The sequence below is a fragment of the Micromonospora sp. NPDC050495 genome, from assembly GCF_040655175.1.
Lineage (GTDB): Bacteria > Actinomycetota > Actinomycetes > Mycobacteriales > Micromonosporaceae > Micromonospora.
Genome location: NZ_JBFAJK010000014.1, coordinates 56628 through 110383 on the forward strand (window position 1 = coordinate 56628; position 53756 = coordinate 110383).

Here is a 53756-nt window from a genome sequence, read left to right on the forward strand (position 1 = left end):
ACGTCGGCGCGGAGAACCCCGATCCGGCCGGCACCGCCCACGACCTGGCCGCCTCCGGGCTGGACGTGCTGGCCCTGGTGGAGCTGACCGAGCAGGCCCGCGGCACGTACGAGGAGGCGCTGGCGGCCGCGTACCCATACCACACGGTGCAGGGCACGGTCGGGCTGTGGAGCAGGCTGCCGCTGGCGGACACCCGGCCGGTCGACATCAAGATGGACTACGGGCCGCTGGCGGAGACCAAGCCGCCCGAGGTCACGATGTCCTACACCCGGGCGTTGCGCGCCACGGTGAGCACCGACCGGGGTCCGTTGACGGTGTACGTGGCCCACCTGGGCTCGGCCCGGGTCAATCCGCGGGCGGGGTTCTGGACGACCCACCGGGACCGCAACGCGCAGGCGCTCGGCGACGCCCTCGGCGCCGAGCGGAGCGAGCGGGTGGTGCTGCTCGGCGACCTGAACGGCACCACGGACGACCGCGCGTTCGCCGGCATCACCGGGCACCTGCGCCCGGTCCAGGACGCGGCCGGGGACGGCTTCGGCTTCAGCTGGCCGGCCTGGTTCCCGGTGGTGCGGATCGACCAGATCCTGGTCCGCGGCGTGACGCCGACCAGTTCGTGGGTGCTGCCGGCCACCGGCAGCGACCATCTGCCGGTGGCCGCCAAAGTCAGCTGGTGAGCGTCGCGTACGCCGGCGCACCAGCGGCGGGCGGCAGCTGCGCCGGCCAGCGGCCGAGCGGGCCGGTCAGCGCCGGGCGAGCTTCGGCGGCTGCCTCGGCCGGGTGCCCTCCGGATCCACGCCGACCCGCACCGCGAACCGGGGATCGACGGCCAGCAGCGGGCGCGGCCCGAACAGCGCCATCGCGGTCAGCAACTCGTCGGTGCCGCGCTCGCTCCACGCCGGCCGCAGTTCCGGGTCCAGGTCGGCGTGCGCCCGGCGCATCCGGCGCAGCAGCCGCCGGGCCGCCGCCCCGGTCTCCGGCACCTCACACAGCCACCAGCCGCCGAGCGCGGTGGCCAGGCAGCACAGCAGCAGGCCGGCCACCGAGGCGGGCCCGCCGGCGTCACGGCCCTCGACGGCGCTGTCCACCAGCCGGGTCAGCCCGACCGCGGCGACCGCGAACAGCGGCAGCGTGCCCAGCGCGACGCGCCGCCGCTGCGCCGGGGTGAGCAGCCAGCCGTCGCGGACCAGCCGACCGACCAGGCGGCGCAGCGCCCGGCCGACGTGCGGGTCGGCCAGCGTCGCGGCCCAGGTCTGCGGCCGGCGCAGCGCGGCGTGCAGGGCCCGGACCAGCGCCGCCGAGCGGGGCGGGAGCGGGCCGTCCACCGACAGGGTGCCCAGCTCGCCGAGCTGCGCCACCCCCGCCCGGCGCAGCACCGCGACGCCCACCTGGCAGGCCAGGCCGGCCCGGTCGGTCAGGTACGCCAGCTCGATGGTGTCGGGCCGTTCGCCCCGGGCGCGGCGGCCGGTCAGCTCGCGTACCGCCAGGGCGATCGCGAGCGCCGCGGCGACCGCCGTGACGTAGTCGAGCAGGAAGAGCGGTCCGCTGACACCCCAGAGCATGGCGCCAAGTATCGCGCGGCGGCGCGGAGCGCCGCCGCCGGCCGACCACCATGATCAGGAAGCGTGCCGTACCTCGGTGTCCCAGATCTGCGACCACGGTCGCGGCATGCCCCGGCAGACGAAGATCGGCAGGCCGTTCTCGTCGTTGTCGACCGCCACCCGCTGGTCGACCCGGCCGGCCTCGGTGACCTCCGTGAACCAGGTCCGCAGCTGGTCGGGGCGCTCCCAGCCGACGGCGATCACCACGTCGGCGCCGTCCGGGGGCCGGCCGAAGCGGGTCATGCTGTTGTGCCCCGAGTACGCCCGCGGCAGGCCCCGGGCCGGGCCGTACCGGGCCAGCGCCCCGGCCTCGCCGTAGTTGCCGGTGAGCAGCACGGCCCGGGCCTGCTCGGCCGGCGGCAGGGCGCGGTGCACGGCGGCCATCGAGTCGGCGAACGCCGGCCAGCCGATGGTCTCGCCCGCGTCGTAGTTGACGTCGACCACGAAGCCGGGCAGCCGCTGCGCCGGCAGGGTGGGCAGCAGCAGCACCGCGCTGCCGGCGAGGGTGACCGCGGCGCCCACGGCCAGCAGGGCTCGCCGCAGGGGCGCGCCGCGCCGGGCGGCCCAGTCGACGGTCACCACGGCCCCGGCGGCGGTGAGCACCAGCAGCAGCGGGGCGTCGTAGTAGCCCTTGCCGCCGACGAGCAGCACCAGCGCGAAGACCACCAGCCAGGCCCAGCCCAGCGCCCGGTACGCCGCCCAGGCCGGCCGGCGCAGCAGCGCCACCAGCCCGGCGACCCAAATCGGCGTCGCGTACGGGCTGATGATCATCAGTTGCAGCACGGCCGCGTCGAGCCGGCCGCTGTAGGAGCTGTCGCCGCCGGCGATCGAGGCGGCCACCGACAGCTGCGGGAACCCGTGGGCGGCCTGCCAGGCCAGGTAGGGCACGGCGAACAGGGCGGCCACGGCGGCGCCGGCCAGCACCCAGCGGTCCCGCAGCAGCCGGCGCGGGCCGGCGATCGCCACCCCGGCCAGCAGGCCGATCCCGAGCAGCCCGGGCAGCAGCTTGTTGAGCAGGCCGACGCCGAGCGCGAGGCCGATGCCGAAGGCCCACCGGGTGTCCCCGGTGCGCAGCATCCGGACCGCGCACCAGGTCGCGACGAGCCAGACTAGCAGGTCGACCGTGGTGGTGCTGAGCAGGTGCCCGCCGGCCAGCACGATGCCGGCGGTGGCGGCGAGGAACGCGGCGAACAGTTGGGCCGCCCGGCCGGCGCCGACTTCGCGGGCGATGGCGGCGACCAGCACCACCGCGGCCCCGCCCAGCAGCGCCGACGGGGTACGCAGCACCACCAGGTTGCCGGGCGCGACGGTGTCGGCGAGCCGGGCCAGCGCCGGCACCAGGGGCCCCTGGTCGACGTAGCCCCAGTCGAGGTGCCGGCCGCAGAGCAGGAAGTACAGCTCGTCGCGGTGGTAGCCGTACCGGCCGGCGAGCAGCAGCAGCACGGCGCTGGCGGCGAGGCCGAGCAGCCACGGCCCGGCGGTGCGCGGCCCGGCCGGCGGCGTCGGGGACGACGGCGCCGGGGCGGGGCGGTCGAGGTCGGTGACGGGTTCGGCCACGCCGTCCATCATGGCCCTCCGCGGTCGCCCGTGGGGGGCGCCGGGCGGGGCGGCACGCGGGCGCCGGAAACCCGGTGACCGGCGGTCGGGCAGCGCACTAGCCTGCACCGGATGCGGATGCGTGCGTTCACCGAGGCCGACTGGGCGCAGGTCGGGCCGATCGTCGAGGCGGTCGTCGCGGCCGGCGACACCTTCCCGTACGACCCGGCGTGGCCGGCCGAGGTCCTGCACGACGTGTGGGTGGAGCGACCCCCGGGACACACCATGGTCGCCGAGGAGGACGGGACGATTCTCGGCACCGCCAAGATGGGCCCCAACCGGCCGGGCCCGGGCTCGCACGTGGCCACCGCCAGCTTCATGGTGGCCGGCGCGGCCCGGGGTCGCGGCGTGGGCCGCGCCCTGGTCGGCTACGCCCTGGACTGGGCGCGCCGCGAGGGGTACGCGGCCATGCAGTTCAACGCCGTGGCGGAGACGAACCTGGCCGCCGTGGCGCTGTACCGCTCGGTCGGGTTCGCCGTGGTCGGCACCGTGCCGGAGGCGTTCACGCACCCCGTCGAGGGCCGGGTGGGGCTGCACGTGCTGCACCGTCGGCTGTGACTGGCCACGATGGGCGATCATGGGCGGATGAGCAGTGAACCGATCGAGCTGGCCGCCGCCCTGGCGCGCTTCGAGCAGTTGTGGAGTCCGCGGATCGTCACCACCGTCAACGACTACGACGTCCGCGTCGCCAAGGTGGCCGGGGAGCACGTCTGGCACACCCACGACCACACCGACGAGTTCTTCCTGGTGCTCGACGGGGAGTTGCGCATCGCGTTGCGCGACGGCGCCGACGGCGGGCAGCGGGAGGTGGTGCTGCCCCGCGGCGCGGTGTACGTGGTGCCGCGCGGGGTCGAGCACCGGCCGTCCGCGCCGGACGGGGCCTCGATCCTGATGTTCGAGCCGTCCGGCACCTCCTCGGTGGGGGACCGGCACGAGGAGGTGCCCGGGCACGTCGACGCCACCACCGGGCACCGGCTCTGACCGGCGGGCTCAGCGCGCCGCCGGCGCCCGCGTCGGGGACGTGACCGGCGCGGGCGCCGGCCAGCCGATCCGCCGTACGCCGGGCACCAGGGCGGTGCCGGCGCAGGCGACCAGCACCAGCACCCCGGCGACGGCCAGCGGAACCGGCGGTCCCCAGGCGCGGGCGGCGAGCGGGGCCAGGGCGTACCCGAGCGGCATGGCGCCCAGCGACATCAGCCAGTCGTACGAGGTGACCCGGGCGAGCACCGCCGGCGGGAACTGTCCCTGCACCACCGTCTCCCAGACCGGGTTGAGGAACCCGAGGGCGGTCAACGCGAGGCAGTAGGCGGCGACGACCAGTGGGGCGGGTGCCGCCCCGGCGAGCAGCAGCAGCGGGGCCGCGTACGCGGCCAGCGCGAGGTTGCCCAGCAGCACCGGCCGCCGTGGGCGGAGCCGGGCGGCCAGCAGCGAGCCGGCGAGCATGCCGACGGCGCCCACCTGCTGCAGCAGCACCCACACCCCCTCGCCGCCGAGCCGCTGCACGGCGACCACGGGACCGATGGTGAGCAGCACCGCGGCGGCGCCGTTCCACACCCCGTGGGCCAGCAGGCTGCTCCAGTACCAGTCCCGGGACCGCACCTCCCGCCAGCCGAGGGTCAGGTCGGCGCGCAGCGACCGGCGCGGCACGGGCACGTGCCGGACCCGGATGAGCGACAGCGTCGCGGCGCTGACCGCGAACGTGGCCGCGTCGATCACGAACGCCCACCCCGGGCCGACGGTCCAGATCAGCAGGCCGGCCAGGCCCGGACCGGCGAGCCGGCTGGCGTTGGCGGTGACGCCCATCAGGGCGTTGGCCCGCTGCCGGCCGGCGGCGTCGACGGTGCCGGCGACCAGCGGGGACGCGGTCGGCATGGCGAACGCCGAGGCCGCGCCGCCGAGGGCGGAGGCCGCCGCGAGGTGGGCCAGGGCGGGCGCGCCGCCGAGCAGCTCCGCGCCGACGACCAGCTGGGCGGCGCAGCGCACCAGGTCGGTGACGAGGGCGACCCGGCGGGCGTCGAACCGGTCGGCGACCACCCCGCCGAGCGGGAGCAGCAGCAGTCGGGGCAGCATGGCGCAGCCGAGCACCACGGCGAGTGCGGCGGTGGAGCCGGTGGCCCGCAGCACCGCCAGGGCCAGCGCGGTGGGCACCACCGCGTCGCCGACCGCGGAGACCGTGCGGCCGAGGAAGAGCAGACGGAAGGCGGGTAGCCGGAGGGGAGACGTCATGATCGGAGGCTAGTTCGACGTCGAATATTTCGTCAACGAAATATTGCACGTGCGCGTACGGTGGTCGGGTGACCGCCCGTGATCGCACCGACCGACACGTCGAACGCTGGCTGCCCGTCCTGCCCGACCTGGACCCGGACGTCGAGGGCGCGGTCACCCGCATGTCGGTGCTCACCCGCCACCTGCGCGAGGTCAAGGACCGCGCGCTGGCCGAGCTGGACCTCCAGGAGAAGGAGTACGGCACCCTGCACGCCCTGGCCGGTCGGGGCGGCCGGGCCGCGCCCTCCGAGATCGCCGACGACCTGCGGATGGCGCCCGCCTCGATCACCGCCCGGGTCGACGCGCTGGTGCGCCGCGGGTACGTGCGGCGGATCCCCTCGACCGTGGACCGGCGGCGCATCGACGTGGAACTGACCGCCGCCGGCCGGGACGCCTGGCGGCGTGGCATGGAGGTGGTCGGCGACGAGGAGTGGCGCGTGCTCGGCGTGCTCAGCCCGGACGAGCGGCGCCTCCTGGCCGACCTGCTGCGCCGGGTCTGCCGGGCCGCCGAGGGCGCGCCAGGACCGGGAAGTGTCGGCGGCCGGGTCTAGATTGGCCCTGGCAAGCCCAGCCGTCCCGTCCGAGGAGTCGCCATGACCACACTCGCCGACCGGCCGCACACCGCCTTACTCGTCATCGACGTCCAGAACGGCGTGGTGGCCCACGCCCACGACCGGGACCGGGTCGTGGCCAACATCGCCACCCTCGTCGACCGGGCCCGCGCCGCCGGCGTCGCGGTCGTCTGGGTGCAGCACCGCAGCGACGACCTGCCCACCGGCAGCCAACCCTGGGAGTACGTGCCCGAGCTGGTGCGGGGCGACGCCGAGCCGCTCGTGCACAAGGCGTACGGCGACTCCTTCGAGGAGACCGACCTGGAGCGGGTGCTCGCCGAGCGGGGGATCGGCCGGCTCGTCGTCGCGGGCGCGCAGACCGACGCGTGCATCCGATCGACCCTGCACGGCGCGATCGCCCGGGGCTACGACGCCACCCTGGTCGCCGACGCGCACACCACGGAGGACCTCAGCGACTACGGCGCGCCGCCGCCGGACCAGGTCATCGCCCACACCAACCTGTACTGGGGAGAGCACAGCGCGCCCGGGCGCACCGCCGGCACCGTCGACACCGCCGAGGTCGACTTCGCGGTCCCGGCCCGGACCTGACCGGCGGGGGAAAATGCCTGGCCGGTGGCGGGCGCGCCTGCCAGGCTGCGGCGTATGAGTTCACAGGCCCTGGCGGGTGCGCTCGCCGACGACCGCCGCCGTGCCGTCTTCGCCGCCATCGTGCTCGGCGCGGCCGACCTGTCCGCCGTCGCGTCCCGTGCCGAGCTGTCCACCCGCGACGCCGCCACCGCCGTTCGCCGGCTGGTCGACCTGGGCGTGGTGACCGACGACGGCACCGGGCTGCGCGTCGACGGGCGGTGGCTGCGCGAGCAGGCCAGGGCGAGCGCGCCGGCGACCGCCGCACCCGCCGCGAATCCCCGGGAGTCGATCCTGCGCACCTTCCTGCGCGACGGGGCGCTGACCCGGCTGCCCGCCCAGCGCGGCCGCCGCCGCGTGCTGCTGGAGCACGTCACCGAGCGGTCCTTCGAAACCGGCGTCCAGTATCCGGAACGCGCCGTCGACGACGCGCTGCGCGCCTGGTGCGAAGGCGGTGCGGCCGACCACGTCACGCTGCGCCGCTACCTGGTCGACGAGCGGCTGCTCAGCCGCGACCACGGCGTCTACTGGCGGCCCTGACCCCCGCGGGCCCGTCGACCGTCCGGCGAGGACCGGCCGCCCCGCCCGGCAGCCTCCCGACCCGGACGCCGGATCCGATCCGCTTCCGGTACGCCCGGCGGCCGCTCCCTGCCGGCCCGGGTTGACGACGCCGTCCGGGCGCGCTAAACAAGAAATCGGGAACTTGAGTCAACCAGACTCAACTTGACACCCTGGGTTGAGGAGAACCGAGGAGGCACCGCCATGTTGATGCGTACCGACCCGTTCCGTGAGATCGACCGGCTCGCCGAGCAGTTCTTCGGCACCACCGCGCGGCCGGCGGTCATGCACCTGGACGCCTACCGCGACGGGGACTTCTTCTACGCCGCCTTCGACCTGCCCGGCGTCGACCCGGACAGCATCGACTGCACGGTCGAGCGCAACGTGCTGACGGTGCGCGCCGAGCGGCGCCGGCCCACCGGCGAGGGTGTCGAGCTGGTCGCGGCCGAGCGGCCGATGGGCACCTTCACCAGGCAGCTGTTCCTGGGCGACACCCTCGACACCGACAAGCTGGAGGCCGGCTACGACAACGGCGTACTGACCCTGCGCATCCCGATCGCCGAACGCGCCAAGCCGCGCCGGATCACCGTCTCCACGACCGGCAACGGCCACCGGGAGATCAGCGCCTGACCGGGCGCCGGCCGGGAGGTTCAGCACCCGACCGGGGGCCGGTCCGGATCGCGGCGCCGCCAGGGCGCGGGCAGGAGCAGCAGCGCCGATGGGGCGCCGCCGGGGGATCAGCGCCCGACGGCGGGACCGGTGGGGGCGTCCGTGACGGACGTCCCCACCGCCGGGTCCGGGGCGGCCGGATAGAGCCGGGCCAGTGCGTGCGCGGTGCTGGCCAGCCGGTCCCGCAGCTCGGCCGGCTCCAGCACCTCCACCTCCGCGCCGAGCTTGAGCAGTTCGGTGTGGGCGTGGCGGACCGACTCGATCGGCACGCTGGTCTCCAGCCAGCCGTGCTCGTCGGGTGGGCCGGCCGCCGCGCGGGCCGCGCGGCTCATCTCCGGCGGGAAGACGTACGGCATGAACTCCAGGGCGGCCACGGTCAGTCGGATCCGCGCCCGGGCCCGGTAGACGTCCTGTTCGTAGCGGCGGGTCCAGTCCCGCCAGTAGCCGGCCAGGTCGAAGTCGGCCGGCCGCTCGTACCGCTCGTCGCGCGGCAGCACGTCCAGCACGGCGCCGACCCGGTAGGTGCGGATCTGCTCGTCGCAGCGGGCCACCAGGTACCAGCGGCCCGCCTTGAGCACCACGCCCAGCGGGGCCACCACCCGGGTCACCTCGCGCGGCGCCCGCCACCGCCGGTAGCGCATCTGCACCAGCCGGTCCTCCCACACGGCGCGGGCCAGCGCGGCCAGGTGGGGGGTGGGTTCGGGGTGCCGGAACCAGCCCGGCGCGTCGAGGTGGAACCGCTGCCGCATCCGGCCGCCCCGGTCGGCCAGCTCGTCGGGGAGCGCGGCGAGCACCTTCAGCTCGGCCGCCGCCACCACCGGGCCCAGCCCCAGCTCGGCCGCGGGGCCCGGCATGCCGGCCAGGAACAGCGCCTCGGCCTCCGGCGCGGTCAACCCGGTCAGCCGGGTCCGGTACCCGTCGAGCAGCCGGTAGCCGCCGGCCGGGCCCCGGTCGGCGTACACCGGCACCCCGGCCGCGCCGAGCGACTCCACGTCCCGGTAGACGGTCCGGACGGAGACCTCCAGCTCGTCGGCGAGCTCCTGGGCGGTCATCCGGCCCCGGGTCTGCAGGAGCAGGAGCAGGGAGACCAGGCGGCTGGCACGCACCCGCCGACGGTAACGCGCCAGGAACACCGGTCGGGGTCCGGCCCGCGGATGGGCGGCGGTGTTTCGGCTACCCCTCAAGCTCGGCGTGGCCGCCGGGGCAGGACACCGGCGAGCACCGTGGTCACGAGCTTGTTGACGGTGGCCGTGGTCGGCGGGTCCGGGTCGCGGTCCGCGAACAGCAGATGCCCGCCGCCGACCAGGGAGAGGGTGAGGGAGTCGAGGTCGGCGTCGGCCGCGATCCGGCCCAGGTCGCGCTCATCGGCCAGGTAGGCGGAGACCGCGGTCGTGACCTCGGCGAGGATCGCGATGCCGCCTCCGGGCCTGGCTTGTCGCAGCCGGGCGCGCAGCTCGTCCCGGAAGGTGATGAGCGGGATGATCGCCACCGGAACCGGTCCGAACAGGGTGGTCAGCGCGCCGGTCAGATTGTCGGCCACCGTGCCGGTGCCGGCGGCCGCGCGCAGCGCATCCGCTTGTCTCTCCAGCTGCCCGGCCCGGTCGAGCACGAGCTCGGCGAGGAAGGCGTCGAAGTCGGTGAAGTGCCGGTGCAGGACGCCTTTGGCGCAGCCCGCCTCGTCGGTGACGGCCCGGCTGGTCAGCCCGTTCGGGCCGGCACGCAGCAGCACGCGCTCGGCGGCGTCGAACAGCTGTTGCCGCGCGTCGCGAAGGTGCATCCCGGTCGGCACTGTCAGATCCTCTCGTCCGTGCGGCGCCTGGCATCGGTTGCCGTAGTGGGCGCTTGCCCACTAAAGTGAACGCATGCCCACTCTACCGGGGAAGCAGTCGGAGCCGGCGCAGCCGCATCAGGCCCGGCAGACGGCCGAATCGTTCGGCACCGACGCGCACCGCTACGACCAGGCCCGACCCGGCTACCCCGACGGCCTGGTGGCCCGGATCGTCGCCGGGAGTCCCGGGCCGGACGTGCTCGACGTCGGCTGCGGCACTGGCATCGCGGCCCGCCAGTTCCAGGCCGCCGGCTGCGCCGTGCTCGGCATCGAGCCGGATGCGCGGATGGCCGACCTCGCGCACACCCGCGGCCTGCCGGTGGAGGTGGCGACCTTCGAAGCCTGGGAGCCGGCCGGCCGGACGTTCGACGCGGTGATCGCCGCCCAGTCGTGGCACTGGGTGGATCCCGTCGTCGGCGCGGTGAAGGCGGCCCAGGTGCTGCGTCCGAACGGGCGCCTGGCGATCTTCGGGCACGTATTCGAACCGCCTGTGGAGGTGGCCGAGCCCTTCGCCGCCGCCTACCGGCGGGTGGCCCCCGACTCCCCGTTCACCAGGCAGCCGGCGCGACGTCCACTGGAGATCTACCAAGCGGGGTACGCACAGATCGCCGACCAGATCCGCGAGACGGGGCGGTTCGAAGACCCGGAGCAGTGGCAGGTCGACTGGGAGCGGTCCTACACCCGCGACCAGTGGCTGGAGCTGCTCCCCACCACCGGCGGCCTCACCCGACTGCGGTCCGATCAGCTGAGCGAGATACTGGGCGCGGTCGGGGACGCCGTCGACGCGCTGGGCGGCCGCTTCACGATGCACTACACCACTCTGGCGACCACCGCCGTCCGCGTCGGCGCCCCTTGATCCGCTGCCGTACCGGACGAGTCGGTGTGCCGGCTGTCGCATTCCGTCGGGCGCGCCTCGTCGCGAATCGCCCCGCCGGCTGAGAGCCTTTTTCACATGCTGCGTCCCGAGGTGCTACCCCGCGGGTCGGCGCGGCCCGCCCTGCCCGGCGGCCCGGTCGACTTCACCGAGGCGTGGCTGCGCAACCGCCGGCTGTCGGAGCACACCCGCGACGCGTACCGGCGGGACGTCGCCGGGTGGCTAACCTGGTGCGCGGGGCACGAGGTCGACCCGCTGCGGGCCACCTTCCTGGACGTCAACGCCTACGGCCGGGCGCTGGAGGCCACCGTGGCCGCGCGCAGCGGCCGGCCGCTCACCCCGGCCACCGTGGCCCGTCGGCTGTCCGCCCTGTCCAGCTGGTACGACTTCCTGGTCAAGCTGCGCGCGGTGGACGCCAACCCGGTCACCGCCGCCGACCGGCCCCGGGTCGACCGGGACCACTCGGCCACCGTCGGGTTGACCCCCGACGAGGTGGACGCGCTGCTGGCGGCCGTCGAGGCGGAGACCGGCCCGACGGCCGCGCGCAACCGTGCCGCCATCGCGCTCCTGGCCGACCTGGGACTGCGGGTCGGTGAGCTGATCTCGCTGGACGTGGCCGACCTCGGGACGGAACGCGGGCACCGCAGCGTGCGGTTCGTCGGCAAGGGCGGCAAGGTACGCCGCCGCGCACTGACCCCCGGCACCGCGTACGCGGTCGACGCCTACCTGACCGCGCGGGCCGCCGCCCAGCGGGTGACGGTGCCGGAGCTGACCGGCCCGCTGCTGGTCACCGCCACCGGCGCCCGGCTGGACCGGCACTCGGTGTTCCGGCTGGTACGCCGGCTGGCCCGCACCGCCGGCATCGCGGCCTGGGCGAAGCTGTCGCCGCACTCGCTGCGGCACGCGTTCGCCACCACCGCGCGCGCCGAGGGGGTGCCGTTGGAGGACGTGCAGGACGCGATGGGGCACGCCGACCCGCGCACCACCCGCCGCTACGACCGGGACCGGCACAACCTGGACCGCGACCCGGCGTACGCCATCTGGGCGGCCCGGGCCCGCCGGCGCGGCTGATCGTGTCGCACGCCCGTCCTAGCGTGCGGTGATGCGACACGGACTGGAGATCTGCTGCGGCGGCCCGGCGATGACCGCCGCCCTCCTGGTCGAGCTGGGCGAGCTGGCGGAGCGGGCCGGCTGGGACGGGCTGTTCTTCGAGGACTACCTGATCTACTACGAGGGCGAGGACCCGCCGACGTACGACCCGTGGTTGCTGCTCGCCGCGATCGCCGGCCGCACCCGGCGGCTCCGGCTGGGCACCACGGTGACCGCGTTGCCCCGCCGCCGGCCGGCGAAGCTGGCCCGGGAGGTGCTCACCCTCGATCACCTCTCCGGCGGCCGGGCCACCGTCGCGGTCGGCGTCGGCGACCCGAAGGACCGGGGCCTCGCCGCGTTCGGCGAGCCGACCGACCTGAAGACCCGGGCGGCGATGCTGGACGAGGGCCTCGACCTGCTGGTCGGGCTGCTCGGCGGCGAACGTGTCCGGCACCACGGCGTCCACTACCGGGTCGACGGCGCGACGCTGCGGCCGGCGCCGGTGCGCTCGCCGCGGGTGCCGGTCTGGGTCGGTGGCAGCACCCAGGCGAAGGCGGTGCTGCGGCGGGCCGCCCGCGCCGACGGGATCGTGCCCTACAAGCTCACCGACACCGGCGACTGGGCGGACTTCGCCCCCGAGGAGGTGCGCGACCTGGTGGCCGCGTTGCCGGCCACCCGTGCCGACGGTCAGCCGTTCGACGTGGCGATCGGCGGCCGGCGACGCCGGGCCGACGAGCGCGCCGAACGCCGGTACCTGGGGGAGCTGGCGGCGGCCGGGGCGACCTGGTGGCTGGAGTTCGTCCCCGCCGGCGACCCCGCGGCGATGCGCGCGGCGGTCGCCCGCGGGCCGCTGCGCTGAGCGGGCGCGGGGGTGTCGGTGGGCGTCGCGGATCCGGTATGGCGGCGGGCCGGGCCGGGGCGCTCAGCGGGACGGGCCCGATGCCGGGCACGCCGGGGGCCAGGGCCGCCGGCGTGCCCGGTCGACGGTCAGCCCTGCGGGCGGGGGCAGAGGCAGAACGGCTGGCCGATCGGGTCGAGCAGCACGGTCCACCGCTCGCCGCCCGGCTGGAACTCCGGCTTCGTCGCGCCGGCGGCCAGGAACTCCTTCTCCGCGACGGTCACGTCGTCGACGTGCAAGTCGAGGTGGTAGCGCTTGCCGGCGGCCTCGTCCGGCCAGCCCGGCGGCGCGTACCCGGGCACCAGGCCAAAGCCGATCGAGGTCCCGTCCTTGCTGATCATCGCGTACTCGGCCTGGCTGTGGGTGACCTCCCAGCCGAGGACGCGGGAGTAGAACCCGGCGTGGGCGGCCGGGTCGGAGCTGTCGAGGTTGACCATCGCGAGGTCGGCGTGCACTGTCATGCCGCCATCCTCCCGGCGGTACCTGACACCCTGTGGCAGGTACCTGGGCGGCAAGTTCCTGCGCCCACCCGGTTCCGGTCTCTACCGTCTACAGGTGATGGGCAGGGAGCGGGCGTACCACCGGCCGGCCCGGCGTCGCCGGCCGGTACGCGGCGGTGTGCTGGTCGCCGGCCTGGGGTTGGGCACCTGCCTGGTCGGGGTGGCCGGCCTCGGGCTGTGGAACGTGCAGCTGGTGTTGCAGGCCCACGGCCCGGTCCGGGAGACCGCCGACACGTTCTTCCAGGAGATCGTCACCGGCGACCCCGACCAGGCGTACGGGAAGCTGTGCCGCGACGCGCGCGGCAAGTGGAGCCAGGTCGGCTTCGCCAGCTGGGTACGCACCCCGCCGCAGGTCAGCGGCTACGAGATCGTCGACGTGTCGGTCGCCACCCGGGGCGGGCGCCCGCGCGGCACGGTCACCGTGCGGCTGACCCGCGAGGGCGGCGCCAGCGAGCAGCGGGACCTGCCGGTGGTGCAGGAGGACGGCCGGTGGCGGGTCTGCGGGGATCCGTTCTGAGCCCGGTGCGGGGCCGGACGGGACGGCTCAGCCGCGCGGGCCCAGGTCGCCGGAGCGGTAGTGCCGGCGGCAGAGCACCTGGTAGCGCACGTCGGCGCTGTCGACCGTGTCGCCGATGACCACCTGCTCGCCCTCGCGGGCCACCCGCCCGTCGACGACCCGGGCGTTGAGCAGCCCTTCCCGGCCGCACCAGCAGAGCACCTCGACCTGGATGCGGGCCACCTCGTCGGCGAGTTCGAACAGCCGCTGCGCGGCCGGGAACAGGCAGGAGCGGAAGTCGGTGGCCAGGCCGAACGCGTACACGTCGACGTCGTACTCGTCGACCAGCTCGGCCATCTGCTCGATGTGCTCCAGGTTGTAGAAGGACGCCTCGTCGCAGATCAGGTAGTCCACGCGTACCCCGTCGGCGAGGCCGTCGCGGACCAGGTCGCGCAGGTCCAGCTCGTCGATGACCTCGATGGCCGAGTGGGCCAGCCCGATGCGGGTGGTGACCTGCGGGCCCAGCGAGCGGTCGATGCGGGTGGTGACCAGCCCTCGGCGGCCCTGCCGGCCGTGGTTGTAGTTCATCTGCAGGGCCATGGTGGACTTGCCGCAGTCCATCGGCCCCCAGAAGAACTTCAACGCGGCGGCGTGCAGCGGGCGCCCGTGCACGCCGCGCGCGGCGGCGCAGCCGCCGGCACCGTCGCCACCGGTACGGGGCAGGGGCCGGGCCAGGCAGATCGGAGCGGCGTCGTCGGTCACGTCGGGGCAGCCTAGCCCATCGACGCGAGAGGATCTTGCGGGCGCGGCGTCCGGCTACAGCACCCGGGGCGGGGTGTTGCCGGCCGCGATGATGGCCCGGCGGATCGGCACGGCCGCCAGCAGCGCGAACCCGACCACGAAGAAGATCAGCAGGGAGACCAGGCCCACCCGGTAGGAGGAGGTGAGCTGGAACACCAGGCCGAAGGCGAGCGGCCCGAGCCAGCTGGTGCCCTTGTCGCTGATCTCGTAGAAGCCGTAGTACTCGCCCTCCTTGCCGGCGGGGATGAGCTGGCTGAACAGCGACCGGCTCAGCGCCTGGCTGCCGCCGAGCACCAGGCCGATGCAGCCGCCGAGGATCATGAACGGCACGGGCGCCTCGGCGGGCAGCCGGAACGCCGCGATGATCACCCCGGTCCAGAGCACCAGCGACAGCAGCACGGTCTTCCAGGCGCCGATGCGTCGGGCCAGGGCACCCAGGGCGAGCGCGCCGCCGAAGGCCAGGAACTGCACCAGCAGGATCGTCACGATCAGGGTGCTCTGCTCCAGCCGCAGTTCCTCGGTGCCGTACTGGCTGGCCAGGGTGATGACGGTCTGGATGCCGTCGTTGAAGACCAGGAAGGCGAGCAGGAAGAACAGCGTCAGCGGGTACGCCTTGATCTCCCGCAGGGTGCGGCCGAGCTGGCGGAATCCGTCGGTGAGCACGTTGCCGCCGCCGCGCAGCGCCGCGGCGGTGGGGTGCTCGCGCAGCCAGCGCAGCGGCAGCAGGGTGAACGCCGCCCACCACACCCCGGCCGAGACGATCGACCAGCGGGCCAGGTCCAGGGTGCGCTGGTCGTTGCCCTCCTCGCTGAGCAGCGTGACCGCCACCAGGTTCAGCGCGAGGAGCAGGCCACCGCCGAGGTAGCCGATGGCCCAGCCGCGGCTGGAGATGGCGTCGCGTTCGTCCGGGCCGCCCAGCTGCGGCAGGAACGAGTTGTAGACCACGACGGCCGCGCCGAAGGAGATGTTGGCGATCAGGAACAGCACGCCGCCGAGCAGGTAGCGCTCGCCGGTGACGAAGGCGAAGCCGATGGTGGCCGCCGCGCCGGTGAACGCGGCCAGGGCCAGCAGCCGCTTCTTGTGCCGGGTGCGGTCGGCGACCGCACCGATCACCGGCAGCACGAACACGGTCAGGAACACCGACAGCGAGATCAGGTACGGGTAGTAGGAGCCGGCGGCGACCCGGATGCCCAGCGGGTGCACGGACCCGTCGCAGCTGTCCGCGCCCAGCTCGCAACCGGCCGCCAGCTCGGCCACGGTGGTGAGGAACGGCCCGAGGAACACCGTGATGACGGTGGTCTGGAAGGCGGAGTTCGCCCAGTCGTAGAGGTACCAGCCGGTGCGTTCGCGGCGGGTGCTGCCCGGGCGGGCGGGCTCGGCGACGGCGGGGGCGACCGTTTCGGCCATCAGGGTCCTCGGGGCTCAGGCGGCCCAGTGGCCGCGGCTGCGGTAGACGTCGCGCAGCACGCCGACGTGATCGGTCATGATGCCATCCACACCAAGATCAAGTAAGTGGTGCATCTGGGCGGGTTCGTCGATCGTCCAGACGTGCACCTGCAACCCCAACCGGTGGCAGTACGCGACGAACCGCCGGTCCACCACCGGGATGCGCCCGTACCGGGGCGGCACCTGGGCGGCCACCACGGACGGGGGCAGCCGCAGCGAGCGCCCGTGCAGGCTGGCCATCCGGATCCGGGCCACTCCGCGCATGCCGAGGCTGGTGGCGACCTTCGGGCCGGCCAGGGCGCGCAGCCGGGCCAGCCGGGCGTCGCTGAACGAGGCGAGCAGCACTCGGTCGGCGGCGCCGGTGCGGGTGATCGTGTCGACGGTCGGCTCGACGCCGCCGTCGGCCTTGACGTCGACGTTGAACCGGACCTCCGGCCAGGCGGCGAGGACCTCGTCCAGGCGGGGGACGACGGCGGCGCCGCCGACGCGTACCGAGGCGAGGTCGGACCAGCGCAGGTCGGCGATGCGGCCGGGTTCGCCGGTGACCCGGCGCAGGGTCGGATCGTGGAAGATCACCGCCACCCCGTCGGCGGTGGCGTGCACGTCGGTCTCCACGTACCGGTAGCCCAGGCCGACGGCCCGGGCGAACGCGGCGGCGGTGTTCTCGTCCCCGTCGGCCGCGCCGCCCCGGTGGGCGAAGGCCAGCGGCGGCGGGGCGTCGAGGTAGCCGTGACGGGGCTGCACGCCGGAAGTATGCCGGGTGCGGGTGACCCACCGGTGACCGGCTGGCGTCACCTGAACCAATTTCCCTATCGTTCCCTATCCTGCCTACGATAGGGAACGATGAGTGATGACCTGTACTCGGTCGAGCAGGTGGCGGAGCTTCTCGGCCTGCACGTACGCACCGTGCGCGGCTACATCCGCACCGGCCGGCTGCGCGCGGTGCGGATCGGCAAGCAGTACCGGATCGCCCGGGCCGACCTCGACGCGTTGACCGGCCGGCCGGGGCCGCCGGCCGGGACCGCCGCGCTGGAGGTGTCGAGCGTCGTGCGGGTCGACGGCGTGGACCGGCGCACGGTCGACCGGATCACCACCCTGGTGCACGCCGCCGCCAACACGGGCCACGACCCCGCCCACCCACTACGGGTGCAGACCGTCCACGACGAGGAGCGCCACCGCATGACGATCGTGATCCTGGGCGACGCCGTCGCCACCGCCGACCTGCTGCGGCTGGTCGACGCCGTGCTGCGCGACGGCGGCCTGCTCACCGGGACGGTGCGCGATGCCTGACCTGATCGAGGAGCGCGCCGGGGTGCCGGTGCTGGTCTGCGACCCGTCCGGCCCGCCGCTGAGCACCGAGCGCGACGCCCTGGACCTGATCGGCGCGGCCTTCGCCGGCGCCGAGGTGGTCGCGGTGCCCGCCGAGCGGCTGGATCCGGCCTTCTTTTCCCTCGGCAACCGGTTCGCCGGGGAGATCATGCAGAAGTTCGTCAACTACCGGCTGCGGCTGGTCGTCGTCGGCGACATCAGCGCCCACCTGGCGGCCAGCGGCGCGCTGCGCGCCCTGGTCGCCGAGTCCAACCGCCACGACCAGGTCTGGTTCGTGCCGGACCTGGCCGCCCTCGACGGGCGGCTCCGGGCCCTGGCCTGACCCCACGATGTCACCCCCGGGCGGTACGGTCCGAACCCACCGGACGGGGGAGGCGACACGATGGTGGACGGACAGGGCTGGACCGGGCTCGGCTACCGGTCCTGGGCGGACGCGGCGCAGGTCCGGGACCGGCTGGCGGCCGGCGCGGACCCCGACGCGGAGCTCGACTGGCGCGACACGCCGCTGCACCGGGCCGCCGTCACGGGCACGCCGGAGGTGATCGCGCTGCTGGCCGCCCGCGTCCGCGACGTCGATGCCCTGCGCGCCGGCCGGACCGCGCTGTGGCAGGCGGTCGACGAGGGCCGCCACGACAACGCCCGCGCCCTGGCCGCGGCCGGCGCGGATCCGTGGCTGCCGATGATGTCCGGCTGGTCGCCGGGGCGGCTGGCGCTGGCCGGCCCGGAGCCGGAGCTGTTCGGCCCGCCGCCGCCCGGCGCCGGGCTGACCGACGCCGAGCGCGACGCCGTGGCCGAGGCCCGCCGGCTGATCTCCGCCGTGGGCGAGATCTGGTACGACGGCATTGGCCTGGCCTGCGTGGCGCGGCTCGACGCGGCGGAGGCGGTGCGCCGGCTCGGCGCGACCCCGGTGCCCGAGGCCGAGGCGACCGACGCGGCCACGCTGGACATCGTGGGGGTCACCGACGTGCCGGGCGGCTGTGTGGTCACTCAGCCGTGGGGTTACGCCCCGCAGCAGCCGGGCGTGCTGGGTGCCCTCTCGGTGGGCACCCGCTGCTACGGGTTGTACGCCAATCCGAAGAGCGGCAACCAGGGCAGCATCGCCGTGGACGGCGTCCTCGAGGGCTGGGACCTGCACCCCGGTGGTTGGGCCGGCGAGGACGACCCGCCGGAGCTGGTGCTGGCCTCCTACCTCTACCGGCTCCGGGCGGAGGCCTACAGCTGCGCGTACGCCGGGCTGCGGCTGACCGACGCGCGGGCGGTCACCGGCCCGCCCGACGTCTGGGTGCGGCTGCCGGAGCGGGACTGGTGGGCCTGGCGCTGACCCTCGGCGCATCCTGCCGCCGGTCGTGCGCCGTACCGGCGGATTTCAGGCCGGTCGGCGGCGGTGACTGCGGCTGGTGTCGACCGGGCGGCCGGGGTCGACGTGGCGGGGTCGGTCCGGCTCGTCGAGGCGCAGCGGGGCGAGGCTGTCGGTGATCGCGTCGATGATCCGGTCGGTGGCCCGCCGGGCGGCCCCGGGGGTGTCGGGGTGCAGGTCCCGCAGCGGCACCGGGGCGCCGAAGTGTACCCGGATCACCGGGCGCCGGGCCACGGCGCGGGCGAGCCCGCGCAGCATCCCCTTGGGCGTCCGGTACGGCAGCACCTCGTGCGAGCCCCACTGGGCGACCGGTACGACGGCGGCGCCGCAGGTCAGGGCGAGGCGGGCGGTGCCGGTCTTGCCGCGCTCGGGCCACATGCCCGGATCCAGCCCGATGCGCCCCTCGGGGTAGACCAGCACCACCGAGCCGGCGGCGACCGCGTCGGCGGCGGCCGGCAGGGAGCGGTGCACGGCGTGGGTGCCCCGGTCGACCCGGATGTGCCCGGCGCGACGCATCAGCGGCCCGACGAGGGGGGCGCGGAACAGCCCGCCGGTGGCCATGATCCGCGGGGCGACGCGGCGGGCCCGGCACGCGGCGGCGAGCACCACCGGGTCGAACGGGCTGATGTGGTTGGCGGCCAGGATCAGCGGTCCGCGCCGCAGCGCGTCCGGCACGTCCCCGGTGACCTCGAGCCGGCCGAGCAGGCCGACGACGGCGCGGGCGAGTGCCTGGGCGGCGCGCCAGACCAGGGGTGGCTGCCATGGGGTGCTGTTCATCAGTGCTGGATGGTCGCACGGGCCGGGGTGAGCGGGGCACTCGATCCCCGGTCACCCGCCGGGTTCGCAGCGGGCGAGGCGGTCGGCGCGCCGCCCCGAGGGCGAGCCGACCGCCTCGTCGCCGGGGTCACTCCGCGTAGGGCTGGTTCTCGCCCTGGGCGCTGTAGCCGAGGCTCCAGATGTAGCCGTCTAGGTCGGCGAAGGAGCCGCCGTAGCCGCCCCAGGGCAGCGGGCCGGCGGGCTTGAGGATCGTGGCGCCGGCCTTCTCGGCCTCCGCCATGACCTCGTCGACCCGCGCCTCGCTGCGGACCACGTAGGTGAGGACCAGCCCGCTGAAGCCGCTGCCCTGTGGGCTCGTGCCGACCTGCTCGGCCAGGCCGTCGCGGCCGTAGAAGCCGACCGGCGAGCCGCCGTCGGAGGCGAAGAACACCGAGACGCCGTAGTCCTGCGCGACCTGCCAGCCGAGGCCTTCGGTGTAGAACCGCTTGGTCCGCTCCATGTCCCGGACGCCGAGGAGGATCGCGCTCACGTGCGCTTTCATACCTTGTCTCCTTTTCCGTGCTTTCTGCTCATCCAGACGTCAGTCACGCTACGGAGCGGCCCGGGGACGGCGCTTCTCGAATCCTGATCGGTTGGTCCACCGGCCCCGGGTGATCAGGGTCATTGGTCCCGGGTCGGGTCGGGCCCCACGGCCCTGCCGGTTCTTCTACGACGGCGAGTAGTATTTACTACGTCTCGTAGTATGCACAGCTGGGGGTTTCAGGTGGACGCGTTGGACGTCGCCCGCTGGCAGTTCGGTGTCACCACCGTCTACCACTTTCTCTTCGTACCGTTGACCATCGGCCTGTCCGTGCTGGTGGCCATCCTGCAGACCCTCTGGCACCGCACCGGCAACGAGCGCTACCTCAAGCTCACCAAGTTCTACGGCAAGCTCTTCCTGATCAACTTCGCGATGGGCGTGGTCACCGGCATCGTGCAGGAGTTCCAGTTCGGCATGAACTGGTCGGACTACTCGCGCTTCGTCGGCGACATCTTCGGCGCGCCCCTGGCGATCGAGGCGCTGGTCGCGTTCTTCCTCGAGTCCACCTTCATCGGCCTGTGGATCTTCGGCTGGGACCGGCTGCCCAAGCGGCTGCACCTGGCGGCCATCTGGGCCGCCGCGATCGGCACCAACCTGTCCGCCTACTTCATCCTGGCCGCCAACTCGTTCATGCAGAACCCGGTCGGCTACCGGATCAACCCGGACACCGGCCGCGCCGAGCTGACCGACTTCGTCGCGGTGCTCACCAACAAGGTCGCCCTGATCACCTTCCCGCACACCCTGGCCGGGTCGTTCCTGGTCGCCGGGTCACTGATCGTCGCCGTCGGCCTCTGGCACGTCATCCGCAACCGGGGCAGCGCCGACACCGGCGGCTACCGCTTCGCCACCCGGTTCGGCTCCTGGGTGGTGCTGATCTCCTCGGCGCTGGTCATCCTGACCGGTGACATCCAAGGCAAGATCATGACCGATGTGCAGCCGATGAAGATGGCCGCCGCCGAGGGCCTCTACACCACCGAGAGCCCAGCCTCGTTCTCCGTGCTCACCGTCGGCAGCCTCGACGGCAGCCGCGAGCTGTTCGCCATCAAGATCCCGTACCTGCTGTCGTTCCTCGGCACCGGCGACCCGAACGGCACCGTGCAGGGCATCAACGACCTGCAGGCCCAGTACGCCAGCCAGTACGGCGCCGGCAGCTACACCCCGATCATCCCGGTCACCTACTGGAGCTTCCGCTTCATGATCGCCTTCGGGCTGGCCGCCGCCGCGATCGCGCTGCTGGTGCTCTGGAGCCAACGCAAGGGCCGCACCCCGCGCAGCCGGTGGCTGCTGCGCGCCGGCCTGATCATGCCCGTGCTGCCGCTGCTGGCCAACTCCTTCGGCTGGATCTTCACCGAGATGGGCCGCCAGCCGTGGATCGTCTTCGGCGAGATGCTCACCCGCAACGGCGTGTCCCGCAGCGTCTCGCTGACCGAGGTGCTCACCTCCTTCACCGCGTTCACCCTGATCTACGCCACCCTCGCGGTGATCGAGTTCAAACTGCTGGTCCGCTACGCCAAGGCCGGCGTACCCGACGACGCCCCGCAACCGGCCGACGACGACGACACCGACGACGCCGAGCGCCCGCTCGCCTTCGCCTACTGACCCCCGGAGCCCATCGTGGAACTGACCACCATCTGGTTTCTCCTCGTCGCCGTGCTCTTCACCGGCTACTTCATCCTCGAAGGCTTCGACTTCGGCGTCGGCATGCTGCTGCCCGTGCTCGGCCGCGACGACCGGGAACGCCGCGTCCTGATCAACACCATCGGCCCGGTCTGGGACGGCAACGAGGTCTGGCTGATCACCGCCGGCGGCGCCATGTTCGCCGCCTTCCCCGAGTGGTACGCCACCCTGTTCTCCGGGTTCTACCTGCCGCTGCTGCTCATCCTGCTCGCGCTCATCGCCCGCGGGGTGGCCTTCGAATACCGGCACAAGCGCCCCGAGGCGTCCTGGAAACGCCGCTGGGACCAGGCCATCTTCTTCGGCTCGCTGATCCCGGCGATCCTGTGGGGCGTGGCCTTCGCCAACATCCTGCGCGGCGTACCGCTCGACACCCAGCACGAGTACGTCGGCGGCCTCACCGACCTGCTCAACCCGTACGCCCTGCTCGGCGGCCTGACCACCCTCGGCCTGTTCCTCACCCACGGCGCGGTGTTCATCGCCCTCAAGACCACCGACGACATTCGCCGGCGCGCGGGCGCCCTCGCCGTCAAGCTCGGCGTCGGCACCGCGGTGGTCGCGGTGGCGTTCCTGACCTGGACGTTGACCATCCGGTCCAGCGCGGCCGCCGTCGTGCTCGCCGTCGCCGCCGCGCTCGCCCTGCTCGGCGGTCTGGCCGCCGCCGCGGTACGCCGGGAGGGCTGGGCGTTCACCGGCACCGCCCTGGCCATCGCGCTGGCCGTGGCAACCCTGTTCGCGGCGCTGTTCCCGAACGTGCTGCCGTCCACCCTCGACGCCGCCGGCACGCTGACCGCCACCAACGCCGCCTCCACCCCCTACACCCTGAAGATCATGACCTGGGTGGCGGTGATCTTCACCCCGATCGTGCTGGCCTACCAGGGCTGGACCTACTGGGTGTTCCGCAAGCGGATCGGGGTGCGGCACATCCCGCAACACTGATCCGACCCGCGGCCACGACGAAGCGGGGCCGGCGCGATCCCTCGCGCCGGCCCCGCTTCGTCGGCCCTCAGTGGGCCTCGCGCAGCTCCGCCAGGCGGGCCTCGATCTCGGCCAGCTCGGCGCGCAGCTTCTCCGCCTGCTGCTCGGCCTCGGCGCGCTCGGCGGCCAGGATCTGCTCCACCGCCTCCTGCACCCCCGGCACGTCCACCAGCGCCACCATCCGCAGCGCCTCCGCCGGCTTCACCACGTACGGCTTGGCGAGCGCCTTGGCGCCCTGCTGCGCGGCCACCGTCCACTCGCCGTCGGCGTACGCCAGCGTCACGGTCAGCCCGGCCGGGCCCTTCGGCTTCGCCGCCTTCACCGCCCGCCGCGCCGGCTTCGGCTCCGCCTGCTGCTGCTCCACCCTCGGCTCCTCCCGGCGCGGCGCCGGCACCGGCGGCGCGTCCAACACGAACTCCGGCTCCGCCGGCGCCGGCGGCTCCTCGACCGGCGGCTTCGCCTCGGCCGGCTTACGCCCGGCGCCCTTGGGCGCGATCGCCACGTCGGCGGGGGAGAAGGGCAACTCGTCGCGGCCGAAGCGCACCACCACGAACTCCTCCGACAGCTCCGGGTCGGTCAGCTCCACCACCTGCCCGAGCTGCCCGGCCATCTGACCCGCCACCGCCGTGAACACCACCCGCGGCTTGCGGCCCGCCGCCAACGCTTCCCGGATGCCCTGCACCTCGTCAGTGGACAAACCCTGACCCGCCATCACGCCCTCTTCCGTACACCTGTCTGATTGCAGCCTTGATACCAGCCGGCTGCGACAACCGGAAGATCAACCCCCCAGCGCGCGCAGCGCCGCGTCGGCGTGCTCGTTCATGCTCAGCTCGCTGTGCACCACGGCGAGCACCCGCCGGTCCGGGCCGATCACGAACGTCATCCGCCGCGTGCTCAACGCCCCCAGCGGCAGCCGCCGGCGCACCCCGAACGCGTCCGCCACCGTCCCGTCGACGTCGGACAGCAGCGGATAGTCGAAGCCGTGCCGCCGGGAGAACTCCGCCTGCCGGTCCACCGGATCCCGGCTGATCCCCACCCGCTGCGCGCCGACCGCGGCGAACTCCGCCGCCAGATCCCGGAAGTGGCAGCTCTCCGCGGTGCACCCGCGGGTCATCGCCGCCGGGTAGAAGAACAGCACCACCGGGCCGGCCGCCAGGAACTCCGACAACCGCCGGCGCGTGCCCGTCTCGTCCGGCAGCGCGAAATCCGCCACCTGATCCCCGACACCCACACCCACCTGGCACCTCCGCCTGTCGCGCCGACCCGGTGAGCCTAGGCGATCAACCCCACATCGCGGCCACCTCGGCGGCCACCGCCGCCGCCTGCGCGTGCCCGGCCCGCGCCGCCCCGGCCCGCCGCGCCGGATCCAGCACGTTACGCCCGATCGCCCGCCGCGACCCGCCGTCCGGCGTCACCACCACCACCCGCGACCCGGCCGACCGCAACTGCGCGACCTGCGCCGCCAGCCGCGGCCCCGGACCGAACCCGGCCGTCACCGGCGCCAGCACCAGCACCGCCGCCGCGCCGGCCGCCAGGTCCGCGTTCACCGACGAGCGCACGCCGCCGTCGACGTAGCGGCGCGCCCCGATGGTCACCGGCGGCCACACCCCGGGCACCGCGCAGCTGGCCCCGACCGCGTCCACCAGCGACACCCCGGCGTCGGCGTCGAAGACCACGAACTCACCCGAGGCCGCGTCGACCGCCGTCACCAGCAGCCGCCGCGCCGGCCAGTCCCGCACCGGCAACCGGGACTCCAGCACCGCCCGCCGCGACGCCTCCGACGGGGTACGCGCTGCCAGCGCCATCGCCCCGATCCGGGCCCGCGCCCGCGCCGGGTCCCCGCCCCGGGCGCCCGCCCACGCCCAGCGCAGCAGCACCGCCACCCCCAGCCGGGCCGCCAGCTCACCGCGCGGCGGGCGCAACTGCGCCGCGTACAGCTCGGCCAGCGGGGTGCCGGAGCACAGCTGCGCCCCGACCACGGAGCCCGCCGACGTGCCCACCACCAGGTCCGCGCCGGCCAGGTCCAGCCCCCGCTCAGCCAGCCCGGCCAGCAGCCCCAACTCCCACGCCACACCGGTCACCCCGCCGCCACCCAGCACCAACGCCCGCGTCATGGTGTGACCGTCCTCTCCACCCGGATCCCGTCCCGGCCACGGTAACGTCACCCCCACCATCGGGGCAGGGGAGAGGGCATTGACGTCCGTCACCATCGTCACCGGCGGCGGCCGTGGCATCGGCGCCGCCACCGCCCGGCGGCTGGCCACCGCGGGCCACCGCGTCGCCATCGGCTACCGCAGCGACCACGCCGCCGCCCGGGCGGTGCTGGCCGACATCGAGGCCACCGGCGGCCGCGGGGTGGCCGTCGCGGCCGACACCACCGACCCCGACCAGGTGCGGCGTCTCTTCGACGCCGCCGCCGACCTCGGCCCCCTCACCGGCCTGGTCAACAACGCCGGCATCACCAGCCCGATCGGCCCGTTCACCGACCTGCGCGCCGACGACCTGCGCCGCGTCGTCGACGTCAACCTCGTCGGGTACGTGCTCTGCGCCCAGCAGGCCGCCCGCCGGATGGCCGACGGCGGCGCCATCGTCAACGTCTCCTCCGCCGCGGCCACCCTCGGCAGCCCCGGCGAATACATCCACTACGCCGCCGTCAAGGCCGCCACCGACACCCTCACCGTCGGCCTCGCCAAGGAACTCGCCCCCCGCGGCATCCGGGTCAACGCCGTGGCCCCCGGCATCATCCGCACCGAGATCCACGCCCTCTCCGGCGTGCCCGACCGGCCCGACACCGCCGCCGGCCGCATCCCGCTGGGCCGGGCCGGGGAGCCCGACGAGATCGCCGGCGCCATCGCCTTCCTCCTCGGCCCCGACTCCTCCTACACCACCGGCGCGGTCCTGCGCATCGCCGGCGGCCTCTGACCGGCACCGGCCCGCGGGCGTACGCGATGATCGACCCATGCCCCTGCTGACCACCCCGGCACTGGCCCCGGGCGCCCTCGCCCGCCACCCGCAACCCACCATCGACGCCGGCGACCTGCGGCTGCGGCCCTGGCAGCCCACCGACCACCCCGCCGTCGTCGCCGCCTACGCCGACCCGGCCGTGCAGCGCTGGCACTGCCGCACCCTGACCGACGACGAGGCGCACGCCTGGATCGCCGCCTGGCCCGGCCGCTGGCAGCAGGAGACCGGCGCCGGCTGGGCCGTCACCGACGACTCCGGCGTGCTCGGCCAGATCAGCCTGCGCGCCATCGACCTCGCCGACGCGCAGGGGGAGGTGTCGTACTGGGTGCTGCCCGCCGCCCGCGGCCGGGGCGTCGCCGCCCGCGCCCTGACCGCCCTGACCACCTTCAGCTTCGACCGGCTCGGGCTGCACCGGGTCTGGCTGCGCCACTCCACCGGCAATCCGGCGTCCTGCCGGGTCGCCGAACGGGCCGGCCTGCCCGCCGAGGGCACCAACCGCGGCGGCGCCCGGCACGCCGACGGCTGGCACGACATGCACCTGCACGCCCGCCTGCGCACCGACACGTGATGCCGGCAACCCTGCCGCTCGCGCGACCCGGAAACCGCGGGATGCGACGATGAGCGGGTGAAGATCCTGTCCGTGCAGTCCTCGGTCGCCTACGGCTACGTCGGCAACTCCGCCGCCGTGTTCCCCCTGCAACGACTCGGGCACGAGGTCTGGCCGGTGCTCACCGTGCACTTCTCCAATCACACCGGCTACGGCGCCTGGCGCGGCCCGCTGCTGGCCCCGGCCGACGTCGCCGACGTCATCGCCGGCATCGAGGACCGGGGCGTCCTCGGCACCGCCGACGCGGTGCTCTCCGGCTACCAGGGCGACCCGGCGGTGGGCGCGGTCATCCTCGACGCCGTCGACCGGGTCAAGGCCGCCAACCCCGACGCGGTCTACTGCTGCGACCCGGTGATGGGCGACGTCGGCCGCGGCATGTTCGTCCGCCCCGGCATCCCCGAGTACCTGCGTGACACCGTCGTGCCGCGCGCCGACATCGTCACCCCCAACCAGTTCGAGCTGGAGTTCCTCGCCGGCCGCCGCACCGACACCCTCGACGACCTGCTCGCCGCCGTCGACACCGTGCGTGCCGCCGGCCCTCGGCACGTGCTGGTCACCAGCGTCCTGCACGGCGACCTGCCCGCCGGCCACCTGGAGGTCGTCGCCGTGTCCGACGAGGGCGCCTGGGCGGTCACCACCCCGCTGCTGCCGATCACCCCCAACGGCGGCGGCGACGTCACCGCCGCGCTGTACCTGGCCCACCTGTGCAGCACCGGGTCACCGGCCGCGGCGCTGGAGAAGACCACCAACTCGATCTTCGCGGTGCTCGACGCGACGCTCGCGGCGGGCACCCGCGAGCTGCAACTCGTCGCCGCCCAGGACGCCATCGCCGACCCGCCCACCCGGTTCACCGCCCGCCGGCTGCGCTAGGACCCCGGCGAACCGGACAGGCCGCCGCACGCCGGACACGACGGCGGACGCGGCCCGCCCGGTGGTGGGCAACCCGGGCGCGCCGTGGCACGATCACGAAGGTGACCAGCAAACCCGACGCCGAGCAGCGCCTGCACGACCTCGCGCGGCTGCGCCGGGTCCGCGACCGGATCGACCGGGAGTACGCGCAGCCGCTGGACGTCGAGGCGCTCGCCCGCGGGGTGCACATGTCCGCCGGGCACCTCAGCCGCCAGTTCCGCGCCGCCTACGGGGAGTCCCCGTACTCGTACCTGATGACCCGGCGCATCGAGCGCGCCATGGCGTTGCTGCGCCGCGGTGACCTGAGCGTCACGGAGGTCTGCTTCGCGGTCGGCTGCTCCTCGCTGGGCACGTTCAGCACCCGGTTCAGCGAGCTGGTCGGCGTGCCGCCCTCCGTCTACCGCGACGAGGCCGCCCGCGCCACCGCCGGCCTGCCGGCGTGCCTGGCCAAGCAGGTCACCCGGCCGGTCAGGAATCGAGAAGCGCAGGCTGCGGGGCCGCGACTAGCCTGACCCCGGACCGTCCGGGCCCCGCCCGGGACGCCGCAGGCCCGCCGCACCCAGGGAGACCGCAATGAGCAGCGCCACGAGGACCGAGCCGTCGCCCGCCCGGCACGCCGCCGACAGCCACGACCTGATCCGCGTGCAGGGCGCACGGGTGAACAACCTCAAGGACATCAGCGTCGAGATCCCCAAGCGCCGGCTCACGGTCTTCACCGGGGTCTCCGGCTCGGGCAAGAGCTCGCTGGTGTTCGGCACCATCGCCGCCGAGTCCCAGCGGATGATCAACGAGACCTACAGCGCGTTCGTCCAGGGCTTCATGCCGACGCTGGCCCGGCCCGAGGTCGACGTCCTCGACGGCCTCACCACCGCGATCATCGTGGACCAGGAACGGATGGGCGCCAACGCCCGCTCCACGGTCGGCACCGCCACCGACGCCAACGCCATGCTGCGGATCGTGTTCAGCCGCCTCGGCCAGCCGCACATCGGCTCGGCCCAGGCGTTCTCCTTCAACGTCGCCTCGATGAGCGGGGCCGGCGCGGTCACCGTCGAGCGCGGCGGCAAGACCGTCAAGGAGCGGCGCAGCTTCACCCTCACCGGCGGCATGTGCCCCCGCTGCGAGGGCATGGGCTCGGTCACCGACTTCGACCTCTCCGCGCTCTACGACGACAGCCTCTCGCTCAACGAGGGCGCGCTGACCATCCCCGGCTACAGCATGGACGGCTGGTACGGGCGCATCTTCCGTGGCTGCGGCTTCTTCGACCCGGACAAGCCGATCCGCGCCTACACCAAGAAGGAACTGCACGACCTGCTCCACAAGGAACCGACCAAGATCAAGGTCGAGGGCATCAACCTGACGTACGAGGGACTGATCCCCAAGATCCAGAAGTCGTTCCTGGCCAAGGACGTCGACACCCTGCAACCACACATCCGCGCCTTCGTGGAGCGGGCCGTGACCTTCACGACCTGCCCGGACTGCGCCGGCACCCGGCTCAACGAGACCGCCCGCTCCTCGAAGATCAAGGGCATCAACATCGCCGACGCCTGCGCCATGCAGATCAGCGACCTCGCCGACTGGGTCCGCGGCCTCGACGAACCCTCCGTGGCCCCGCTGCTCACCGGCCTGCGACACCTGCTCGACTCGTTCGTCGAGATCGGACTCGGCTACCTCTCCCTCGACCGGCCCTCCGGCACCCTCTCCGGCGGCGAGGCCCAGCGCACCAAGATGATCCGCCATCTCGGCTCCGCGCTCACCGACGTCACCTACGTCTTCGACGAACCCACCATCGGCCTGCACCCGCACGACATCCAGCGGATGAACGACCTGCTGCTGCGCCTGCGCGACAAGGGCAACACCGTCCTCGTGGTCGAACACAAACCGGAAGTCATGGCTATCGCCGACCACCTCGTCGACCTCGGCCCCGCCGCCGGCACCGAAGGCGGCGACGTCGTCTTCGAGGGCACCATCGAGGGCCTACGCGCCAGCGGCACCCGCACCGGCCGGCACCTCGACGACCGGGCCGCCCTCAAACCCTCGGTACGCACCCCCTCCGGCGTGCTCGAGGTACGCGGCGCCAACACCCACAACCTGCGCGACGTCGACGTCGACATCCCCCTCGGCGTGCTCGTCGTCGTCACCGGCGTCGCCGGATCCGGCAAGAGTTCCCTGATCCACGGCTCGGTCGCCGGCCGCGACGGCGTCGTGTCGGTCGACCAGACCGCGATCCGCGGCTCCCGCCGCAGCAACCCGGCCACCTACACCGGCCTGCTCGAGCCCGTCCGCAAGGCCTTCGCCAAGGCCAACGGCGTCAAGCCCGCCCTGTTCAGCCCCAACTCCGAGGGCGCCTGCCCGACCTGCAACGGCGCCGGCGTCATCTACACCGACCTGGCCATGATGGCCGGCGTCGCCACCACCTGCGAGGAGTGCGAGGGCAGGCGGTTCCAGGCCTCCGTGCTGGACTACCGCCTCGGCGGCCGCGACATCAGCGAGGTCCTCGCCATGTCGGTGACCGAGGCCGAGGAGTTCTTCGCCGACGGCGAGGCCCGCACCCCCACCGCACACACCATCCTCAACCGGCTCGCCGACGTCGGGCTCGGGTACCTGCGGCTCGGCCAGCCCCTCACCACCCTCTCCGGCGGCGAACGGCAACGGCTCAAGCTGGCCACCCGGATGGCCGACAAGGGCGGCGTCTACGTCCTCGACGAACCCACCACCGGCCTGCACCTCGCCGACGTCGAGCAACTGCTCGGCCTGCTCGACCGCCTCGTCGACGCCGGCAAGTCGGTCATCGTCATCGAGCACCACCAGGCCGTCATGGCGCACGCCGACTGGATCATCGACCTCGGCCCCGGCGCGGGCCACGACGGCGGTCGGGTCGTCTTCGAAGGCACCCCGGCCGACCTCGTCGCCACCCGCGCCACCCTCACCGGCGAACACCTCGCGGCCTACGTCGGCAACCGCGCCTGAGACGAGCGGGTGTGCGGCGCCCTTCCGGGGCGCCGCACACCCGGCTACCGGCGGGCGATCCCGCACACCCGGCGCGATCGGGAGCCACCCGCACCGGCACGGCCGGGGGAGCGGCTCACCTGCCCCGCGAAGCCCGCCCCCGGCACACCGCGCTACGGACGCAGGTCCACCGACACGGCCGGCGACAGCGCCCGCAGGAAGTCGGCCGCGTCGAAGATCTCCCCGGCGGAGGCGACCCCGACCGTCCTGGTCCGCCCGGTGAGGATGCGCTCGACCGCCTCCACCACCAGCGGCGCCGTGACGGCGTAGATGTCCTGCCCCGACGCCACCGCCCGCCGTTCCCGGCCGCTGGCGCGCACCACCACGTCGACCAGGAACGTCTGCGCGGACCGCCCACTCTCGTCGGCCGGCGCCGGCCCCGGCGTGTCCGGGGCCGCGAGGTCCCGGGCCGCCTCCACCGTCATGTAGGTCCGCACCTCGGGGATGGCCAGGTGACTGGGAATGGTGACCACGTCGGCCATCGAGAACTCCCCGATGACGGCCCGGGAACCCAGCGGGTCGGGGAAGGACCATTGCAGCGTCGGCGCCGCGTCGTCGCGGTACTCCAGCCGGCCGCCGGCGTACCGGACGCGCCGCCCGTCGCGGCGCTGCCGGGAAACCGCGCCCGCAGCCCGCGTCCCCGCCGTCGGGTGCCAACTGCTCAGCCCGTACGCCACGTGCGCCTCGTCGGCCGCCGTCCAGTCGCCCAGCGCGGCGGTGGCGAGCAGATCGCCCAGACCGCCGTAGAAGGCCATCGCCGGCACGATCACCGCCGCGGCGGCCCGCGCCCGCTCGCCGAAGTGCGCGAACGTGTCGAGGTTCGCCTCGATCTCGGCCGCCACATCCACGTACGGGATGCCGGCCCGCAGCGCCGCCTCGATCAGCGGCGCGGCCGTCGTCGCGAACGGCCCGGCGCAGTTGACCACGGCCGACGTGCCGGCCAGCGCCCGGTCCAGCGCCGCCGGGTCGTCCACCGACGCCGGGCGGGCCTCCAGCCCGCACTCGTACGCCAGCGCCTTCAGCTTGTCGGCGTCTCGTCCGCTCAGCACCGGCACGAACCCGCGTTCCCGTAACCGCGTCACCACGAACCGCCCGGTGTGTCCGTACGCGCCGAACACCGCCACCGCAAGCCCCGAAGTCATCGTCTTCTCCTGTGCTCAGGCCAACCCGTCCCCACCATCCTCGCGGCCCGCAACGATCCCCACGAGTGTCCGGAACGCCATCGCCCATACAATTCCGGACGTGGACACCGTCGCGCTGGCCGTCACCGACGGCATGCTGCACTTCGAACTCTCCCTGGCCTACGAGGTCTTCGGCGCCGACCTCACCGCCGCCGGCATCGTCGACCACTGGTACCGCCTCGTCGTCTGCGGCCCGGGCCAGGTGCGCGCCGGCCGATTCCGGGTGGAACCGGACCACGGCCTCGACCATCTCCCGCGCGCCGACACCGTGATCGTCCCCGGCTGGGTCGACGTCGACGTCGCCCCACCCGCCGACCTGGTCGACGCCGTCCGCGCCGCCCATGACGCCGGCGCCCGGGTCGCCTCCCTCTGCACCGGCGCGTTCGTGCTCGCCGCCGCCGGGCTGCTCGACGGAAAGCGCGCCACCACCCACTGGGCCCACGCCCGTGACCTCGCCACCCGCTATCCCCGCGTACAGGTGGACCCGGACGTCCTGTACGTCGACAACGGCCGCGTGCTCACCTCCGCCGGCAAGGCCGCCGCCATGGACCTGTGCCTGCACCTGGTCCGCCTCGATCACGGCTCCTCGGTCGCCAACGCGGTCGCCCGTCGCCTGGTCGTGCCGCCGCACCGCGACGGCGGCCAGGCCCAGTTCGTCACCACACCGGTGCCCGCCCCGGACCACCACCCGCTCGCCGACCTGTTCCCCTGGGTGATGCAGCGGCTGGACCACCCGCTGACCGTCGAGGACCTGGCCCGCCAGGCCCGGATGAGTTCCCGCAACCTGGGCCGCCACTTCAGGTCGGTGACCGGCACCACCCCGCTGCAATGGCTGCTCACCCAGCGGATCCGCCACGCCCAGGAACTGCTGGAGACCAGCGACGACAGCATCGACACCATCGCGGCGGCAACCGGCATGGGCACCGCCACCACCCTGCGCCGGCACTTCAACCGCACGGTCGGCGTACCCCCGGACACCTACCGCCGTACCTTCCGCTCGCGGACCCGCCCCGGCCCGGACGGCAGCGGACCACCCCACCCCCGCCCCGCGGGGTGATGTTCCTGGTGCGGTTGCTCGCGGGTGTCTTGTCAGTGGCCCCTGCCAGGATGCGCCCATGGAGCCGACAAAGATCGTTCAACAGTTGTGGGACCGCATGCAGGCCCGGGACTGGCCCGGCCTCGGTGAGTTGCTGGCGGACGACCTGGTGGTGGAGTGGCCGGTCAGCGCGGAGCGGATCGTGGGCCGCGAGAACTACGTAATGATCAATGCGGAGTATCCGGAGGGGTGGACGATCAGAGTGCTCCGGATCGTCGCAGACGGCGAGGTGGTGGTCTCCGAGGTGGAGGTCCCGCACGACACCATGGGAGTCCACCGGGTCGCCTCGTTCTGGACCGTACGGGACGGGAAGATCGTCGACGGTCGCGAGTACTGGACGTGTCTGGGCTCGGACCCGTCGCCGCAGTGGCGGGCCGCCTACGTGCAGCGGGTCTGAGCGGGCGTAACCGACCAGGTGCGGGCGCCAACGCGGGCGGGCGCCCGCACGGCCGCCCCTGCCGGCCCGTGCGGTGATCCGGTCCCTCGTCCCGGATCACCACCGTGATCCGGCCGTGTTCAGCGCCGGGCGCCGGAGCCGGGATGAACCTTGTCGATGAGGTCGGTGTACTCCGGGTGGCGGGCGATGAACTCACCCACGACCGGGCAAATGATCGTGATCTTCTTCCCGCTCTCGCGGATCTCGTCCAGCACGCGAGAGACGAGTTCCGTGGCTACCCGATGGTTGCGGTAGGCGGGATCGACCCAGGTCGTCAGCAGAACGACCCGGCCGCCCACGAACCGGTACGACAGCTCGGCGATCGCTTCGGCACCGAGGACGGCGACCCATCGCCCGTGCTCCGCGTCGTTGATGACATCGAGCTCCCAGCTGGATTCCTTCTCGCCGAGACCTGACCCGCCCAGAGCCGCGATGATCGCCGCGTTGTTCTCCGCACGGGCGGCCGCCCCGACCTCACGATCGATCGTCATCGTCGCGCCCCCTTCGGCGAGCTGACACCGGGGTTCAGGACCGGCGTGAACCCTTTGGTCACTCCCGGGTGCTCCGGATCGACGAGGTCGGCGTACTCGGGGTAATGCTCGATGAAGGTGCGCACGATCGGGCACAGGATGGTGACGGTCTTGCCTTGCGCGCGCACGTCGTCCAGCACCCGTCGGATCAGTTCGGTGGCGATGCCCTTCTTGCGGAACTCCGGGTACACCAGGGCGGCCAGCAGCACGAGTCGGTCGTCGCCGGCGACGTTGTAGGTCAGCCCGCCGATCTCGCGGTCGCCGGCGACGGCGTCGTAGATGCCCTTCTCCTCGTCCTTGACGACGGTGAAGTCGAATGCGGGGGCGTGGGGATCATCGAGGACCTCGTCGATGACGACGGCCTGGTCCTGGCTGAGGGTGCCTTTCCCGTCGGGGTGCACGGCCTCGTCGGGGTGCTCGGAGGCGTTACGGGTCGGCTCGGCTGAGCTGGTCATGTGGGTGTCCCTTCGTTGATGGTCATCGGATCGGCCCGCCTGCGTCCCGGCGTGCCGCGTTCTCGTGGGCGTACCCGGATGATGATCGTCTTTCCCCTTGACGCGCTCGGTCGCGTTGAAAGCGCGACGCCAGCGCGCCGATCCACCCGGCCATCGATCGGCGGCGACGAAGACGGTCAGCGCCCAGCCCACGGCCCGCTGAGCTCTGGATGGCGATCTGGTTCGTCGTCCCATGACTACCCACCATGCCGGCCGCTCCCGGCCGTGTCGGTCTGCGCGCCGCGCAGGGCGATGCCGGTGAACAGGGTCGCGACGAGGGCAAGAGCCCCGTAGCCGAGCGCGATCTGCGGCAGCGAGAAGGTGTGGGAAAGCTCGCCGGCGATGAGGGCCGGGACCGTGGCGCAGCTGTAGCAGAGTAGATAGATCACGCTGAAGATCGATGCCCGGTCGGCCGGCGTGCTTCCGTGCAGCAGAGCGCGGGTGGCGGCGCTGACGGCGATCCCTTGCGCGGCACCGGCGACGATCGTCGCGGCGACGAACAGCGCCAGTGCGCCGGTGGCGATCGCGGTGCTGATGCCGATCATTCCGGCCAGGAAGGCGACCATGCCGAGACGTTGGGCTGCCGTCGTGGTGAACCGGCCGCCGAGGGGAGCGCCGAGAACACCGGGAGCCAGGTAGGCGGCGAACACCAACCCGACGATGAGCGGGCTGCTGGTGTGCAGCTGATCCTCGACCAGCGCCGGCACGAACGCCTGATAGAAGGCCCCGGCCGCCCAGGTGGCCAGGAACACCGCCGCCGCGACGGGGAGCAGATGCCTGACCCGGGCCGGCACGTGGACGCGGGGTCGCAGCGATCGCCAAGCACCCGGCATCCGCGCCACGGTCTCCGGACTGACGGCAAGCAGACCGACGGACACCAGGAGAAGGCCGATGACCACCAGGAAGACCAGGTCGCGTGGCCACGGCCCGAACTGAACCAGGGCCCCGGAGGCGACGGCGCCGACGGCGAGGCCAAGCATGACCGTCTGGCTGGAGGCGACAGAGGCCACCCAGGCCGGCCTGGCGGGCGCGGCATCGACGATGTACGCCGTGAGGCTGCTACTGGCCAGCCCGGCACCAAGACCCATCAGGAGACGGCCGGTGATCAGAGTGCCGATGTCGTGCACGCTCAACAGCAGCACACAGCCCAACAGGAGCAGGACGAGACTGGCGATCGAGGTGGGCCGTCGACCCAGATGATCGGACAGCCTCCCCAGCAGCACCAGCGTGGCCAGCGTGGCGACCGAGTACGCGACGACGGTCATCGAGATGCCGGCGTTGGTGAACCCGTCCTCGGCCCGATAGATGTTGAACAGCGGGATCGTCGAGCCCACCGCGGCGAACGCGGCCACCAGGGAGACCACCGCGGATATGAAGGCCAGCCGGAGCATTCCGCCCCGGCCGGCCACGTCGGTCACCGGCGCCGTGTCGAGCATCAAGCCACGCCTTCCTGTGGTTCTGGCGATTGCGGGTGTCAGGCGACCGGGTCCGGGCCCGGATCCACGGGCCGCCTGGACTTCGGGAGTTTGTCGACCACGAGCCGATAGGAGTCGGTGACCAGTTCCCTCACCAGGTTCTCGTCGAGGCTGGACCCACCCGCTGCCGCGATCCAGTGCTTCTTGTCCATGTGGTAGCCGGCCGTGATCTCCGCGTACCGCTCGCGCAGCCCGACGGCCTCGTCCGGATCGGCCTTCAGGATCACGACGGGGTGTCCCGGCAGGTCGGTCATGAGCATGAAGACCTTGCCGCCCACCTTGTACAGCTCCCAGTTCGGGCCGACACGGTGCTCGAACGTCACGTCCGGCAGCCCTGTCGCGTACTCGTTCGCGACCTTCTGGAGTTCCTGTCCGTCCATCGCTGATCAACCCTCCCGGGTCTGTCTCATAGGTTTCATACGGGCGGTCGAGCCGAGGCGGCGGCCCGGCAAGGCGCGGTCTGGTGCGGACACCGGGGTGGTATCCGGACCACCCGCACCGCGACCGTTCGCCGCCCGGGCCGCTCAGGCGAAGGTGAACAGACGCTCGGGCTCGAACCGCGACACCGGGGTCTTGTACTGCTTCGCCTCGTCGGGGTAGCCGAGCGCGAGCAGCACGGTGGTGGTGTATCCGGTCGCGCGGATGTCGAAGGCCCTGTCCACGGTGACCGGGTCGAACCCTTCGAGCGGCATGGCCTCGACGCCGAGCTCGGCGGCGGCCATCATCGTCAGACCCATCACCATGTAGGTCTGCTTCTCCATCCAGTGGTACGTGTCCTTGTAGCTGTACTTGCGCAGGCTCACGAAATCACGGGTCATCGACTCCCACCGCTCGTGCTTGGCCGCGTCGGCGAACCGGCCGTCGGCCCGCTCCTTGGCGAACACCGCTTCGAGGTGGTCCTCGGGCACATCGGCCCGAGTGGTGAGGATGATGGTGTGCGAGGCCTTGAGGATCTTCTCGGCGTTGTCCTGGAACCGCTCGCCGAGGTTGGTCGCCAGCCGCTCCTTGCCCTCCTGGGTGGACACGACGTAGAAGTGATTCGGCTGGATGTTCGTCGACGTGGGAGCCGAGCGCAGGAACCTCAGCAGCTGCTGAAGAGTCTCCTCCGGGATCGTCCTGCTGCCGTCGAAATACCGGCTGAGGTGCTTGCTCATGAGCTTGTCGAGATCCATGTCATCGTGCTTTCTGTGCGTGACGGGTTGTCGATGGTGGAAGCCGGATTCGGCTACGGCCTGCGCGCGAGGAGTTCACTCACCCGGTCGAAGCTGATGCCTGTCGTGGCCGAGGCGATGTCGCCGGCCTTGAGTGCGATGGCCGCCTGTTCGAGCGCACCCATCGCATGCGTGTAGAGCGCAGGACCCAGGCTGATCCGCTTGACCCCGGCCTTCTGCAGGTCAGAGACGGTCAGCACCTGGTCCGCCGGTGAGATGAGAACGTTCACGGGTGTCGGCGCGACGGCGGTGACGATCGCGACCAGGGACTCCAGGTCGGGCGGGAACGGCGCGTACAGCACGTCGGCGCCGACCTCGGCGAACGCCGTCAGCCGCCGGATAGTGTCATCGAGGTCGGGCCGCCCCTGGATGAAGTTGTCCGTGCGAGCGGTGACGACGATGCGTCGCTTCGCCGCGGCGACCGCACGGCGAACCCGTCCCACCGCGTCGTCGAAGTCGCGGATCGGGTCGTCGGGATTCCCGGTGGTGTCCTCGATTCCGATGCCGGCCAGCGCGTTCGCGACGGCACGGTGCACCGTCACGGCGACGTCCTCGGCGGTGACGCCGTAGCCGTCCTCGAAGTCACCGTTGACGGGCAACCCCGTGACCCGGCCGAGCAACCGCGCGTGGTCGAGATGCTCGTCACGGGTGATGCTGTGGCGTCCGTCGACGCGGCCGAGCGTGGCCGCCAGGGCCGCCGACGACGTGCCAATGGCCTCGAAGCCGGCAGCCGCCAGCACCAATGCCGACACGCCGTCCCAGGCGTTCGGCATGACGAGGCCCCCGTCTCGGGTGTGCAGTGCCATGAACGTCTCGTAGAGCTCAGAACCGGGCATGTCGTTCCTTCCAGTGCGGTCGATCAGGGCGAGGGGTCGACCGGCCGAGCCGCTGTTCTCGCGAGTTCGCTGAGCGCTGATGCGAGATCGGGGGGCCGGAACATCGACGCCGGTCAGGTGCACGTCGTCGAGGCAGTGCGTCGGCAGAGTCGGGATCTCGTCCCCGCCGTGCCGGCGCTGCCGCACATGAGCCGCGCATGGTGAGCAGCGCGCCGGAGACCAGCGCGTCGACGTTCGTTGACAAGCGCTTGCGCGCGCAGCCGTCCTGGTCCGACTCACGTCGGCCCGGGGCCGGCGCGCGGACCCGGGGTCAGGCCGTCGTCCGCTTCGGGAGCTTCCAGCCGGGGCGGGGGAAGTGGCAGGTGTAGCCGTGCGGGTAGGTCTGCAGGTAGTTCTGGTGCTCGGGCTCGGCCTGCCAGAAGTCGCCCGCCGGGGTGACCTCGGTGACGACCCTGCCGGGCCACAGGCCCGAGGCGTCGACGTCGGCGATGGTGTCCTCGGCGACCCGCTTCTGCTCGTCGCTGGTGTAGAAGATCGCCGAGCGGTAGCTGGTGCCGATGTCGTTGCCCTGGCGGTTCCTCGTCGACGGGTCGTGGACCTGGAAGAAGAACTCGAGCAGAGCCCGGAAGTCGGTCTTCTCGGTGTCGTAGACCACCTCGATCGACTCCGCGTGGCTGCCGTGGTTGCGGTAGGTGGCGTTCGGCACGTCACCGCCGCTGTAACCGACGCGCGTGGACACGACGCCGGGCTGGTGCCGGAACAACTCCTCCATGCCCCAGAAGCAGCCGCCGGCCAGGATCGCCCTCTCGGTGGTCACGTCGTCCCCTTAGGTGTTGTCGGTGTCACTCGTGGACAGGCCCGGTATTCGCCGTGGCCTGCAGGTCGTCGAGGTGGAGCAACCGCGACGACGCGGAGTCGATGCGGTAACGCAGTCCACCCCTTGTCCGGGGGACCGTCGGTGAAGACGTGGCCGAGGTGGCTGTCTCCGCGCAGGGAGCAGGCCTCAGTCCTGATCATCCGGCGGCCAGAGTCTTCGCCCTCGGTGACGCTTGTCGTGGCGATCGGCTTCGGTGAAGCTCGACCAGCCAGTACGGCACCGGCGTGGCACATGTACAGACGCCCTACGGGCCGGTTGCATTCCCGCAAGGACCTCCGCTAGATGGACCATACGGTCCGTCGAAGATCGTCCGCAACCGCCCGCCGCCTACGCAGTGGCAGCAGGTGAGCCTAGCAGCATCACCATGAGCATAGCATCCGCCTGACATCAATAATGGACTCGCTAGACCAGTTATACCGCGAGCAGATTGGCGACGTCCGACCCGCCCGGCCCCGGAACGACGACGACGAGATCGTCAGCCACGCCCGCGCCATCTGGATGCCGGCTCGAGCAGCGGCCGAAGGACGAGGCGAGGCGGGCGCGACGTCGCCACAGGGGGAGTGGCCGACGATGGAGAGCGGCGGGACGAGCGCGGCCCGCCCGGAGAGCGCCTCCGACTGGGTCCGGCCCGCCGGGGCCGGAGACTCGGCGCGCAAGCCGCGCCACAGCGGACCCGTGGAGGCCGGACGGCGCCGTCGAATCCTCGACATCCGTTGCACGGTGCCGATTTGAGCAGGGACCCGAGATGGATGTGCCGTGCCGCACGCCGGCAGTGAGCAGGCGGCCTACAACTGATTCGATAATGTACATTATGTCAAGTAACCAGGAACCGACCCTCCTCCGGCAGGATCAGCGGGGCGGAGATCTGGAAGTCCCGGTCGATGGCCGCGACGAGAGCCGCCCCTCTCGCGTCCAGGCTGGCGGTGCGCGTCCACGCGTCGAGCCGGTCGAGAAATCCCACGAGGTCGGCGTGGACGCGCGTCAGCAGTCCCGGCAGGTCGGCCCGCGCGAACTCGACAACCGGTCCGCTCCGGCGCGGGCCGCCGTGCTGCCATACGCGGATCAGCGCGCCGCACACCTCGACCTCCGGGCCGCAGCGTCAGTCATCCTCCGGTTACCGCCTCGACGCCCGGCCGCAACGTGATCACAGCGCCGGTTCTACCGGTTGTGACCGCTCCCCTGCCACCTACCCTCACGTAAATATGAATATTCGTGCATAATATCCCTTATGCACGATATCGTGGGCGGCTCGGTAGCCAGGTTGATCGAGGAGTTCCTGACCGACCGGGCCACCCGCAAGCCCTCCCCGCACACCCTCGCGGCGTACCGGCGGGACCTGACCATCGTCGCGGCGCTGACCGGGCCGGACGGCACCACTCCCCTCCCCCTCGACCAGGTGCCGATCACCGCCCTCTCCCCCCAGGTCATGCGGCGGGCGTTCGCCCGGTTCGCGGTGCCCCGCGCCATCGCGTCGGTGCACCGGGCCTGGTCCACCTGGAACAGCTTCTTCACGTTCCTGGTCGCCGAGGGCGTCGTAGCCGGGAATCCGATGCCGGCGGTGGGCCGGCCGCGCGCGCCGCTCCCCCGCCCGAAGCCGCTGCGCGGCGAGGACACGCCGGAGGAACTGCTGGCCGCCGTCGCGCGCGAGCCGGGCCGGCAGCGGGACCCGTGGCCGGAGCGGGACCTGGCGGTGCTGGCCCTGGCGCTCTGTGCCGGGCTGCGCCTGTCCGAGTTGTTGGCGCTGCGGGTGTCGTCGGTGGCCGGCCGGGACGGTGAGCGGCGGGTGGACGTGGCCGGCAAGGGCGGGCGCCCGCGTACGGTGCCGATCGAGGCCGGGGTGGACCGGGTGCTCGCGGAGTATGTGGAGAGCCGGCGGCGGCGTTTCGGGGCGCGCAGCGTACGCCCGGACTCGCCGTTGCTGGTGGACCGGCGGGGTGAGCCGCTGCGCCGGGGTGGCCTGCAGTACCTGGTGGAGTCGTGCTACCGGCGGGCGGGCATCGGTGACCGGGTGCCGAAGGGGGCGCGGCTGCACGCGTTGCGGCACACGTTCGCCACCCGGTTGGCCGAGGACGGGGCGAGCGCGGCGGAGATCATGCGGTTGCTGGGGCACGCGTCGTTGGCGTCGTCGCAGACGTACATCGAGGTGACAGCGGGTCAGCAGCGCGCGGCGGTGCGGTCGAACCGGACCAATCAGGCGTTGGCGAAGCTGCTGTTCGGTGCTGAGCGGGCAGGATGGGTGGGTGCGGGTGGGTGAGGCGCGGGCGGTGGCGGTCGACTGGGTGCGGGAGCGGGCCCGCCGGGACGGCGGGATCGAGGGGGCGTTCTTCTCGGGTTCGACGGTGGGGTTGCCGGATGACGCGGTGCTGCCGGAGTCGTCGGATGTGGACGTGTTGCTGGTGCGGGACGGTCCGGGCGGGAAGCTGGGCAAGTTCCGGCATCGGGGGGTGCTGCTGGAGGTCAGTACGGTCGGCTGGGGTGAGCTGGGTTCGCCGCAGGACGTGCTGGGGTCGTGGGTGTTCGCGCCGTTCTTCCGTACCGATTCGGTGATCGTGGATCCGACGGGGCGGCTGGCGGTGCTGCGGGAGCGGGTGTCGGCGGGCTTCGCGGATCCGGTGTGGGTGCGGCGGCGGGTGGCCGGGGTGCGGCGGCGCGTCGAGGAGGGGTTGGCCCGGTTGGACGGCGACGGGCCGTTGCACGGTCAGGTGTTGGCGTGGGTGTTCCCGACGTCGGTGTTGGCGTTGCTGCCGGTGGTGGCGGGGTTGCGGGATCCGACGGTGCGGCGGCGGTACGTGCGGGCGCGGGAGGTGTTGGCCGGGTACGGGTTCGCCGACCGGTACGAGGAGTTGCTGGCGTCGTTGGACGGGGGCGGGGTGGGTGCGGGTCGGGTGCGGGAGCACCTGGCGGGGTTGGCGGGGACGTTCGACGAGGCGGCGCGGGTGGCGGCGGGTACCGGGTTCGCGTTCCGGGCGGATCTGAGTGCGGCGGGGCGGCCGGTGGTGGTGGACGGTAGCGCGGAGCTGATCGGTGCGGGCGCGCACCGGGAGGCGATGTTCTGGATCGTGGTGACGTACGCGCGGTGTCATGCGGTGTTGGCGGCGGTGGCGCCGGGGCGGGAGCGGGTGTTGCGGCCGCGGTTCGCGGCGGCGGTGGCGGATCTGGGGGTGGGGTCGGCGGTGGCGCGGCGGCGGCGGGCGGATGCGCTGCTGGGGTCGTTGCCGCGGTGGCAGGTGGTGGCGGATGCGGTGGCGCGGCGGGCTGTGGCAGGCTGAGGGCGGACGCGACTGGCGGCACGGGGATGGCAGCAACCATCGGGGAGCTCGTCGTGGGGGTCGACCGCCTGGGCCTCCGCGGGGGGTGTGGCATGTCTTCTTCGGGTACGACGGCCCGGTTGTTGCCGGGTGGGCCGGTGGCGGAGCAGGTACTGGCGGAGGTCGCGGAGGCGGTGGCCGGGTTGCGGGCGTCGGGGGTGACGCCGGCGCTGGCGACGGTGCTGGTGGGTGACGACGACGCGAGCGCCGGGTACATCCGGATCAAGCAGCGGCAGGCGGCCGAGTTGGGGTTCGCGTCGCCGCATGTGCATCTGCCGGGGTCGGCGTCGCAGGCGGATCTGCACGCGGTGCTGGAGGATTTCAACGCCGACAAGGGTGTGCACGGGGTGCTGGTGCAGTATCCGATTCCGGGGCACCTGGACTATGACCGGGCGTTGGCCGTGCTGGATCCGGACAAGGACGTCGACGGGATGCACCCGGTGAACATGGGGCGTCTGGCGTTGGGTCTGCCGGGTCCGTTGCCGTGTACGCCGGCGGGGATCGAGGCGTTGCTGGCGTTTCACGGGGTGCCGGTGTCGGGGCGTGAGGTGGTGATCCTGGGTCGGGGTGCGACGTTGGGTCGGCCGTTGGCGATGTTGTTGGCGCAGAAGCGGCCGACGGCGAACGCGGCGGTGACGGTGGTGCACACCGGGGTGGCGGACTGGCCGCGGTACACGCGGCGGGCGGAGATCCTGGTGGCGGCGGCGGGGGTGCCGGGGATCGTCCAGCCGGAGCATGTGCGTCCGGGTGCGGTGGTGGTCGGTGGTGGGGTGCGGTACGAGGGGCGGCGGTTGTTGCCGGACGTGGACGAGTCGTGTGCCGAGGTGGCGGGGGCGATCACGCCGCGGGTCGGTGGGGTGGGTCCGACGACGGTGGCGATGTTGTTCCGGAACGCGGTGCGGGCGGCGCAGCGGGCGTCCGGGTTGGGGTGAGGTGGCGGGGCCACGGGGCCGGCCCGGGTGGGTCCCGTGGTGCCGTCAGCCGAGGTCGACGATGAGGGGCCGGTGGTCGGAGATGGTCGACAGCGGGGTGTGTACGGCGGTGACGGGTGGCAGTCGGTCGAGGCCGCGGCGGTCGGCGAGGACGTGGTCGAGTTGGACGCGGGGCTGTCCGGCCGGGTAGGTGGGGCGGCGGCCGAGTGGCCGCCAGCCGGTGAGCAGGCGGGCGGCGCCGGCGGGGAGGTTGAGGTCGCCCAGGAGGATGCGTGGGGCGGGCAGGGCGCGCAGGGCGCGCACGACGCGGCGTAGTTGCAGCATGTTCCAGCCGGGGACGAAGGACAGGTGGGTGGCGGCGACGGTGAGTGGGCCGTGCGGGGTGTCGAGCACGGCGGCGAGGACGACGCGGGGTTCGTCGCGCAGCAGGACCAGTCCCCCGCGGGGGCCGGGGGCGTAGATGGGTGAGCGGACCGGGGCGGGGCGCAGTCGGGTGACCTGCCAGGTGCGGACGGGGTGGCGGCTGACCAGGCCGACGCCGTAGAGGGGTTCGCCGTGTCCGTCGTCGTCGTGGGTGAGGGGGCGGAATCGTTCGCCGGGGGTGCCGACGACGGCGGCGGCGAAGCGGTGTTCGGGGGCGTCGAGGGCGCGGGCGGCGATGGCGGTGAGGTCGAGGTTGCCGCTGCGGGACTGGTCCCGGTCGACTTCCTGCAGGGCGAGGACGTCGGCGTCGAGGGTGGTGACGGCGGCGGCGAGCCGGTCGGGGTCGACGAGCCCGTCGGTGAGGGAGCGGCCGTGCAGCAGGTTGAAGGTGGCCAGGCGCACCTGGACACCCTACGTCGCTGTGGCAGGCTTGCCGGGTGCTGAAGGCGCTGGTCTGTTCGATGCTGGTGTTCGTGGCGGTGGCGTGGCTGGGCCTGTGGTTGCGGCGTCGGCGCCGCTGGTGAGTGGGGTCGCCGTCCTGGTGGGGGGCGGTGAGGCTGGCCACAGGGCGGCTCGGTGGGCCGGTGTGGGTGGGCAGAATGGCGGCCCGTGGATCCTCTGTCGTTGAGCACCCTGTTGACCGCGGCCGCCCTGGCGGGCTGGGTGGATGCCGTGGTCGGTGGTGGCGGGTTGTTGTTGCTGCCGGCGTTGCTGGTGGCCGCGCCGGGGGTGCCGGTGGCCACGGCGTTGGGCACGAACAAGTTGGCGGCGATCTTCGGTACGTCCACGGCGGCGGTGACGTATGCGCGGCGTACGAAGCTGGACTGGGCGGTGGCCGGGCCGTCGGCGGGGTTGGCGGTGCTGACGGCGGGGTTGGGTGCGGCGTTGGCGGGGGCGGTTCCGGCGGGTGCGTACCGGCCGGTGGTGCTGGTGGTGTTGCTGTCGGTGGCGGTGTTCGTGTTGACCCGGCCGCGGTTGGGGGTGGTGTCGCGGCCGCACCGGCGTACCGCGGCGCGGGTGGGCGTGGCGGTGGCGGTGGCGGGGTTGGGTATCGCCCTGTACGACGGGTTGATCGGTCCGGGCACCGGCACGTTCCTGGTGTTGGCGTTCACCGCGCTGGTGGGGGCGGATTTCGTGCACGCCTCGGCGATGGCGAAGGTGGTCAACGCGGGTACGAACCTGGGTGCGCTGGTGGTGTTCGCGGCGACGGGGCACGTGTGGTGGCTGTTGGGGGCGGCGATGGCGGTGTGCAACGTGGCGGGGGCGGCGGTGGGCGCGCGGATGGCGTTGCGGCGGGGTTCGGGTTTCGTGCGGGTGGTGCTGCTGGTGGTGGTGGCGGCGCTGGTGGCCAAGTTGGGCTACGACCAGTGGTTGGCGGGCTGACGGTGGGCCGACGGCCGGCTGTGTGATCATCAGCGGGTGCCCGTACGCGCCGAACACGACCGGTCGGTCCTGGCTGGGCTGCTGAGCCGGGATCCGGTGCTGCACGCCTACCAGCTCGGGGATCTGGACGACTTCTTCTGGCCGTTCACGTCGTGGTTCCGCCGCGGCGATGAGGTGGCGCTGCTCTATCACGGCGTTGACCTGCCGACCCTGCTGGCGTTTGCGGCGCCGGAGCGTACCGGGGAGTTGGCGGAGTTGGTGACGGAGTTGGCGCCGGTGTTGCCGGCTCGGCTGTGGGCGCACCTGTCCCCCGGGTTGGACGCCACGGTGGCGCGCTGGTACGAGCTGTCCGACGCCGCCGCGCATCACCGGATGGCGTTGACCGATCCGGCCCGGCTGGCCCGGACCGGCCCGCTCGGGCGGCGGCTGGATCGCGGCGATCTGCCGGCGTTGCGCCATCTCTACGCCACCGCGTACCCGGGTAACTGGTTCGACCCGCGGATGTTGGACACCGGTCAGTACGTGGGCGTCGAGGACGGCGGTGAGTTGATGGCCGTGGCCGGGGTGCACGTGTGGTCGCCGACCTGGCGGGTGGCCGCGCTGGGCAACGTCACCACCCATCCGCGGCTGCGCGGGCGGGGTCTGGCCGCCGGCGTGGTGGCCGCGTTGTGTGCCCGGCTGGCGGACACGGTCGACCATGTCACCCTCAACGTGCGGGCCGACAACACCGCGGCGGTGCGGCTCTACGAGCGGCTGGGTTTCACCCGGGTCGCCGAGTTCACCGAGTGCGGGCTGCGTCGCCGGCCGTGACGGCCTGATCGCTCAGTCTGTCTTGTCCAGCCGCCACGCCGGGTCAACAACCCGACCGTGAGCTGCGCTGATGTCGGACCGGCCGGGGCCGGCCGGGCCCTTAGCGTCAGCCTCCGAGGCCGCGCCCGGGGCGGGCGCGGCGGAGCTGGAGGAGACACGATGGGTTTCACAGCAGTGCCCCGAGGGCGACGAAGGGCGGTGACCGTGGCCGCCGCCGTGACCGCGCTGACGACGGCGGTGGCGGCGCCCGCGTGGGCCGCGCCGGGCGTCGACCCGGCCACGGTGGACCGGTCCGCGGACCCGGGCACCACGATCGCGATCAGCAAGGTGGTCTCGACGCCGCCGATCCCGCCGAAGCCGGACGTGGTGCTGTTGGTCGACACGACCGGCAGCATGGGTCCGGCCATCGCCAACGTCCGCACCAACCTGCAACAGGTGATCAACAATGTGCGTGGGGCGCAGCCCAGCGCCGAGTTCGCGGTCGCCTCGTACCGGGACGAGGGTGACGGGTCGGAGCTGTTCCGGGTCCGGCAGGACCTCACCGGCGACGCGACCGCGTTGCAGAACGCGGTCGACGGGCTGGACGCCGCCGGGGGTGGCGACACCCCGGAGGCCTGGGTGAACGCCCTGTTCCAGGTCTCCGACGGCGCGATCACCTACCGGTCCGGCAGCAGCCGCCTGGTGGTGCTGGTCGGTGACGCCCCCAGCCACGACCCGAGCGCGGGGCACACCCTGGCGCAGGCCAGCGCCGCGCTGCTGGCCGACGAGGCGCGGGTCCTCGCGGTCGACGTCAGCGGCGGCGGCGGTGGCCTGGACGCGTCCGGCCAGGCCACCGACGTGGTCGCCGCCACCGGCGGTCAGGTGGTCGGCAGCGCCCCGGACACGGTCACCGCGGCGATCCTGTCCGGGTTGCGGGACCTCGACGTCACGGTCACCCCGCAGGTGGTCTGCGACGCCGGGTTGTCGGTGAGTTTCGACGCGGCGTCGAGGACCCAGCAAAGCGGCACGGACGTGCCGTTCGCCGAGACGATCACCGTGGCCGGGGACGCCCCGCAGGGCGCCACCCTGCACTGCACGGTCGACTTCCTGCTCAACGGCCTGTCCGGCGGGGCCGCGTTCGTCGAGCAGATTAGCGTGACGGTCAACGACGTCACCCCGCCGACCGTGGTCGTCGACGACCGGACGGTGGAGGCGACCAGCCCGGCCGGCGCGGTGATCGCCTACCCGGCCAGCGCGACCGACAACGTCGACGGTCCGCTCACCCCGACCTGCGCGCCGCCGCCCGGCAGCACCTTCCCGCTGGGCGCCACCACGGTCACCTGCACCGCCACCGACGCCGCCGGCAACACCGGCAGTGACACCGCGGTGATGCGGGTGGTCGACACCACCGCGCCGAGCACGGCGTGCGTGCCGACGAACAACCCCAGTGGCGACAACGAGCCCGGCTCGTACAACCCGGACGGCTTCTACCAGCTCACCGCCACGGACGTCGTCGACACCCGGGTGGACGTGTTCATCGGTGACGCCGCGGACCCGTCGGTGCGGTTCGGGCCGTTCCCGGCCGGCACGAAGATCAAGCTGGTGCAGGCGCCGGGTGCGCAGTCGCGGGTCAAGGACGGCACCGGCGACATCGACTACAAGGTGACGTTGCGCGGCGACGCGGTGATCACCGCCGTGGACGACTTCGGTAACGCCTCGACGGCGATCTGCCTGGTGGCTCCGCCGCCGAAGTGAGGTTTGCGCGCTGACGCGGGGGTGGCCGGCGGCGCCGGTCACCCCCGCCCGCGTGTCACAGGTTGCGGCTGGGCGAGTGGAACCGGCCGGCGCGGATCTCGCGCAGCGCCCGGCGGCGGGTGTCGCCGCGCAGGGTGTCGACGTAGAGGCGGCCGTGCAGGTGGTCGGTCTCGTGCTGCAGGGCGCGGGCCAGGAATCCCCGGCCGGAGATGGTCAGCGGTTCGCCGTGCTGGTCGAAGCCGTGCGCGGTGGCCTGCAGGGCGCGGGGTGTCGGGAAGTACAGGCCGGGGATGGACAGGCAGCCCTCGTCGTCGTCCTGGCGTTCCTCGGACAGCTCCAGCGTCGGGTTGATCATGTGGCCGCGGTGGCCGTCGGCGTCGTAGACGAACACCTGGGCGTTGACCCCGATCTGCGGGGCGGCCACTCCGGCGCGGCCGGGCGCGCCGAGCAGGGTGTCCATCAGGTCCTGCACCAGGGCGCGCAGGTCGGCGTCGAAGCTGGTCACCGGCTCGCTGGGGGTACGCAGCACGGGGTCGCCGATGATCCGGATCGGGCGCATAGTCATGCCCGGAAGGCTATCCGTCCGTTACCCGGGGCGGGGTGTGCACCCGTGGGTCAGCCGGCGTGGCGCTGTCCGATCAGCGTCTGTACGCCGTCGAGGAGGCGGGCCAGCCCGAACTCGAAGGCCCGCTGCGGGTCGGCGGCGGCCTGGTACTCCTCGCCGGCGGCGGTCCCGACGCGGGCGGCCAGGGGGAATCGCCGCGCGTCGAGGGCCCGCTCCAGGTAGGGGGCGTGGGCGTGCCACCACTGCTGGTCGGTCAGGCCGGTGCGCTGGGCGGCCTGGGCCATTTCGACGGCGGCGCGCACCGCGCCATGCACGTAGTTGTCGACGAGGGTGACCACGGCGTCCATCTCGAGGTCGGTCAGGCCGATGCCGTCGACGGCGCGCAGTTCGTACTCGTACTTGGCGATGAGGTTCGGGCCCAGCGGGGGGCGGGTGGTGGCGACCTGCAGCAGCCACGGGTGGCGCAGGTACAGCGCCCGGTTCTCCCGGGCGACCCGTTCGAGGCGGCCGCGCCAGCCGCCGGGCACGTCGTCGGGGCGGGCGGTCTCGCCGTAGACGGTGTCGAGCATGAGGTCGAGCAGTTCGCTCTTGCCGGGCACGTGGGTGTAGAGGCTCATGGTGCCGGCGCCGAGGCGTTCGGCGACGCGGCGCATGGACAGCGCGGTCAGGCCCTCGGCGTCGGCCAGTTCGATGGCGGTGTGCACGATCCGGCCGACGGACAGGTCGCCGCCCTTGCGGCTGGGCTTGTCGCGGGTCCGCCAGAGCAGGGCGAGGCTGCGGGCGGGGTCGCCGGTGCCGCTGTACTCCGTGGTCACGCGCCCGACTGTACCGAGCGGGTTGCCGTATGATGTACGGTAGCTTGCCGTACGGCGTACGGCATGTCGTACCACCCCGAGGGAGACGCGAGATGCGACCGGACCCACCGGCGATCGAGACCCACGACCTGCGCAAGCGCTACCGCGGCCGGGCCGCCCTGGACGGGATCGACCTGAGCGTGCCGCCCGGCACGGTCTGCGCCGTGCTCGGCCCCAACGGGGCCGGCAAGACCACCCTGGTGCGGGTGCTGACCACCCTGCTGCGACCCGACGGCGGCACGGCCCGGGTCGCCGGCTTCGACGTGCGCCGGCGGGCCGACCGGGTACGCGCCCACATCGGCCTGGTCGGCCAGCACGCCGCCGTCGACGAGATCCTCGGCGGCCGACAGAACCTGATCCTCTTCGGTCGCCTGCACCACCTCTGCCCCGGCCGGGCCGCCGCCCGCGCCGACGAGCTGCTGCACCGCTTCGGCCTCACCGAGGTCGCCGACCGGCCGGTGGGCACCTGGTCCGGCGGCACTCGGCGCCGGCTGGACCTGGCCGCCGCGCTGATCGTCGACCCGCCGGTGCTGTTCCTCGACGAACCGACCACCGGGCTCGACCCGCGCGCCCGCACCGCCGTGTGGGACGCGGTCCGCGACCTGGTCGCCGGTGGCACCACCGTGCTGCTGACCACCCAGTACCTGGAGGAGGCCGACCGGCTCGCCGACACCGTGCGGGTCCTCGACCAGGGGCGCGTCGTCGCCGCCGGCTCCCCCGAAGCGCTCAAGTCCACCCTCGGCGGCGACCGGGTCGACGTGCTGCTGCACGACGCCGGCGACCTGCCGGCCGCCGTGGCGGCGGTCACCACCGCCACCGGCGCCCTCCCGGCCACCGACCCAGCGGCGTTGCGGCTGTCCGTACCGGTCACCGACCGGGTCGCGGCGCTCACCGCCGTGCTGCGCGAACTCGACACCGCCGGCCTGTCCGTCGGCGACGTCGCCGTCCGCCGCCCCACCCTCGACGAGGTCTTCCTGCGGCTCACCGGCGCCGGTCAGGAGGTGGCGGCGTGACCAGCCTGCCGGTGCGCCGCGCCCGCTGGGCGTTCACCGACACCGCCACCCTCGCCGGCCGGGCCCTGGCCCACTGGGCCCGCCGCCCCGGTGACCTGCTGGTCGTGCTGCTCTTCCCGGTCCTGCTGGTGCTGATGTTCGGTTACCTGTTCGGCGGGGCGATGGCCGTGCCCGACGGCGCCGACTACCGGGAGTTCCTGCTGCCCGGCATGGTCGCCATGACCATGCTCTTCGGGGTGGAGACCACCTACACGGCGGTGGCCACCGACACCGCCCGGGGCGTCACCGACCGGCTCCGCGCGCTGCCGATGGCCCGCGCCGCCGTGGTGACCGGGCGGGCCCTGGCCGACCTGCTGCACGGCGCCCTGGCGCTGGCGGTCGTGCTCGGCTGCGGCGTGCTGATCGGCTGGCAGCCGCGGCGCGGGCCGGCCCTGGCCGTGGCGGCGGTCGGGCTGCTCCTGCTGCTGCGCTTCGCGATGATCTGGTTGGGGGTGTACCTGGCGCTGCTGCTGCGCCGCCCCGAGGCGGTGACCGCGTTGCAGACCCTGGTCTGGCCGCTCGGCTTCGCCTCCAACACGTTCGTGGCGCCGGCCACCATGCCGGACTGGCTGGCCACGATCGCCGCCTGGAACCCGCTGTCGGCCACCGTCGGCGCCTGCCGGGAGCTGTTCGGCAACCCCGGCTGGGACGCCACCTCCTGGCCCGCCCAGCACAGCGTGTCCCTCGCGGTGGCCTGGCCGCTGCTGCTCGTCGCGGTGTTCCTGCCGCTGGCGGTACGCCGCTGGCGGCGGCTCAGCCGCTGACGCCACCCCTGTCCGGCGGGCGGCGGTCTTCCGGCGGCGGCGCGGCCGGCGCCAGGCCGGTGTCGGTGATCCGGTCGCGCAGCGGGCGGCGGCGCAGCGCGGCGAGCACCGCGTACAGCTCGTCGGCCAGGGGTACGGGCACTTCGGCGTCGAGCTGGCGCATGGCGGTGGTGGTGGCCGCCCATTCGGCCTCGATGACGGGTCGCAGCGCGTGGGCGCGCGGGGTGAGGGTGACGATGCGCTGTCGGGCGTCCGCGCCGGGGGCGAGGGTGACCAGGCCGGCGCGGCTCATCTGGGCGACGGTCTGGCTGGCCGCCGAGTGGGTGACCCCGACCCGGGCGGCCAGGTCGCGGATGGGCAGCGGACCGTCGGTGAGCAGCACCCGCACCAGCGGCGAGAAGCGGGGCCGGTAGTCGGCGAGGTCCAGGCCGGCGTAGACGGCGGCGACGTCGGCGTCGAGCAGTTCCAGGACGTGGCGCAGCAGGGTGCCCAGCGCCTCGCGGTCGGGTGCGGCGGTCACCCTGCTAATGTAACAGCGCTGTTGCATCTGGGGTGTGGGAGGGAATGCGCGTGTATCCACCGATCGAGCCGTACGCCCACGGCCTGCTCGACGTCGGCGACGGGCAGCGGATCCACTGGGAGACCTGCGGCAACCCCGACGGGCGACCCGCCCTGGTGGTGCACGGTGGCCCCGGCTCCGGCGCCACCGCCTTCTGGCGCCGGCTGTTCGACCCGGCCGCCTACCGGATCATCCTGTTCGACCAGCGCGGCTGCGGACGCAGCACCCCGCACGCCAGCGACCCGGCGGTGGACCTGTCGGTCAACACCACCGCCCACCTGCTGGCCGACATGGAACGGCTGCGCGCGCACCTCGGCGTGGACCGGTGGCTGCTCTGCGGCGCCTCGTGGGGGTCCTCGCTGTCCCTGGCGTACGCCCAGCGCCACCCGCAGCGGGTCACCGCGCTGGTGCTGTTCAGCGTGGTCGCCAACACCCGCCGCGAGATCGACTGGGTGACCCGGGACATGGGTCGGATCTTCCCGCAGGAGTGGGCCCGCTTCCGCGACGGCGTACCCGCGGCCGACCGCGACGGTGACCTGCCCACCGCGTACGCCCGGCTGGTCAACGACCCGGACCCCGCCGTGCGGGAACGGGCCGAGATCAGCTGGTGCGACTGGGAGGACGTGCACGTCTCCCTGGCCGGCGGGTTCAAGGCCGACTCCCGCTACGCCGACCCGGTGTTCCGCGCGGCGTTCGTACGGATCGTCACCCACTACTGGAGCAACCTGGGCTTCATGCCCGACGGGCAACTGCTGCGCGACGCGGGTCTGCTCGCCGGTATCCCGGGGGTGCTGGTGCAGGGCCGACTGGACGTCAGTGGCCCGCCGGACATCGCCTGGCAGCTCACCCAGGGCTGGCCGGACGCCCGCCTGGAGATCGTCGAGTCCGGCGGGCACGGCAGCGGCCACGGCGTGGGCGAGCGGGTCGTCGCCGCGCTGGACGCCTTTGCCCGCGCCTGACCGACCGTCCTCACCCACCTCGCCGGGGCCGGGCCGGCCCGCCGGTGCCGGTGTCGCGCCTGCTCAGCGGCCGACGGCACCGGCGCGATCGGGCGGCTCCGCCGGCACGGCGCAGGGCGCGGGGATGGACTTCGGTGGTGGTTGCCATGGCGATGGTGACGCCGGGATCAGCGGTGCCGGGATCAGCGGTGCCGGGTGCCGCCGTCGACATGGACCGTCTCGCCCGTCACCCATCCCGCACCCAGCAGCCACAGGGCGGTGTCGGCGACGTCCCCGAGCGTGCCGACCCTGCCGGTGAGCGAGGCCGCCGCGGCACTGTCGTACAGGGCGCGGCGACGCTCGTTCGGAAGCCCGTCCCAGGCGCCCGAGTCGGTGAGGCCGGGGGCGACGGCGTTGACCCGCAGCGGCGCGAGCTCGACGGCCAGGTGGGTGACCAGCGCGGCCAGGGCGGCGTTCGCAGTGCCTTTGACGACGGTGCCGGGCTTGGGCCGCCAGCCCACCACACCGGAGAAGAACAGGAACGATCCGCCGGCGGCCATCCGTGGGGCGAAGTGCTTGGCCAGCAGCAGCGGGCCGACGACCTTGGCGGAGAACGCGGCCCGGATCTTGTCGTGTTCCAGCTCGGGCACCGGCACGTCGTGGTGGGCCGACGCGGTGCAGATCACGTGGTCGACGGCGCCGAGCGACTGCGCGGCCCGCGCGATGGTGCTCTCGTCGGTGACGTCGATCCGGACCTCGGGGCCGGACCGGGTGGCGACGACGACGTCCGCGCCGGCCCGCGCGGTGCGCCGGACGAGCTCAGCGCCGATACCGCGGGCCCCACCGACGACCAGGATCCGCTTGCCTGTCAGGTTTTCGCTCATGACGCGACGGTATACATTTGCTACCGGTATCTTCAACGCTACCGGGAGGACCCCATGGGCACGGCCTACAACGTGATGGCGGCGAGCTGCCCGAGTCGCACCGTGCTGCACCGCATCGGGGCGCGGTGGACGGTGTTCGCCGTCAACGCGCTGGAGCACGGACCGCTGCGGTTCACCGAGCTCAAGGCGCACATCCGCGGGATCACCCCGAAGGCGCTCACCGAGACGCTGCGCGCCATGGAGGCTGACGGCCTGCTCACCCGCACCGACCTGGGGGGCAACCCGCCGCACGTCGAATACGCCCTGACCGAGCTCGGTCGTTCCCTGCTGGTTCCGTTGCGTGCCGTACGACAGTGGGCCGAGGCGCACGTCCCGCAGATCCTCGCTGCCCGCGAACGAGCCGGCGTCAAGGAGTCCTCAGGCTGACCCGGCCGGTCGCGACGGCCGACCCTGAGCGGTGCCGGCCTCTCGCCGCGACGGGAGGCCGCCGGGTCAGCCGGCGGCGAGCAGGGCGCGCACCGGGGCGGCCTTCGCGGCCGCCTCGGCGACCTCGGCCGCCGGGTCGCTGCCCCAGGTGATGCCGCCGCCGGCCCACAGGTGCAGCCGCTCGGCGTCGGCGGCCGCGGTGCGGATGGTCAGCCCCAGGTCGACCCGGCCGGGCCCGACCCAGCCGAGCGCGCCCATCCCGGCGCCGCGACCGACCGGCTCGAGGTCGGCGATCTGGGCCAGCGCGGCGAGCTTCGGCGCGCCGGTGACCGACCCGCCGGGGCAGACCGCGCGCAGCAGCGCCGCCAGGCCCAGCCCGCCGGCGGGCGCCGCGGAGACCGTCGACTCGGCCTGCCACAGGTCGCACCAGCGGCGTACGGCGAACAGCTCGTCCACGCGCACCGTGCCGGTGCGCGCCACCCGGGCCAGGTCGTTGCGCTCCAGGTCGACGATCATCACGTGTTCGGCGCGTTCCTTGGCGGAGGCGAGCAGTTCCCGGCGTCCCGCCTCGGTGGCCGGCCGGGTGCCCTTGATCGGGCGGGTGACCAGGCGGCCGTCCTCGACGGCGATCAGCGTCTCCGGGGAGGCGCAGCCGAGCGCCCAGCCCGGGCCGGACAGGGCGCCGCCGTAGCGGGCGCCGGGCAGGGCGGCCAGCCGGGACAGCGCGGGCAGCGGGTCGCCGGTGTACGCGGCGGCGGCGTGGCCGACGAGGTTGACCTGGTAGACGTCGCCGCGGCCGATGGCGGCGCGCACCGCCGTGACGGCGGCGGCGTGCTCGCCCGGGGTCCAGCTGTCCCGCCAGGGCCCCAGCCGCCAGTCGGTGGGTCCGGCGGCGGGCGGCTGTGCGGGCCGGTCGGTGTGGCCGTGCACGACGACCACCAGGTCCGGCAGGGCCGGCGCCGGGGTGGGCGCGCCGGTGGGGCCGCCGACGGC

At 73.5% G+C, this 53756-nt stretch carries 63 protein-coding genes (2 of these 63 cut by a window edge); 33 read left to right on the top strand and 30 right to left on the bottom strand.

Annotated elements, in window-relative coordinates:
- On the top strand, positions 1–674 hold the 3' portion of the coding sequence (locus AB0I11_RS16470) for an endonuclease/exonuclease/phosphatase family protein (RefSeq protein ID WP_357320215.1). The gene continues 418 nt to the left of window position 1, outside the view; 674 of the gene's 1092 nt are visible here — the last part of the coding sequence; its start codon lies off the left edge, out of view; the stop codon is at positions 672–674.
- Positions 675–740: 66 nt separating this feature from the next.
- Here the strand turns inward: AB0I11_RS16470 and AB0I11_RS16475 are convergent, their stop codons facing one another.
- Together AB0I11_RS16475 and AB0I11_RS16480 are read right to left on the bottom strand one after the other, a co-directional pair.
- Positions 741–1559 (bottom strand): TIGR04222 domain-containing membrane protein, encoded by an 819-nt coding sequence (locus AB0I11_RS16475; protein WP_357320218.1) that lies wholly within the window; start codon positions 1557–1559, stop codon positions 741–743.
- A gap of 54 nt (positions 1560–1613) precedes the next feature.
- Entirely contained in the window at positions 1614–3155 is a 1542-nt protein-coding gene (locus AB0I11_RS16480) for a glycosyltransferase family 39 protein (protein WP_357320221.1), read from the bottom strand.
- Between the two features lie 111 nt (positions 3156–3266).
- Here AB0I11_RS16480 and AB0I11_RS16485 point away from each other — a divergent pair, with 111 nt between their 5' ends.
- A complete protein-coding gene (locus tag AB0I11_RS16485; RefSeq protein ID WP_357320224.1) occupies positions 3267–3752 on the top strand; it encodes a GNAT family N-acetyltransferase in 486 nt (161 codons plus the stop codon).
- A gap of 27 nt (positions 3753–3779) precedes the next feature.
- On the top strand, positions 3780–4175 hold the full coding sequence (locus AB0I11_RS16490) for a cupin domain-containing protein (protein ID WP_357320227.1): 396 nt from the start codon (positions 3780–3782) through the stop codon (positions 4173–4175).
- 9 nt (positions 4176–4184) lie between these two features.
- Here AB0I11_RS16490 and AB0I11_RS16495 read toward each other — a convergent pair whose 3' ends face one another.
- Positions 4185–5420, bottom strand: a complete 1236-nt coding sequence (locus AB0I11_RS16495) for an MFS transporter (protein WP_357320230.1) — start codon at positions 5418–5420, stop codon at positions 4185–4187.
- A gap of 68 nt (positions 5421–5488) precedes the next feature.
- Between AB0I11_RS16495 and AB0I11_RS16500 the strand changes: the two genes are divergently transcribed.
- From AB0I11_RS16500 to AB0I11_RS16515, 4 genes are all read left to right on the top strand, one after another.
- A complete protein-coding gene (locus AB0I11_RS16500) occupies positions 5489–6010 on the top strand; it encodes a MarR family transcriptional regulator (protein WP_357320233.1) in 522 nt (173 codons plus the stop codon).
- A gap of 42 nt (positions 6011–6052) precedes the next feature.
- Positions 6053–6619, top strand: coding sequence for an isochorismatase family protein (locus AB0I11_RS16505; RefSeq protein ID WP_357320235.1), 567 nt, complete (start codon positions 6053–6055; stop codon positions 6617–6619).
- Between the two features lie 54 nt (positions 6620–6673).
- Positions 6674–7195 carry a DUF2087 domain-containing protein gene (locus AB0I11_RS16510; protein ID WP_357320238.1) on the top strand — a complete coding sequence of 174 codons (522 nt, stop codon included), beginning with the start codon at positions 6674–6676 and terminating at the stop codon, positions 7193–7195.
- Between the two features lie 222 nt (positions 7196–7417).
- Entirely contained in the window at positions 7418–7843 is a 426-nt protein-coding gene (locus tag AB0I11_RS16515; RefSeq protein WP_357320241.1) for an Hsp20/alpha crystallin family protein, read from the top strand.
- Positions 7844–7950: 107 nt separating this feature from the next.
- Here AB0I11_RS16515 and AB0I11_RS16520 read toward each other — a convergent pair whose 3' ends face one another.
- Positions 7951–8988 carry a YafY family protein gene (locus tag AB0I11_RS16520; RefSeq protein WP_357320244.1) on the bottom strand — a complete coding sequence of 346 codons (1038 nt, stop codon included), beginning with the start codon at positions 8986–8988 and terminating at the stop codon, positions 7951–7953.
- Positions 8989–9062: 74 nt separating this feature from the next.
- The gene (locus AB0I11_RS16525; protein WP_357320247.1) at positions 9063–9671 is read right to left on the bottom strand and encodes a TetR/AcrR family transcriptional regulator; all 609 of its coding nucleotides are present in this window, start codon (positions 9669–9671) and stop codon (positions 9063–9065) included.
- Between the two features lie 73 nt (positions 9672–9744).
- Here AB0I11_RS16525 and AB0I11_RS16530 point away from each other — a divergent pair, with 73 nt between their 5' ends.
- The 3 genes from AB0I11_RS16530 (at position 9745) to AB0I11_RS16540 (ending at position 12532) form a co-directional block, all read left to right on the top strand.
- Entirely contained in the window at positions 9745–10566 is an 822-nt protein-coding gene (locus AB0I11_RS16530) for a class I SAM-dependent methyltransferase (RefSeq protein ID WP_357320251.1), read from the top strand.
- A 96-nt stretch (positions 10567–10662) separates the two neighbouring features.
- The gene (locus AB0I11_RS16535; protein WP_357320254.1) at positions 10663–11655 is read left to right on the top strand and encodes a tyrosine-type recombinase/integrase; all 993 of its coding nucleotides are present in this window, start codon (positions 10663–10665) and stop codon (positions 11653–11655) included.
- A gap of 31 nt (positions 11656–11686) precedes the next feature.
- A complete protein-coding gene (locus AB0I11_RS16540) occupies positions 11687–12532 on the top strand; it encodes an LLM class flavin-dependent oxidoreductase (protein WP_357320256.1) in 846 nt (281 codons plus the stop codon).
- Positions 12533–12660: 128 nt separating this feature from the next.
- On the opposite strand, the gene AB0I11_RS16545 is transcribed toward AB0I11_RS16540, so the two are convergent.
- Positions 12661–13032: a VOC family protein gene (locus AB0I11_RS16545; RefSeq protein WP_357320260.1), complete on the bottom strand. Its 372-nt coding sequence runs from the start codon at positions 13030–13032 to the stop codon at positions 12661–12663.
- A 97-nt stretch (positions 13033–13129) separates the two neighbouring features.
- Here AB0I11_RS16545 and AB0I11_RS16550 point away from each other — a divergent pair, with 97 nt between their 5' ends.
- Complete coding sequence (locus AB0I11_RS16550; protein ID WP_357320474.1) at positions 13130–13588, top strand: hypothetical protein; 459 nt, start codon at positions 13130–13132, stop codon at positions 13586–13588.
- Positions 13589–13615: 27 nt separating this feature from the next.
- Here AB0I11_RS16550 and AB0I11_RS16555 read toward each other — a convergent pair whose 3' ends face one another.
- From AB0I11_RS16555 to AB0I11_RS16565, 3 genes are all read right to left on the bottom strand, one after another.
- Positions 13616–14290, bottom strand: a complete 675-nt coding sequence (locus AB0I11_RS16555; RefSeq protein ID WP_357320477.1) for a thymidine kinase — start codon at positions 14288–14290, stop codon at positions 13616–13618.
- 93 nt (positions 14291–14383) lie between these two features.
- The gene (locus AB0I11_RS16560) at positions 14384–15775 is read right to left on the bottom strand and encodes an MFS transporter (protein ID WP_357320262.1); all 1392 of its coding nucleotides are present in this window, start codon (positions 15773–15775) and stop codon (positions 14384–14386) included.
- 15 nt (positions 15776–15790) lie between these two features.
- A complete protein-coding gene (locus tag AB0I11_RS16565) occupies positions 15791–16558 on the bottom strand; it encodes a glycerophosphodiester phosphodiesterase (RefSeq protein ID WP_357320265.1) in 768 nt (255 codons plus the stop codon).
- A 99-nt stretch (positions 16559–16657) separates the two neighbouring features.
- Between AB0I11_RS16565 and AB0I11_RS16570 the strand changes: the two genes are divergently transcribed.
- From AB0I11_RS16570 to AB0I11_RS16580, 3 genes are read left to right on the top strand one after another with little or no spacing between them, the layout of a single operon-like run.
- Positions 16658–17104 (top strand): helix-turn-helix domain-containing protein, encoded by a 447-nt coding sequence (locus AB0I11_RS16570; protein WP_357320268.1) that lies wholly within the window; start codon positions 16658–16660, stop codon positions 17102–17104.
- On the top strand, positions 17097–17465 hold the full coding sequence (locus AB0I11_RS16575) for a DUF4180 domain-containing protein (RefSeq protein ID WP_357320271.1): 369 nt from the start codon (positions 17097–17099) through the stop codon (positions 17463–17465). The genes AB0I11_RS16570 and AB0I11_RS16575 overlap by 8 nt, the downstream gene beginning before the upstream one ends.
- A gap of 60 nt (positions 17466–17525) precedes the next feature.
- Positions 17526–18464 (top strand): ankyrin repeat domain-containing protein, encoded by a 939-nt coding sequence (locus AB0I11_RS16580; RefSeq protein ID WP_357320274.1) that lies wholly within the window; start codon positions 17526–17528, stop codon positions 18462–18464.
- Positions 18465–18509: 45 nt separating this feature from the next.
- Here the strand turns inward: AB0I11_RS16580 and AB0I11_RS16585 are convergent, their stop codons facing one another.
- Positions 18510–19277, bottom strand: a complete 768-nt coding sequence (locus AB0I11_RS16585; protein WP_357320276.1) for a lysophospholipid acyltransferase family protein — start codon at positions 19275–19277, stop codon at positions 18510–18512.
- Between the two features lie 127 nt (positions 19278–19404).
- The gene (locus tag AB0I11_RS16590; RefSeq protein ID WP_357320279.1) at positions 19405–19818 is read right to left on the bottom strand and encodes a VOC family protein; all 414 of its coding nucleotides are present in this window, start codon (positions 19816–19818) and stop codon (positions 19405–19407) included.
- A 222-nt stretch (positions 19819–20040) separates the two neighbouring features.
- Between AB0I11_RS16590 and AB0I11_RS16595 the strand changes: the two genes are divergently transcribed.
- Together AB0I11_RS16595 and cydB are read left to right on the top strand one after the other, a co-directional pair.
- Complete coding sequence (locus tag AB0I11_RS16595; protein ID WP_357320282.1) at positions 20041–21456, top strand: cytochrome ubiquinol oxidase subunit I; 1416 nt, start codon at positions 20041–20043, stop codon at positions 21454–21456.
- Between the two features lie 15 nt (positions 21457–21471).
- Positions 21472–22470 (top strand): cytochrome d ubiquinol oxidase subunit II, encoded by a 999-nt coding sequence (cydB, locus tag AB0I11_RS16600; RefSeq protein WP_357320285.1) that lies wholly within the window; start codon positions 21472–21474, stop codon positions 22468–22470.
- A 67-nt stretch (positions 22471–22537) separates the two neighbouring features.
- On the opposite strand, the gene AB0I11_RS16605 is transcribed toward cydB, so the two are convergent.
- The 3 genes from AB0I11_RS16605 to AB0I11_RS16615 form a co-directional block, all read right to left on the bottom strand.
- Positions 22538–23221 (bottom strand): hypothetical protein, encoded by a 684-nt coding sequence (locus tag AB0I11_RS16605; RefSeq protein ID WP_357320287.1) that lies wholly within the window; start codon positions 23219–23221, stop codon positions 22538–22540.
- 66 nt (positions 23222–23287) lie between these two features.
- The gene (locus AB0I11_RS16610) at positions 23288–23746 is read right to left on the bottom strand and encodes a peroxiredoxin (RefSeq protein WP_357320290.1); all 459 of its coding nucleotides are present in this window, start codon (positions 23744–23746) and stop codon (positions 23288–23290) included.
- Between the two features lie 43 nt (positions 23747–23789).
- Entirely contained in the window at positions 23790–24623 is an 834-nt protein-coding gene (locus tag AB0I11_RS16615; protein ID WP_357320293.1) for a patatin-like phospholipase family protein, read from the bottom strand.
- A gap of 79 nt (positions 24624–24702) precedes the next feature.
- On the opposite strand from AB0I11_RS16615, the gene AB0I11_RS16620 reads away from it, so the two are divergent.
- The 5 genes from AB0I11_RS16620 (at position 24703) to AB0I11_RS16640 (ending at position 29956) form a co-directional block, all read left to right on the top strand.
- A complete protein-coding gene (locus AB0I11_RS16620) occupies positions 24703–25431 on the top strand; it encodes an SDR family oxidoreductase (RefSeq protein ID WP_357320297.1) in 729 nt (242 codons plus the stop codon).
- A gap of 37 nt (positions 25432–25468) precedes the next feature.
- Positions 25469–26041 (top strand): GNAT family N-acetyltransferase, encoded by a 573-nt coding sequence (locus tag AB0I11_RS16625; protein WP_357320300.1) that lies wholly within the window; start codon positions 25469–25471, stop codon positions 26039–26041.
- A gap of 57 nt (positions 26042–26098) precedes the next feature.
- Complete coding sequence (gene pdxY / locus AB0I11_RS16630) at positions 26099–26950, top strand: pyridoxal kinase PdxY (protein ID WP_357320302.1); 852 nt, start codon at positions 26099–26101, stop codon at positions 26948–26950.
- Between the two features lie 101 nt (positions 26951–27051).
- Complete coding sequence (locus AB0I11_RS16635; protein ID WP_357320305.1) at positions 27052–27501, top strand: helix-turn-helix transcriptional regulator; 450 nt, start codon at positions 27052–27054, stop codon at positions 27499–27501.
- A 61-nt stretch (positions 27502–27562) separates the two neighbouring features.
- Entirely contained in the window at positions 27563–29956 is a 2394-nt protein-coding gene (locus AB0I11_RS16640) for an excinuclease ABC subunit UvrA (protein ID WP_357320308.1), read from the top strand.
- Positions 29957–30108: 152 nt separating this feature from the next.
- Here AB0I11_RS16640 and AB0I11_RS16645 read toward each other — a convergent pair whose 3' ends face one another.
- Positions 30109–31137 carry a saccharopine dehydrogenase NADP-binding domain-containing protein gene (locus tag AB0I11_RS16645; protein ID WP_357320310.1) on the bottom strand — a complete coding sequence of 343 codons (1029 nt, stop codon included), beginning with the start codon at positions 31135–31137 and terminating at the stop codon, positions 30109–30111.
- A gap of 100 nt (positions 31138–31237) precedes the next feature.
- On the opposite strand from AB0I11_RS16645, the gene AB0I11_RS16650 reads away from it, so the two are divergent.
- Both AB0I11_RS16650 and AB0I11_RS16655 read left to right on the top strand, forming a co-directional pair.
- Complete coding sequence (locus AB0I11_RS16650) at positions 31238–32233, top strand: helix-turn-helix domain-containing protein (protein ID WP_357320313.1); 996 nt, start codon at positions 31238–31240, stop codon at positions 32231–32233.
- Positions 32234–32291: 58 nt separating this feature from the next.
- Entirely contained in the window at positions 32292–32669 is a 378-nt protein-coding gene (locus AB0I11_RS16655) for a nuclear transport factor 2 family protein (RefSeq protein WP_357320315.1), read from the top strand.
- Between the two features lie 119 nt (positions 32670–32788).
- Here AB0I11_RS16655 and AB0I11_RS16660 read toward each other — a convergent pair whose 3' ends face one another.
- From AB0I11_RS16660 to AB0I11_RS16700, 9 genes are all read right to left on the bottom strand, one after another.
- Positions 32789–33199: a GNAT family N-acetyltransferase gene (locus tag AB0I11_RS16660; RefSeq protein WP_357320318.1), complete on the bottom strand. Its 411-nt coding sequence runs from the start codon at positions 33197–33199 to the stop codon at positions 32789–32791.
- Complete coding sequence (locus AB0I11_RS16665; protein ID WP_357320321.1) at positions 33196–33885, bottom strand: GNAT family N-acetyltransferase; 690 nt, start codon at positions 33883–33885, stop codon at positions 33196–33198. Before AB0I11_RS16665 ends, AB0I11_RS16660 begins: the two co-directional genes overlap by 4 nt.
- Positions 33886–33929: 44 nt before the next feature.
- Positions 33930–35168, bottom strand: coding sequence for an MFS transporter (locus AB0I11_RS16670; protein ID WP_357320324.1), 1239 nt, complete (start codon positions 35166–35168; stop codon positions 33930–33932).
- Positions 35169–35206: 38 nt separating this feature from the next.
- Positions 35207–35587: an MmcQ/YjbR family DNA-binding protein gene (locus AB0I11_RS16675; protein WP_357320327.1), complete on the bottom strand. Its 381-nt coding sequence runs from the start codon at positions 35585–35587 to the stop codon at positions 35207–35209.
- A gap of 144 nt (positions 35588–35731) precedes the next feature.
- Positions 35732–36379, bottom strand: a complete 648-nt coding sequence (locus AB0I11_RS16680) for a nitroreductase family protein (protein ID WP_357320330.1) — start codon at positions 36377–36379, stop codon at positions 35732–35734.
- Positions 36380–36432: 53 nt separating this feature from the next.
- Positions 36433–37224, bottom strand: a complete 792-nt coding sequence (locus tag AB0I11_RS16685) for an isocitrate lyase/phosphoenolpyruvate mutase family protein (protein WP_357320333.1) — start codon at positions 37222–37224, stop codon at positions 36433–36435.
- 340 nt (positions 37225–37564) lie between these two features.
- Entirely contained in the window at positions 37565–38071 is a 507-nt protein-coding gene (gene msrA / locus AB0I11_RS16690; protein WP_357320336.1) for a peptide-methionine (S)-S-oxide reductase MsrA, read from the bottom strand.
- Positions 38068–38364 carry a peptide-methionine (R)-S-oxide reductase gene (locus tag AB0I11_RS16695; RefSeq protein WP_357320339.1) on the bottom strand — a complete coding sequence of 99 codons (297 nt, stop codon included), beginning with the start codon at positions 38362–38364 and terminating at the stop codon, positions 38068–38070. The genes msrA and AB0I11_RS16695 overlap by 4 nt, the downstream gene beginning before the upstream one ends.
- Positions 38365–38945: 581 nt before the next feature.
- The gene (locus AB0I11_RS16700) at positions 38946–39209 is read right to left on the bottom strand and encodes a hypothetical protein (RefSeq protein ID WP_357320342.1); all 264 of its coding nucleotides are present in this window, start codon (positions 39207–39209) and stop codon (positions 38946–38948) included.
- Between the two features lie 150 nt (positions 39210–39359).
- On the opposite strand from AB0I11_RS16700, the gene AB0I11_RS16705 reads away from it, so the two are divergent.
- The 3 genes from AB0I11_RS16705 to AB0I11_RS16715 all read left to right on the top strand — a co-directional run bounded on the left by AB0I11_RS16705 (position 39360) and on the right by AB0I11_RS16715 (position 42371).
- On the top strand, positions 39360–40385 hold the full coding sequence (locus AB0I11_RS16705; protein WP_357320345.1) for a tyrosine-type recombinase/integrase: 1026 nt from the start codon (positions 39360–39362) through the stop codon (positions 40383–40385).
- Entirely contained in the window at positions 40372–41400 is a 1029-nt protein-coding gene (locus tag AB0I11_RS16710; protein WP_357320348.1) for a hypothetical protein, read from the top strand. Before AB0I11_RS16705 ends, AB0I11_RS16710 begins: the two co-directional genes overlap by 14 nt.
- A gap of 92 nt (positions 41401–41492) precedes the next feature.
- Positions 41493–42371 (top strand): tetrahydrofolate dehydrogenase/cyclohydrolase catalytic domain-containing protein, encoded by an 879-nt coding sequence (locus AB0I11_RS16715; RefSeq protein ID WP_357320351.1) that lies wholly within the window; start codon positions 41493–41495, stop codon positions 42369–42371.
- Positions 42372–42416: 45 nt separating this feature from the next.
- Here AB0I11_RS16715 and AB0I11_RS16720 read toward each other — a convergent pair whose 3' ends face one another.
- Positions 42417–43196, bottom strand: a complete 780-nt coding sequence (locus AB0I11_RS16720) for an endonuclease/exonuclease/phosphatase family protein (protein WP_357320353.1) — start codon at positions 43194–43196, stop codon at positions 42417–42419.
- Positions 43197–43418: 222 nt separating this feature from the next.
- Between AB0I11_RS16720 and AB0I11_RS16725 the strand changes: the two genes are divergently transcribed.
- From AB0I11_RS16725 to AB0I11_RS16735, 3 genes are all read left to right on the top strand, one after another.
- Positions 43419–44177, top strand: a complete 759-nt coding sequence (locus tag AB0I11_RS16725; RefSeq protein WP_357320356.1) for a TSUP family transporter — start codon at positions 43419–43421, stop codon at positions 44175–44177.
- Positions 44178–44213: 36 nt separating this feature from the next.
- Positions 44214–44987, top strand: coding sequence for a GNAT family N-acetyltransferase (locus AB0I11_RS16730; RefSeq protein WP_357320359.1), 774 nt, complete (start codon positions 44214–44216; stop codon positions 44985–44987).
- A 159-nt stretch (positions 44988–45146) separates the two neighbouring features.
- Positions 45147–46721, top strand: a complete 1575-nt coding sequence (locus AB0I11_RS16735; RefSeq protein WP_357320361.1) for a VWA domain-containing protein — start codon at positions 45147–45149, stop codon at positions 46719–46721.
- A gap of 55 nt (positions 46722–46776) precedes the next feature.
- On the opposite strand, the gene def is transcribed toward AB0I11_RS16735, so the two are convergent.
- A complete protein-coding gene (gene def / locus AB0I11_RS16740; protein ID WP_357320364.1) occupies positions 46777–47286 on the bottom strand; it encodes a peptide deformylase in 510 nt (169 codons plus the stop codon).
- A 50-nt stretch (positions 47287–47336) separates the two neighbouring features.
- Positions 47337–48101, bottom strand: a complete 765-nt coding sequence (locus tag AB0I11_RS16745; RefSeq protein WP_357320367.1) for a TetR/AcrR family transcriptional regulator — start codon at positions 48099–48101, stop codon at positions 47337–47339.
- A gap of 92 nt (positions 48102–48193) precedes the next feature.
- Between AB0I11_RS16745 and AB0I11_RS16750 the strand changes: the two genes are divergently transcribed.
- Together AB0I11_RS16750 and AB0I11_RS16755 are read left to right on the top strand one after the other, a co-directional pair.
- Positions 48194–49153, top strand: a complete 960-nt coding sequence (locus AB0I11_RS16750) for an ATP-binding cassette domain-containing protein (protein ID WP_357320370.1) — start codon at positions 48194–48196, stop codon at positions 49151–49153.
- Positions 49150–49956, top strand: coding sequence for an ABC transporter permease (locus tag AB0I11_RS16755; protein WP_357320373.1), 807 nt, complete (start codon positions 49150–49152; stop codon positions 49954–49956). The genes AB0I11_RS16750 and AB0I11_RS16755 overlap by 4 nt, the downstream gene beginning before the upstream one ends.
- Here AB0I11_RS16755 and AB0I11_RS16760 read toward each other — a convergent pair.
- Positions 49946–50476, bottom strand: a complete 531-nt coding sequence (locus AB0I11_RS16760; RefSeq protein ID WP_357320376.1) for a MarR family winged helix-turn-helix transcriptional regulator — start codon at positions 50474–50476, stop codon at positions 49946–49948. The genes AB0I11_RS16755 and AB0I11_RS16760 overlap by 11 nt on opposite strands.
- A gap of 44 nt (positions 50477–50520) precedes the next feature.
- Here AB0I11_RS16760 and pip point away from each other — a divergent pair, with 44 nt between their 5' ends.
- Entirely contained in the window at positions 50521–51474 is a 954-nt protein-coding gene (gene pip, locus AB0I11_RS16765) for a prolyl aminopeptidase (RefSeq protein WP_357320378.1), read from the top strand.
- 182 nt (positions 51475–51656) lie between these two features.
- On the opposite strand, the gene AB0I11_RS16770 is transcribed toward pip, so the two are convergent.
- Positions 51657–52337 carry an SDR family oxidoreductase gene (locus tag AB0I11_RS16770; RefSeq protein WP_357320381.1) on the bottom strand — a complete coding sequence of 227 codons (681 nt, stop codon included), beginning with the start codon at positions 52335–52337 and terminating at the stop codon, positions 51657–51659.
- Positions 52338–52391: 54 nt separating this feature from the next.
- Here AB0I11_RS16770 and AB0I11_RS16775 point away from each other — a divergent pair, with 54 nt between their 5' ends.
- Positions 52392–52763 (top strand): helix-turn-helix domain-containing protein, encoded by a 372-nt coding sequence (locus tag AB0I11_RS16775; protein WP_357320384.1) that lies wholly within the window; start codon positions 52392–52394, stop codon positions 52761–52763.
- Positions 52764–52829: 66 nt separating this feature from the next.
- Here the strand turns inward: AB0I11_RS16775 and AB0I11_RS16780 are convergent, their stop codons facing one another.
- Positions 52830–53756 carry the 3' portion of a chorismate-binding protein gene (locus tag AB0I11_RS16780; protein WP_357320387.1) on the bottom strand. 267 nt of this gene lie beyond the right edge of the window, so 927 of the gene's 1194 nt are visible here — the last part of the coding sequence; its start codon lies off the right edge, out of view — the gene reads right to left on this strand; it ends in the stop codon at positions 52830–52832.

Excerpts from the sequence above, each read along its gene's own strand:
- AB0I11_RS16590 (WP_357320279.1), bottom strand. The coding sequence starts at position 19,818 with ATGAAAGCGCACGTGAGCGCGATCCTCCTCGGCGTCCGGGACATGGAG.
- AB0I11_RS16670 (WP_357320324.1), bottom strand. The coding sequence starts at position 35,168 with ATGCTCGACACGGCGCCGGTGACCGACGTGGCCGGCCGGGGCGGAATG.
- AB0I11_RS16660 (WP_357320318.1), bottom strand. The coding sequence starts at position 33,199 with ATGACGATCGATCGTGAGGTCGGGGCGGCCGCCCGTGCGGAGAACAAC.
- AB0I11_RS16775 (WP_357320384.1), top strand. The coding sequence starts at position 52,392 with ATGGGCACGGCCTACAACGTGATGGCGGCGAGCTGCCCGAGTCGCACC.
- AB0I11_RS16625 (WP_357320300.1), top strand. The coding sequence starts at position 25,469 with ATGCCCCTGCTGACCACCCCGGCACTGGCCCCGGGCGCCCTCGCCCGC.
- AB0I11_RS16515 (WP_357320241.1), top strand. The coding sequence starts at position 7,418 with ATGTTGATGCGTACCGACCCGTTCCGTGAGATCGACCGGCTCGCCGAG.
- AB0I11_RS16570 (WP_357320268.1), top strand. The coding sequence starts at position 16,658 with ATGAGTGATGACCTGTACTCGGTCGAGCAGGTGGCGGAGCTTCTCGGC.
- AB0I11_RS16475 (WP_357320218.1), bottom strand. The coding sequence starts at position 1,559 with ATGCTCTGGGGTGTCAGCGGACCGCTCTTCCTGCTCGACTACGTCACG.
- AB0I11_RS16485 (WP_357320224.1), top strand. The coding sequence starts at position 3,267 with ATGCGGATGCGTGCGTTCACCGAGGCCGACTGGGCGCAGGTCGGGCCG.
- AB0I11_RS16735 (WP_357320361.1), top strand. The coding sequence starts at position 45,147 with ATGGGTTTCACAGCAGTGCCCCGAGGGCGACGAAGGGCGGTGACCGTG.
- AB0I11_RS16685 (WP_357320333.1), bottom strand. The coding sequence starts at position 37,224 with ATGGCACTGCACACCCGAGACGGGGGCCTCGTCATGCCGAACGCCTGG.
- AB0I11_RS16490 (WP_357320227.1), top strand. The coding sequence starts at position 3,780 with ATGAGCAGTGAACCGATCGAGCTGGCCGCCGCCCTGGCGCGCTTCGAG.
- AB0I11_RS16540 (WP_357320256.1), top strand. The coding sequence starts at position 11,687 with ATGCGACACGGACTGGAGATCTGCTGCGGCGGCCCGGCGATGACCGCC.
- AB0I11_RS16560 (WP_357320262.1), bottom strand. The coding sequence starts at position 15,775 with ATGGCCGAAACGGTCGCCCCCGCCGTCGCCGAGCCCGCCCGCCCGGGC.
- AB0I11_RS16605 (WP_357320287.1), bottom strand. The coding sequence starts at position 23,221 with ATGGCGGGTCAGGGTTTGTCCACTGACGAGGTGCAGGGCATCCGGGAA.
- AB0I11_RS16575 (WP_357320271.1), top strand. The coding sequence starts at position 17,097 with ATGCCTGACCTGATCGAGGAGCGCGCCGGGGTGCCGGTGCTGGTCTGC.
- AB0I11_RS16495 (WP_357320230.1), bottom strand. The coding sequence starts at position 5,420 with ATGACGTCTCCCCTCCGGCTACCCGCCTTCCGTCTGCTCTTCCTCGGC.
- AB0I11_RS16770 (WP_357320381.1), bottom strand. The coding sequence starts at position 52,337 with ATGAGCGAAAACCTGACAGGCAAGCGGATCCTGGTCGTCGGTGGGGCC.
- AB0I11_RS16510 (WP_357320238.1), top strand. The coding sequence starts at position 6,674 with ATGAGTTCACAGGCCCTGGCGGGTGCGCTCGCCGACGACCGCCGCCGT.
- AB0I11_RS16550 (WP_357320474.1), top strand. The coding sequence starts at position 13,130 with ATGGGCAGGGAGCGGGCGTACCACCGGCCGGCCCGGCGTCGCCGGCCG.
- AB0I11_RS16615 (WP_357320293.1), bottom strand. The coding sequence starts at position 24,623 with ATGACGCGGGCGTTGGTGCTGGGTGGCGGCGGGGTGACCGGTGTGGCG.
- AB0I11_RS16535 (WP_357320254.1), top strand. The coding sequence starts at position 10,663 with ATGCTGCGTCCCGAGGTGCTACCCCGCGGGTCGGCGCGGCCCGCCCTG.
- AB0I11_RS16680 (WP_357320330.1), bottom strand. The coding sequence starts at position 36,379 with ATGGATCTCGACAAGCTCATGAGCAAGCACCTCAGCCGGTATTTCGAC.
- AB0I11_RS16505 (WP_357320235.1), top strand. The coding sequence starts at position 6,053 with ATGACCACACTCGCCGACCGGCCGCACACCGCCTTACTCGTCATCGAC.
- AB0I11_RS16530 (WP_357320251.1), top strand. The coding sequence starts at position 9,745 with ATGCCCACTCTACCGGGGAAGCAGTCGGAGCCGGCGCAGCCGCATCAG.
- pip (WP_357320378.1), top strand. The coding sequence starts at position 50,521 with ATGCGCGTGTATCCACCGATCGAGCCGTACGCCCACGGCCTGCTCGAC.
- AB0I11_RS16705 (WP_357320345.1), top strand. The coding sequence starts at position 39,360 with ATGCACGATATCGTGGGCGGCTCGGTAGCCAGGTTGATCGAGGAGTTC.
- AB0I11_RS16645 (WP_357320310.1), bottom strand. The coding sequence starts at position 31,137 with ATGACTTCGGGGCTTGCGGTGGCGGTGTTCGGCGCGTACGGACACACC.
- AB0I11_RS16750 (WP_357320370.1), top strand. The coding sequence starts at position 48,194 with ATGCGACCGGACCCACCGGCGATCGAGACCCACGACCTGCGCAAGCGC.
- AB0I11_RS16715 (WP_357320351.1), top strand. The coding sequence starts at position 41,493 with ATGTCTTCTTCGGGTACGACGGCCCGGTTGTTGCCGGGTGGGCCGGTG.
- AB0I11_RS16655 (WP_357320315.1), top strand. The coding sequence starts at position 32,292 with ATGGAGCCGACAAAGATCGTTCAACAGTTGTGGGACCGCATGCAGGCC.
- AB0I11_RS16580 (WP_357320274.1), top strand. The coding sequence starts at position 17,526 with ATGGTGGACGGACAGGGCTGGACCGGGCTCGGCTACCGGTCCTGGGCG.
- AB0I11_RS16695 (WP_357320339.1), bottom strand. The coding sequence starts at position 38,364 with ATGTGCCACGCCGGTGCCGTACTGGCTGGTCGAGCTTCACCGAAGCCG.
- def (WP_357320364.1), bottom strand. The coding sequence starts at position 47,286 with ATGACTATGCGCCCGATCCGGATCATCGGCGACCCCGTGCTGCGTACC.
- AB0I11_RS16585 (WP_357320276.1), bottom strand. The coding sequence starts at position 19,277 with ATGAACAGCACCCCATGGCAGCCACCCCTGGTCTGGCGCGCCGCCCAG.
- AB0I11_RS16545 (WP_357320260.1), bottom strand. The coding sequence starts at position 13,032 with ATGACAGTGCACGCCGACCTCGCGATGGTCAACCTCGACAGCTCCGAC.
- AB0I11_RS16640 (WP_357320308.1), top strand. The coding sequence starts at position 27,563 with ATGAGCAGCGCCACGAGGACCGAGCCGTCGCCCGCCCGGCACGCCGCC.
- AB0I11_RS16675 (WP_357320327.1), bottom strand. The coding sequence starts at position 35,587 with ATGGACGGACAGGAACTCCAGAAGGTCGCGAACGAGTACGCGACAGGG.